This is a genomic window from Aeromonas crassostreae (assembly GCF_054052445.1).
The window spans coordinates 1-52,706 of sequence record NZ_JBSTYM010000022.1; the positions used below are offsets into that span (position 1 = coordinate 1).

Here is a 52,706-nt window from a genome sequence, read left to right on the forward strand (position 1 = left end):
CCCTGCGCGGGCAACCGGGGGCGCCGACGGGGGGCGAGGCCGGCCACAGGGCTGTGGGGCCGCAGCGCTATGCGCGGCTGCTCGGCAAAGTCACTGCCGCTCAGCCGGGTCATGGCCGCGGCAGGGCTGCCTCGGCTCACCACGTGGCTGAGATCCGGCTTGTTGTACTCGTCGCCGCTGTCGGCGGTGATGAGGCGGATGGGCTGCTCGGCGTCCAGCTTGCGCAGGCTCTTGACCAGCTGCTGGGCGGCGAAGCCGCTGCCGATCACCACTATCTCGTCGCGCTGGGAGATGGCACTCATACGCAGGCCTCCACGGCGCAGGGCTCGAACACCTCCTTGCCGATGCCGCAGCCGGGGCAGAGGAAGCTCTCCGGCACCTGGGCCCAGGGGGTACCCGGCGCCACCAGCTGATCCGGCTCACCCTGGGCCGGGTCATAGACCCACTGGCAGACGGTGCAGAGCATGGCCTGATCGTCGTCCCATTCACCGACAGCTGGTGCGGCTTTCGGCTCAGTAGCCACGGTAGCAGGCAGCGCGGGGGCAGGCGTCTCCGCAGTCTGAGTCGCGGTGATCGGACGGGGAGCCTCCAGCGGGTGCAACGCCCACTGACGGGCGAGCTGACGACCGTGCTCGCGGCACAGGGCCAGCGCCGAGCCATCCGGGCGCCACTTGGCCTTGAGGGAAATGCTGATGTCGAAGCCTGCGTCCATCAGCCGGGTCTGGATGCGGTCCACCGCGCCGCCGGTCCAGCCGTAGCTGCCGAAGGCCGAGGCACGCTTGTTGCGAAAACGCAGGCCGGTGATCTCTTCGAGCATGCCCGCCACCTTGGGCATCATGACGTTGTTCATGGTGGAGGAGCCCACCAGTATCCCCTTGGAGCGGAACACCTGGGTCAGGATCTCGTTCTTGTCGTGGCGGGCCACGTTGTAGATCTTCACCGCCACCCCCGGGTCCACCTCGTGGATGCCCTGGGCGATGGCGTCGGCCATCATGCGGGTGTTGCTCGACATGGAGTCGTAGAACAGGGTAATGCGGTCTTCCTGATAGTGGTCGGCCCACTCCAGGTATTTCAGGATGATCTGGGTGGGGTCCTCGCGCCAGACGATGCCGTGGGAGGTGGCCACCATGCTCACCGGTAGGTTGAAGCCGAGCACCTCCTTGATCTTGGCGGTCACCAGGGGGCTGAAGGGGGTGAGGATATTGGCGTAGTAGCGCTGGCACTGCTCCATCAACTCGGTCTGATCCACCTCGTCGTTGAACAGGTGCTCGTCGCAGTAGTGCTGGCCGAAGGCGTCGTTGGAGAAGAGCACGGCGTCCTCGGTCATGTAGGTCATCATGCTGTCGGGCCAGTGCAGCATGGGGGTCTCGATGAACACCAGCTGCTTGCCGTTGCCGATATCCAGGCTGTCACCGGTTTTCACCGGCTGGAAGTTCCACTCCGGGTGGTGGTGGTGGCCTGTGATGGAGTCGATGGCGTTGTGGGTGCAGTAGATGGGGGTGCCGGGGATGCGGGCCATCAGCTCGGTCAGGGCACCGGCGTGATCCTCCTCGGCGTGGTTGATCACCACATAGTCGATGAGGCTAAGATCGATCTCGGCCGCCAGGTTCTGCACGAATTCGCGGCTGAACTTGTGATCGACGGTGTCGATCAGCACGTTCTTCCCTTCGCGGATGAGGTAGCTGTTGTAGCTGGTGCCCTTGTGGGTCTTGTACTCGGTGCCGTGGAAGTCGCGCACCTCCCAGTCCCGTTGGCCGACCCAGTGGATGTTGTTCTTGACGTGAATGCTCATCAGGCAGTTCCTCGAATGCAATAGTGGATGTTCGACTGAATTCCCTATTGCAGCAGGCGTGCCAAGTTATAACTTATTGTTTTTACAAGAAATGAAAATCATGAATTGTCATTACGACAGTTACCGGGCATAGTCATAATCACAAACACACTGTCATTTGGACAAGTATCGTGATCTCGACCGACAGCCTGGCGCGCATCGCCCTCGACCTGCAACTCGGCATCTCCCGTCAGGACAGATTCCACCGCCTGATCCAGAGCGTGCGCAGCCTGCTCAACTCCGATGCCTCGGCCCTGCTGCGCTACGAGGGGGGCCAGTTCATCCCGCTCGCCATCGACGGCCTGATGCAGGACGTGCTGGGCCGCCGCTTCGCCCTCAAGGATCACCCGCGCCTCGAGGCCATCGCCCGCGCCGGCGACGTGGTGCGCTTCCCCGCCGACAGCGCCCTGCCCGACCCCTATGACGGCCTGATCCCGGATCACGACGACTTCAAGGTGCACGCCTGCGTCGGCCTGCCGCTCTTCTCGGATCAGACGCTGATCGGCGCCCTGACCATAGACGGCATGAACCCGGCCCAGTTCGACGGCATCAGCGACGAGGAGCTGCGGCTGGTGGGCACCCTGGCCGCCGCCGCCCTCGACAATGCCCTGCTGCTGGAACGGCTCGCCCGCCAGAGCAGCGAGCCGCTGGCCCCCGCCAACCAGAGCGGCCCGGGTCAGCCGGAGATGATAGGCCACTCCCCCGCCATGGCCCGGCTGCGCCACGAGATCGAGGTGGTGGCGGGCTCCGAGCTGAACGTGCTGATTTTGGGGGAAACCGGTGTGGGCAAGGAGCTGATCGCCAAGGCGGTGCATCAGGGCTCACCCCGCGCCAAGGCGCCCCTGGTCTACCTCAACTGCGCCGCCCTGCCGGAGTCGGTGGCCGAGAGCGAGCTGTTCGGCCACGTGAAGGGGGCCTTCACCGGCGCCATCCACCACAGGGCGGGCAAGTTCGAGCTGGCGGACAGGGGCACCCTCTTTCTCGACGAAATCGGCGAGCTCTCCCTGGCGCTGCAGGCCAAGCTGCTGCGGGTGCTGCAATACGGCGATCTGCAGCGGATCGGTGACGACACCCCCCTCAAGGTCAATGTGCGCATCCTGGCGGCCACCAACCGGGACCTGAAGCAGGCGGTGGTCGAGGGACAGTTCCGAAGCGATCTCTACCACCGGCTGAGCGTCTTCCCGATCCAGGCCCCGGCGCTGCGCGAACGCCCCGGCGACATCCCCCTGCTGGCCGGTTATTTCTGCGAACGCTGCCGCCTCGGCCTGGGGCTGGAGCAGCTGCGCATCCAGCCAGACGCCCTGGCGCTGCTCGAGGGCCACGACTGGCCGGGCAATGTGCGCGAACTCGAACACGCCATCCACCGCGCCGCCGTGCTGGCCAGGGCCGAGCAGGGCAGCCCCTCACCCGCACTGGCCCCCCATCACTTCAACCTGGGGGCGACGAGCTCGCCCCTGCCCGCCGACGCCCCCCGCCAGCCAGCCCCCCAGGCCGTCCCGGGCCTGGGTCTTCGCGCCGCCACCGATCTGTTCCAGCGCCAGCTCATCGAGCAGACCCTGGCGACTCATGACGGCAACTGGGCGGCCACCGCCCGGGCGCTGGATCTGGACGGCGGCAACCTGCACCGCCTCGCCAGGCGGCTCGGCCTCAAGGCCTGAGGCGCCCCAAAAACAGAAACCCCCTCGCCAGCGAGGGGGTTTCTGGTTCATGGCACTCGTGGCGCCGTCAGCCCAGGGACTTGAGCGAGCGACGAACGATAAGCTCAGGCTGCACCCTCATGGACTCGACCTCCAGGGCCTGGTTGCGGATCCGGCTCACCAGATGCTGCACCGCCAGCAGGCCCAGCTTGGCCCTGGGGTGGCGGATGATGGGGATCTGCGGGCTGGGCGGCGGGCGGCGGGGCAAAGAAGAGGCCATCTGGCGCCCACAAGGCGGCGAGAGAAGCGCCTCACAATACAAATAAAAACAATTATCATTTGTTGTCATGAAAAAAATCCTCGGATAGAATTCGGGCTCCTGTGCTCGAGAAGACTCTTGTGATCCCTTTTTTCCAGGGTGCCAGACCGGCGGCCGTCATACATTTAGCGCTGTTAATCAACATGTTATCCATGGGTAGCATGATGATGGTGATGCCCCTTGGCGCCGAGCTGGTGCTCGCCCTTGCCATGGCCCCCGAGCAGACCGGCTACTTCAGCGGGGGCGCCACCCTGGGGGCGGCCCTGGTGGGACTCCTGGCCGCCCCCTGGCTCGATCGCTTCAATCGCCGCCCGGCCCTGTTGCTGCTGCTGACACTGCGCTTCACCCTGCTGATCGCCTGCGCCCTGGCCCAGAACAGCCAGCAACTGCTGATCCTGTTCATTCTCTCCGGCTGCGTCGCCGGTCCCCTCTCCGCCATCCTGATGGCGGCCGTGCTGGATCTGGTGCCCCCGGCCGAGCGGGGCCGCAAGCTCGCCTATGTGGGCATGGCCTTCTCCCTTGCCGCCATCCTGATCGTGCCCATCGCCCTCACCCTCTCCCACTGGTCTGGCTGGCAGAGCCCCTTCCTGCTGCTCGGCGCCGCCGGACTGCTGCTGACCCTGGCCGCCGGGGTGCTCATCCCCTCCCTGCCGGTCAGGCAGGGGGCGGGACATGGCGGGATCTGGCGCCTGATGGCCTCTCCTCTGTGTCAGGGCGCCCTCGCCATTCTGGCGTTGCAGATGGCCGGTCACTTCCTGCTGATCCCGCACTTTGCCAACTATTTCCAGTTCAACCTCGGCTTCCCCCGCGAGCAGATTGCCAGCCTCTATCTGTGCGGCGGTCTGGCCAGCATGGCCACCATGCGTCTGTGCGGCGGCTGGATAGACAAGGGCCGCGCCATGGGCGCCATCCTGATCACCAGCCTGCTGCTGGCCCTGGTCACCCTGCTCGGCTTCGCCACCCCGGTGGGGGTGCCCGTCTATCTGCTGTTTACCCTCTTCATGGCCCTGAGCTCGGCCCGCGCCAGCACCACCCTCGCCATCACCGCGGCCATTCCCCCGCCCCAGCAGCGCGCCGCCTTCATGTCCTTTCAGGGCACGGTCACCAATATTGCCGCCGGGCTCGCCAGCCTGGGGTCTGCCCGCTATCTGCAATCGGATGAACAGGCCCGCCTGCTGGGCTTTGCCGACCTGGCCTGGCTCAACATCGCCTGCACCCTGCTCGCCTGTCTGGGCGTGGTGGCGCTGCTCAGGGCGCTGAGATACGCCCATAACAACAATGAGTCTGCCCCTTCGGTCAGGCAAGGAAGTGAGTGAGTCTAATTACCTGTTTTTCCTCAACAATAAACACGTTAAATGGAGTTTTGACCATGCAGTTCACCCCAGGTTTTCGCTTGAACCCGCTGCAAACCAGCCTGCTCTCCCTCGGTCTGCTGGCCCTGCCGGCCCTGGCCCAGGCTGACGCGCCCAAGGCCAACGAGACCATGGTGGTCACGGCCACCCAGACCAAGCACACCGAGCTGACGGCGCCGGCCAGCGTCTCCGTGGTGACCCGCGCCGATCTGGACAAGATGAACGTCAACAACATCGGCGATGCCCTCAAGCATGTGCCCGGCGTCAACATCATCGGCACCAATCCCACCGGCCGCAACGAGATCAAGATCCGTGGCATGGGCGGCGACTACACCCTGCTGCTGGTCAACGGCAAGCGGGTCAACGCCCGCGAGACCCTGGGCAGCGCCTATGGCAACGACTTCGACTTGAGCTCCATCCCCATGGCCGCCATCGAGCGCATCGAGGTGATCCGTGGCCCCGTCTCCTCCCTGTACGGTGCCGATGCCCTGGGGGGCGTGGTCAACGTGATCCTGCGCCAGGCCAAGGATAAGACCGAAGCCGCCGTGGCCTACACCCACACCATGCCCACCAAGGGCGAGGGCGGTGACGCCAACCAGGGCAGCGCCTTCGTCTCCGGCTCCCTCATCGACAACACCCTGCTGGGCAGCCTGGTGGTGGAAGGCTATCAGCGTGACAACTGGAAGAGCGAGCAGAGCAACAACCCGGACGCCGATGCCCTGGAAAAACGCGAAGTGGTCAATGTGCTCTCCAGCCTGAAGTGGCTGGTGGCGGACAACCAGGACATCGATTTCGATCTGGGCTACAACCAGAACGATATGGACAGCTACTTCAACAACGTGCCCCGCGCCGCCACCGCAGTGGCGACCCCCCACAACGTGCAGGAGCTCGACCGCCTGAGCCTGGGGCTGACTCACAACGGCCGCTGGCAGCACTTCGACAGCCGGGTTCGCTACTACTTCGAACAGACCGACCTGATGGATGACTCCGAGCTCAATGGCGGCGCCGCCGATGTCACCCAGACCAACCACACGGTGGACGGTCAGGTCAGCGGCTACCTGGGAGATCACCTGCTCACCTCAGGCGCCGAGTTCCGCGACACCGAACTCGAGCACAGCCGCAGCATCGCCAATGGCAGCGTCAGCGCCAACCAGAGCGCCGTCTACCTGCAAGACGAGTTCAGCCTGGGGGATCTGGCCCTGACCCTCTCCGGTCGTCTGGATCACCACGAGACCTATGGCAACGAGTTCAGCCCGCGCGCCTACGCCCTCTACTCCCTGAGCGACGAATGGGTGCTCAAGGGCGGCATCGGCAAGGCGTTCAAGGCGCCCACCCTGGCCCAGTCCAGCGAAGGCTTCGCCACCACCGCCTGCCGTGGCCGCTGCCAGGTCGTGGGCAGTGCGGATCTGAAACCGGAAACCGCCGTCAGCTATGAATTCGGGACCGCCTACCAGGCCGATCGCTTCGGCGCCGGCGTCACCGCCTTCCACAACGAGATCGAGGATCTGATCCAGAGCGATCAGTGGCGCCCTGCCCAGGGTTACATGCCTTCCGTCATGACCTACCAGAACATCAAGAAGGCCCGCATCAAGGGGCTGGAGCTGACCGGCTGGTTCGACGTGCTGGACAATGTCAAGCTGGCGGGTAACTGGACCCTGCTGGATTCCGAGGATCGCAGCACAGGCGAGGATCTCACCAAGACCCCGGATCACACCGGCAACCTCAGCCTGGACTGGCAGGCGAGCGACGTGGTCAGCGCCAACCTGGCCTGGCAGTATGTGGGTAGTCAGTCCATGACGGTCCCGGTCAAGGGCGAGGTGCTGCGCGCCAAGCACTACCAGACCCTGGACGTGAACACCAACTGGACCGTCACCCCGGCCCTGGACTTCAAGCTGGGTATCACCAACCTGACCAACACCCAGCGTGACCAGACCGCCACCGATGCCGACTTCATCCTGGAAGGTCGCAGCGTCTACGCCGGCGTAGAGTACAAGCTGTAATCCACCCTGTATGCGGGAGCCCAAGCGGGCTCCCTTTTTGCGTTTCTGCCGCCCCGTATTGAAGGAGTCATTGAGTGCTCAGATACCAAGCTCGGCTGTTCTGGCTCGGCGTGCTGCTGCTCTTCCTGCTGATTTGTCTGTCACTGGCCACAGGTGCCGGTGTCTATGGTGGCCGCGAGGTCGCCGGATTTCTGCTGGGCGATCCCGCCCTGGTGGCCGATGAAAAACTCGCCATGATAATCAATACCTTGCGCCTGCCCCGCACCCTGTGTGCCCTGGTGGTGGGCGTCTGCCTCGCGCTCGCGGCCTCCATGCTGCAAAGCGCCACCCGCAATCCCCTGGCCGAGCCCGGCCTGCTCGGGGTCAACGCCGGCGCCGTGTTCGCCCTGGTGATAGGGCTCACCTGGTTCGGGGTCGAATCCGCCTACGGTTACCTGCTCTGGTCCGGCATGGGGGCCCTGCTCGGCAACCTCATCGTGCTCGGCCTAGGCCTCATGGTGGGGCGCGCCAACCCCCTCAAGCTCATCCTGGTGGGGGTCGCCCTCTCCGCCACCTTCGGCGGCCTCTCCAACTTCCTGCTGCTCTCAAACAAGGTGGTGCTGGAGCAGTTCCGTTTCTGGAATCTGGGATCCCTGGCCGCGTCGGATCTCGACGCCGTGCTCACCGTGATCCCCTTCGCCCTGGCCGGTCTGCTGCTGACCCTGGCGCTGTGTCGCCAGCTCACCCTGATGCAGATGGGGGACACCCAGGCCCAGGCGCTCGGCATACGGCCGACCCGGGTGCGCATCGGCGTGCTCCTGGCCGCCACCCTGTTCACCGCCTGCGCCATCGCCATCGCCGGCCCCATCGGCTTCGTCGGTTTTCTCGCCGCCTACTGCGCCCGCCTGGTGGAGCCGGTGCGCCTCGCCATCCAGGTGCGCTTCTCCGCCCTGTTCGGGGTGCTGTTTCTGCTCGGCACCGACATCCTGGCTCGCTGGCTGATCCAGCCGTTCGAGCTGCCCAACGGGGTGATCCTGGCGCTGGTCGGCGCCCCCGTGCTCATCCTGGTGGTGCGCGGCGGCGGCTTCCGCTCCCTGCTGGCCGTCAAATAAGGTCGCCCTGCTCGATGAGAAATCCCATGAACAAGACTCCGCTTTCCCTCCCCTCCGGCACCTTCTCCCTGCGACTGGGGGGAGGCGCATTGCTGCTGGATCGCCGCGCCTGGCTGATCACGCTCGGGCTGCTGATCGCCCTCATCCTGCTCTCCCTGCTGGCCCTCACCCTGGGTTCCGGCAAGATCACCATGGTGGGGGTCATACAGACACTGCTTGGCGAGGGGAGTCGACTCGACCAGGTCACCGTCTTCAAGCTGCGGTTGCCGCGCATCCTGGCGGTGCTGGTGGCCGGCGCCGCCATGGGCCTCTCCGGCTGCCTGGTGCAGACCCTCATTCGCAACCGCCTCGCCACCCCGGATATGATAGGGGTCAACGAGGGGGCCTCCTTGGCCATCATCATCTTCTCCCTCTATCTGACCCTCGGCACCTGGCCCTGGTGGGCCGCACCGCTCGGCGCCCTGTTTGCCGCCGCCGTGCTCTATGCCCTGTGCAACAAGCCGGGGGAGCAGGGCTACCTGTTCGTGGTGATCGGCATCGGCGTCTCCGAGCTGATGAGCGCCCTCGGCCAGTTCGTGATGTCCACCCAGTCCCTGGTGCACCTCACCAGCCTCTACCTGTGGAACATGGGCAACTTCGTCGGTCAGGGTTACGGCACAGTGCTGCCGGTGGGGATACTGATCCTGCTCATCTGCCCCTGGGTAGTCTACCTCTCCCGCGCCCTCGGCGTGCTGCGCCTGGGACCCGTCACCGCCCAGAGCCTGGGGGTCAATGTGAACCGGGTGCAGATCGGGGTGCTGGCCCAGGCCATCGTCGTCGCGGCCCTTGGCACCGCCATCGGCGGCCCCGTGGTCTTCATCGCCATGGCGGCCCCCATCCTCGCCTCCTGGCTCAGCCGGGATCGCATCGTGCCGCTCTGGATTGCCGCCCTGTGCGGCGCCCTGCTGCTGCTGGCAAGCGACACCCTGGTGCGGGTGCTGGCCAGCCCCCATGAGGTGGCCACCGGCATCATGACCCGTATTCTTGGCGGCATACTGCTGCTGTTCCTTCTCATCAAAGACAGACAGAGAACCGACTGATGACGCTCACCGTTAACCGCCTTCACTTCGGCTATCAGCAAAAGCCCGTCTTCAAGGACATCAACGTCACCATCCCCCAGGGCAAGCTGGTGGGGATCGTCGGCCCCAATGGGGGCGGCAAATCCACCCTGCTCAAGCTGCTGGCGGGCCAGGAGCTGCCCCAGGGCGGCGAGATACTGCTCAAGGGCAGGCCCCTTGGCAGCTACGACAAGAAGGCCCTGGCCCGGGAACTGGCCTACCTGCCCCAGCGCCCCCTGGTGCCCGCCGGCATCCAGGTCGAACAGCTGGTGCAGTACGGCCGCCACCCCCATCAGGGCTGGTTCAATCAGTGGAGCCAGGAAGATGCCCGCATGGTGCGCTGGGCCTGCGAGCGGATGCAGCTCGGGGAGATATTGCAGCAGAGCGCCAGTTCCCTGTCCGGTGGCCAGGCCCAGCGGGTCTGGCTCGCCATGGTGCTGGCCCAGGATGCGGATCTCATCTTGCTGGATGAGCCCACCAGCGCCCTGGACATAGGCCACCAGACCGAGGTGATGGAGGCGATCCACCAGATCACCGCCGAGGGCAAGACGGTGCTGATCGTGATCCACGATCTCGCCACCGCCGCCCGCTACTGTGACGAGCTGATCGCCATCGGCGAGGGGGGCATCCAGGCCATGGGACCAGCCCGGGAGGTGGTGACCAAGTCCCTCATCGACCGCCTCTACCAGACCGACGTGGACATACTGCACGCCCCCGGCGACGGCGCCCCCATCATAGTGCCGCGCCGCCGCCCCCAGACCCCAGCCATGAAGCAGGCCTGAGATTGAGACAAAGAAACCGCCGTCTGGCACTGGCAGGAGACAAGCCCCGGCCCCTCACAGCAGCAGGGCGGTGAGCACCCCACCCGGCAGCGGCTGCCAGTGCAGGGTGGCGCGCCAACCGGCGGGCAGGGTCGGGGTCAGGGCCGTCTTGAGCTCGAGAGTGAGTGTCTGCTCCGTCATCCCCAGCCAGCGGGCGTCGAGAAAGTCAAAATAGCGCCCCACTCTGGGATGGAGCGCCTTGAACAGGCTCTCCTTGGCAGAAAACACCAGGGTGAGCCCCTCCGCCCTGCTCAGCTGGGCGGCGCGGGCACCGGCCGCCAGCCGCCCCCACTCCTCCTCATCCATGATGCCGGGCCAGAGCTGGCGCCCCTGCTCATCCCCCAGCCAGGCCTCCAGATCCAGTCCCATGCCCCCCTCTGCGGGGCGCACCCCACAGAGCGCCACCCCCAGCCCCGCCAGCACGCTGTGGCTGATGCTCCCCTCCATCCCGGCGGGCCAGAGGGGCTCCCGGGCCGCGCCTATGGCCACAGTACATCCCGCCAGGCCGAAGGGGCGCAGGGCCTCACGGGCCGCGAGGCGTCCCGCCAGAAACTCTCCCAGCCGCTTGGGGGCCGCCCCTTGCAGGCTGGCGGGCAGCGCCATGGCGTGAGCCACGACGCAATCTGGGGTAAAGGCGGCGGGATGGAAGCAGACCCGTTGCAGCGACAGATGGCTGGCACCCGGCAGCGGCAGACTGTCCAGATGGCGGATAAAGCCTTGATCCGAGGCGACGGATGAGGGGAGAGCGGGCATAGCAGGCTCCTTGCCAAGAAGGGGACATGGTAGCAAAACCTCCCTCCTCGAGGCGACAAACACAAACGACAATTGTTATCACTTGCCTTTGTGGTAGCATGTTTGCGCCCGTTTGGGGTCCTGTCTCCCCCGATTTCACCAAGAAGGATGTAACAGATGAAGATCGCTTCTCCCCTGGCGGCCGTGCTGATGCTGGCCAGCTTGGTCGGCTTCCAGGCCAAGGCCGACCCCCAGACCCGTCAGGTGACCGACGCCGACGGCAAGACCCTGGCGGTGCCCGCCCAACCCAAGCGGATCGTGGTGCTGAGCGAGATCGATCTCGACAGCGCCCTGACCCTGGGACTGCAACCGGTGGGCACCGTCAACGGTCGCGGTCAGCCCACCCTGCCCCGCTATCTGCTCGGCAAGGCGGGCAAGGAGATCTCCGTGGTCGGGGATCTGGACAACCCCAATCTGGAGACCCTCATCGATCTCGAGCCAGACCTCATCCTCACCGGCCAGACCAAGCCCGAGCTCCTGGCCCTGCTCAAGGAGATCGCCCCCACAGTCGTCACCGGCCACTGGGGCGAGTCCTGGAAGACCATCTTCGAGCGCAGCGCCGACGCCATGAACCGCAGCGCCGAGGCCAAGGCCTTCTTCACCCGCTATGAGGCCCGCCTGGCCGAGGCCCGCAGCAAGCTTGCCACGCACCAGGGGGAGCAGATGAGCATAGTGCGCTGGAACCCAAAGGGGCCGAGCTACATGCACGGCGGCACCTTCGCCAGCAGCGTGGTCACCGAGATGGGGCTCACCCGCCCGGCCCACCAGATCGGCGACAAGACCCCCCACTCCCCGGCCCTGAGTCTCGAGTCCCTCAACCTGCTGGACGGTGACTGGCTGGTGATCGGCACCCTCAGCACCAGCGGCGATGCGGTGGATGCCATGAAGCAGGCCGAACAGACCCCCGCCTTCCAGCAACTGACCGCCATCAAGGGCAAGCGCTTTGGCGCCGTGGACGGGTCGCTGTGGACCTCCACCGGCGGCCCCCAGGCGGCCCTCGAGGTGATCGATGACGTCGAGCAGCTGCTGGCCAAACCCGATGCGGCCCCCATCGCCCAATAAAGTCCGCGTGATTGACCGCCAACAAGAAGCCCGCATCATGCGGGCTTCTTTGTATCCATGGCTCGGCAAGACGCCTACTCCGGCAAGGGCAGCGCTTTTCTGTCCAGTTTGCCGCTGCCGGTCTTGGGCAGGGCATCCAGCAGAACAAGCCGCGCCGGCACCATGTAGTGGGGCAGCGTCGCCTGCAGCCCCTTGCGCAAGGCGAGGCGGTTGAGGGTCACCCCGCTTTTCGCCTCCACGTAGCCCACCAGCATGGCCTCATCCCCCTCGCCCACCAGGCGCACCGCCGCCTCCTGCACCCCGGCCTGGCGGCGCAGCCCCGCCTCCACCTCGCCGAGCTCGATGCGAAAACCCCGCAACTTGACCTGATCGTCGCGCCGACCCAGATAAAGGAAGCGGTCCGCCCCCAGCCGCCGCACCCTGTCCCCGGTGCGATAGAGGCGATGGGTGGCAAGGCGCAAGAAGACGGCCGTGGTGAGAGAAGGCTTGCGCCAGTACCCCTCGCACAGGGCCGGGCTCTCGATGCAGAGCTCGCCGCACTCCCTCTCGGCCACCGGCTTCCCCGTCTCGTCCAGCACCCAGTGGCGATAGCCGGGCAGGCTGTGGCTGATGGTGATCTGGCCATCAAGCGGCGGCCAGCGCACCTCGCTCACCAGGGACCAGACGGTGGCCTCGGTCGGTCCGTAGCAGTTCCACAGCCGCCGGGTGCGGGCACAGAGCTGCTCGGCCAGCCCCATATCCAGCGCCTCGCCGCCGCACAGGGCGGTGAGGGTATCGCGCCCCTGCCAGCCGGCCTTGAGCAGCATGCGCCAGCAGGCCGGGGTGGCCTGCAGCCAGTTGATGGAGGGGTCCGCCTCGAGCAGCGCCAGCATCCCCAGGGGATCCTTGTTGTGCTCGCCACCCGCCACCGTCAGCCGGCCTCCGCCCCAAAGCGGCCCCAGCATCTCCAGCAGGGAGATGTCGAAGGCCGGGGTGGTGATGAAGAGCCAGTGGCAGCTGGGTGAGAGCCCGAGCCGCTCGCGGATCCCGTCGAGGAAGCAGAGCAGAGCCCGCCGGCTGATCACCACCCCCTTGGGCTCGCCGGTGGAGCCCGAGGTGAACATCATGTAGGCGGCCAGGGCGTCATCCACCTGGGGCCAGGAGACGGGCCCTGCCGCTGCCGGCCCGTCGAGGGTACGCAGCGGACAGCCGAAGTCCGGCGTCGTCCCTTCGTCGTCACAGATCACCGCCGACAGGCGCGCCTGACGGGCGATCCCCTGCAACCGCTCCACCGGAAAGTCCGGCTCCAGCGGCACGAAGCAGAGGCCGAGGCGCAGGCAGGCCAGCAGGCTGGCCACCAGGTCGGGGCTGCGGGAGAGATGGAGGCCGACCCGCTCCCCCACCGCCAGCCCCTGAAATCGGGAGGCAATCTGACCGACCCTGGCATTGAGCGCGCCGTAGCTAAGCCAGGGCTCCGCTGTCTCGGGCTCACTCCTGTCAAGCTCATTCATGCCGACCCCGCCCATACGGATGGCGGGAGCGAGCGGGGTGGCGGCCAGACAGGCGGCCAGCCGCGAGGCGAGGTTGGGCGCCCCCTGGGGGGCGCCTCCCATGGATGGCCGGGCCGGGACCCTCTTGGTGGTCACTGTCATAGCACGGCCTCCGTTTGGCGCACCAGCCAGTGCCGATAGAGCCGGCTGGGGGATGGGTGGGCCTTGAGCATCTGCAAAGTGAGCGGCGCGCGATCCTGGCCAAACGCCTCATTGAGGGCCGCCAGCAGGGCGAGCTGCTGCACCGAATCCACCCCTAGCTCCATCAAGGTCTGCTGCCAGATGCCGGGCACGCCGCACTGGCGCTCCCACAGGGCCACCAGCTCGCGGGCCTCGGCCGGTGGCTGAGCCAGGCCGGGCTCCGCCCTGGTGGTGGCCACCTGCGGCATCACCGGGGATGGCGCCGCCGCCACTCTGGCCGGCTGGCCCAGATCCGCCTGCGCCAGCCAACCGAGCTCCGCCAGCCAGTCAGCCAGCACCGCCTCGGCCCGGGCCTCGGGGATCTGCTCGCCGTCGAATTCGAGGCGCAGCTGGAGCGTCTCACCCCGGCTGCTGACCACCAAGGAGAGCGGCAGCTCCACCTTCTCCACCACGGCGCCAAAGCGCGGCACCAGCTGATGGGGCTCGGGGGCGGCAGGGGCCGCCGGCATGGGGTAGTTCTCGAACACGAACAGGCTCTGGAACAGACGGGCCCGGCCTTTGGTCAGCGCCGAGAGCGACTGGGTGCCGTGCTCATTGAGGGCCATCAGATCCGACTGCAACCTGGCGATATGCTCGGCCAGGGTCAGCTCGGTGCGCCACTCCAGGGCCAGCGGCAGGCTGTTGATGTAGAGCCCGACGCTCGCGGTGATCCCCTCGATGGGATAGTCCCGGCCCGGGGTCACGTTGCCCACCAGGGTGACGGCATCGCCACAGCGACGTGCCAGCAGGCGATGCCAGGCATATTGGGCCAACAGGCCCGCGGTCACGCCAAGCTCGCGGGCACGATGGGCGAGCAAGGCCGCCACCTCGGCCGGCAGCGCCGTGGCGCACACCGCCGGTCGCTGCTGGGTGTGGCGCCCGCTTGAGCGAGCGTCCAGGGTCACCCCGAACAGGCAGGCGAGATCGTTAGGCTTTGTTAGCAGTTCCTCCCGCCCCTGCCAGTAAGCCTCGGCGCTGCGGGCTTGGCTGGCGATATGGCGGCCAAATTCGAGCCAGGCGGTATCCGGATCGCGCTGGGGCAACAAACCGTTCATCAGGGACTGATAGGCGCGATGCAAGGAGCCCAGCAACACGGGGCCGCTCCAGCCATCCAGCACGCCGTGATGGACGCTGAAGATCACCTTGTGGTGATCGGGGGCCAATTTGAAGCAGGCAAGCCGCAGCAGGGGCGCCTGCTCCAGCGGGATCGGGCGGGCCAGATCCTGCTCCCGGTAGGCCTGGACCCGAGCCTCTGCATTTTCCACTTCAGACAAGTCCTCATAGTGGAATGGCAACTCGGCATGCTTGAGGATGCGCTGCAGCGCGACCCCGTCAGCCAGCACCAGCCCGCTGCGAAGGGCCGGCCAAAGGGCGATCTGCCCCTGCCAGGCCTGACGGTAGACCGCCACGTCCAGCGGCTGGTGATAGTCGAACTCGGTTTGCAAGTGATAGGCGTGATCCCGGGGCAGTAGCGCCCTGTGATGGAACATGCTCTGCTGAAGCGAGGTCATGGGCAGCAGCGTCTCCACCTCGCGCCCGTTCAGCACCCGATCGAGCGCGGCTTGCGAGAGAGCGATCCCCGGGAAGTCGCTCGGGGTGTGGCGCGGAGCCTTCACCGCGCAGCAGTGCTCCACCAACGCCGTCAGGTTGTCCGCCAGCCGCGCCATCAGGGCGTCGCTCGCTGGCTGGTTGAGGGCGCCCACCTGGCGCAGGGTGAGGCGGCCATCAAACACCCCACCGTGCAGGCTGACCAGCTCGCGCGGCAGGTTGTCGGGGGAACTGGGTGCCCCCGGTGCCAGCGGCAGGGGCAGCCAGGGCTGAGCGGCCTCGCCCTGATGGCTGACCCCCAGGTAGTTGAAGACCACCAGGGCCTGGGGCAGCTCAGACCCACGTGGGTGGTGCAGCCGCAGGGCGTTGAAGCCCACCCCCTTGTCCGGTACGGCGCGCAGCAGCTCCTTGGTGGCGCACACCAGCGCATCCCACGCCCCGGCATCCGCCAGCGCCAGCGGGTAGGTGCTGGTGAACCAGCCCAAGGTACGGCTCACGTCCAGTTCAGCATCGATGGCCTCACGGCCGTGTCCTTCCAGCATCACGCAGTGACGGCTGCCGTAACCCTGCTCGCTCAGGGTACGAGTCAGTGCCGCCAGCAGCAGGTCGGGCACCCGGGTGAAGTAGGCCTGGTTGGCGGTGTCGATGAGCCGGGCCGTGGTCTCCTGACTCAGTTGCAGCAGGCTGGCGGGGGGGGGGGGGCGGCCAGGGGGGGGGCGCGCCGCTTCCAGCAGGTGACCCTGGCTGCCTTCACCCTGAGCCAGCCAGAAACCAAGCTGCTCCTCCTCCCGTTTGGCGTAGGCCGCGAGCCCCTCGCCCCACTGGCGATAGCTGCTGCCCTTGGCGGGCAGCGGCTCGCCCCTGCTCACCCGTGCCAGATCTTCGGCCAGGATGCGCCAGGAGACCGCATCGATCACCAGGTGATGGAAGGCGAGGAAGAGCCCCTCCACCGTCTCGCCCTCGCGATCCCCCTCGAGGGAGAGATTGCGCAGGCGGGCCCAGGCCAGGGTGTGGCCGCTGGCGGGGTCGAGATCCCCCTGCAGCTCGGTCAGGCGGGCCTGCAGTTCGGCCTCATCGAGGCTGCCAGCATCCAGGGTCGGCAGCGGCGGCAATGGCAGTTCGGCCAGGTAGCGCTGGCCGGTCGGGGTCACCGCCAGACGCAGGGCATCGTGATGCTGGCGCAGCGCATTCAGCCAGCCGCGCAGGGCGGCATCGTCCACCCCGGCCGGCAGGCGCAGGATCACCCCCTGGTTCCAGTGACCGGACTTGGCAAAGCCCTGCTCGAAGAACCAGTGCTGAATGGGGTGGAGCGGGAACTCGCCGGTCAGGCTGCCCTGCTCGCTCCTGTGGCTGACCGCCTGCTGCTGGCCGAGCTGGCGGCAGAGGCGGCGCACCGTCTTGGCTTCGAACACGTCCTTGACGCTGCAGTGCAGCCCCGCATCCCGCAGCCGGGTGGTGAGCTGGATGCTGAGGATGGAGTCACCGCCTAAGCGGAAGAAGTCATCCTCCACCCCGAGGGGTTGCTTGAGCACCACCTGCCAGATGGCGAGCACAGTCTGCTCCAGTTCGCTTTGCGGCTCGCCCTTGCTCTGCTGCCAATCAATGGCAGGCAGGCGGCGCAGGTCCAGCTTGCCGTTGGGGGTGAGCGGCATCTCGGGCAGCCAGCAGAGTCGCACCGGCACCATGTATTCGGGCAGGCATTCGCCGGCCCGTTGCAGCAGGGCTTCACCGTCCGGCTCGCTCGCCCCCTCATGCAGACAGGCATACGCCAGCAGGCGCCCCTCCTGCACCACCACCTTGATCTGGCGGATGACCGGGCACAATTCGGCGAGCCGGGTCTCTATCTCCCCCGGCTCGATGCGATAGCCCCGCAGCTTGATCTGCTCGTCGATCCGACCGAGATACTGGATGTTGCCATCGCGGCGCAGCAGGGCCCGATCGCCGGTGCGATAGAGGCGATGGGTACGTTCCTCATTCGTTGCATCAAAGGCCAGCTCGATAAAGGCCTCCTGGGTGCGCTCCGGCAGATTGAGATAGCCGCGAGCCAGCCCCAGCCCCGCCAGGCAGAGCTCGCCGGGTACCCCCACCGGGCAGAGGTTGCCCCCTTCGTCCAGGATCAGCGCCTTCAGGTTGTTGACGGGGCGACCGATTGTGATGGGCGCCCCCGGGGTGAGCCGCGCGCAGAGCGCGGTGACGGTGCACTCGGTCGGGCCGTACATGTTGAAGAGTGCCACCCGCTCTCCCCAACGCTCCACCAGGCTGCTCGGGCACGCCTCGCCGCCAAAGCCGATGGCCTTGAGAGAACCGAGATCGGTCGGCGGCAAAAGGTTGGCAAGCAGGGCGGTCGGCAAAATCATATGGCTGGCACCCCGAGCGATCGCGGCGCCGATCGCCCCCTCGCCCGGCTCGCCGAAGTGCAGGGCCGCGCCGCAGTAAAGGGGCAGCAAGCTGGTCATGTTGCCCGCATCAAACGAGAGGGACATGCAGTTGAACATGGCGCCACCCTTCCCAAGGGCGATGCGCTCACCGTGATCCGCCATCAGGTTGACCAGGCTGCCCTGCTCCACCATGACCCCCTTGGGCAGGCCGGTACTGCCGGAGGTGTAGATGATCTGGGCCAGCATGGCGGCGTCCCGAGGCAGTGCGGGCGTGCTGGTTGGCATCTTGTCCAGCGCAAGCCCGTGCAGATCGTGATACTCGGCCGTCGTGCTCGCCAGCGCCTCGCCAAGCCGCGGGTCCGGCACGCCGCCCAGCACCAGGCTGATGGATGCATCGCCGAGGATATGGGCCAGCCGCTCGGCGGGATAGGCAGGATCCAGCGGTACATAGGCCGCCCCCGCCTTCCAGCAGGCGAGCAGGGCGATGACGAAGGCCACATCGCGCCTGGCCTGGATGCCGATGGCGGCGCCCGGGGTGACGCCCTGAGCCTGCAACCAGTGGGCCAGCCGGTTTGCTCGCACCTCCAGCTCGCCATAGGTCAACGATTGCGCGCCGTCGCTCACCGCCAGCGCGTCCGGGCACTTCCCAGCCCGCCGCTCGATATGACAGAGCAGGGTGTCGCGGCTCGGGTAGTCCGGCGGCAGGTCGGCAAGCTGTGCGGCCAGCGCTGCCTGGTCGGTGCCCGCCTCCAGCGGCAGTTGCCAGATGTCGGTCTCGGGGGCTGCCACCACGGCGCGCATCAGGTGCAGCAGGCGATCGGCAAGAGCCTGGATGGTCTCTCGCTCGAACAGGGCGGTGGCAAACAGCCAGTCCACCCTGACACAGTCCATCAGCTCGGTCACCTTGACCGAGATGTCGGTCTTGGCCGGCAGCACAGGCGAGGTCTCCTCCACCAGCTGGCAGCCGGGGATGAGATCGTTGAAGTCCACCTTGGCCTGATAGACCAGCATGATCTGGAAGATGGGGTTGATGGCGGTGGTGCGATCGGCGCCGATGGCCTCGGCCAGCGCCTCGAAGCGGTAGAGCTGGTGATCGAAGGCCGCCAGATCCTCCTCCCGGCACTGCTGCAGATAGTCGACAAAGCTGGGCTTGCCGCTGAGTTGAGTGCGCAGCACCAGGGTATTGACGAAAAAGCCCACCAGGGACTCGATTTCGTGACGCTCGCGATAGGCGAGCGGGGTGCCGATCACCACCTCCTTCTCGCCGCTCTGGCGCACCATCAGCAATGCAAACAGGGCGTGCAGACCGATGAAGTTGGAGGTGCTGTGGCGCTGGCAGAGGCGCTTGAAGCTCTCCCACAGGTCGCTCTCGATGGTGGAGAAGACCAGCTCGCCGCCGCTGTCCTGATGGGCCGGGCGCGGCTTGTCGAGCGGCAGGCCGTGCACTTCGGGGCTGCCACCGAGCCGGTCGACCCAGAACGGCTTGAACTCGGCGTGATAATCGAGAAAACGGTCCGAGTTGAACCAGCGGGCATAGTCGATGTAGGTGAGGGGCAGCTCGCTCACCTGCAGGGGCTCGCGGTTCTGATGGGCAAGAAAGGCGCGCTTGAGATCCGCGAACATGTTCTTGACCGACCAGCCGTCGGAGATGATGTGGTGCTGGGTGATCAGCAGCACGTGCTCGCGGCTGCCGAGCCGGATCAGGTGCACCCGGCTGAGATCCCCCTGGGTCAGGGAGAAGGGGCGCCCGATCTCCTCGCGCACCCGCCTGGCCACATAGGCCTCCCGCTCGGCAATGGGCTCTGCGCTCACGTCCTCAATCTGCAATTTGAAGGGCGTGTGGGGCAGGATCTCCTGCGCCCCCCTGCCCGCCTCGTCCTTGATGAAGCGGGTGCGCATGCTGGGGTGGCGCGCAAACAGGTGGTCGAAGGCAAACTCCAGCGCCGCCGTGTCCAACTCTCCCTTAACGCGAAAATAGACCGGCATATTGTAGAGGTGGGAGGCTTCCTCGTACTGCTCGATAAACCAGAGCCCACTCTGGGACGAGGAGAGCGGCCCCTGCCGGGCACCCTCGGAGGCGATAGGGGCCTCGAAGGCGGCACGGGCCGCCAGGCAGCGCACCAGCTCATCCTTGTGGGCCTTGATGGTGGCGCCAATGGCCGGCGTCACCGCCTCCTTGCTCGACTGGGAGATAAGCTGGCCCTTGTCGTTCAGCGCCAGCTTCACGCCCTGCCGTTCCAGCTGTTTCAACAGCAAAATCATATTGTTCATCTGTTTCTCAAGCCTCAGGCACTCAGGGTGGCGCCACCGTCGACGACCAGATCCTGCAGCGTGATGTGGCTGGCCAGATCCGAGGCCAGGAAGAGGACGGTATGGGCAATCTCCGCCGGGGTGGCTACCTTGCGCAGGGGGATGCCGAGCTTGAACTGCTCCGGCAACCCGGCAATGGTGCGGGCCATGGCCTCCTCGCTTGGCAGCATGCCGCGCAGCATGGGGGTATCCGTCGAGCCCGGTGACACCAGGTTGACCCGCACGCCGAAGGGGGCCAGCTCCAGCCCTACCGTCTGGGTCAGGCTGGTGACCGCCGCCTTGGAGGCGCAATAGGCCGCCATCTGCATGCGCGGCACATGGGCGGCGTTGGAGCCGATGGTGACGATGGCTCCGCGCTGCTGTCCCTTGAAGTGGGGCACCAGGGCCCGCAGCAGATAGAAGACACCGCTGGCGTTGACCGTCATGCAGTCGTGCCAGTCATCATCGCTTAAGGTTTCGGCGGGGCCGAGGCGCAAGACACCGGCCCCGTTCACCAGCACATCCAGCCCACCGTCCGCCAGCAGCGCTGCGCAGCAGGCGTTGACCGCCTTCGAGTCGCCAATATCGAGCAGCCGGGTGGCATAGGGGTAGTCGGCTTCGGGAAACGCCAGATCCAGCCCCACCACGGCCGCGCCGGCCGCCACGAACTGCGTCGCCACCTCGCGGCCGATACCACGTCCGGCCCCGGTCACCCAGACCCGCTTGCCAGTGAAATCAAAGGCCATTGCTTGTTGCTCCTTGCTCATCACCACACCATCTCCACGCTCTCTTCGTCCTCGGCAAGCAGGCCGTCGAGGAAACGGCAGAAGTCATCCAGGCGCGGGTGATCGAACACATCGGAAACCTTGACCTGCACCCCGAACTCGGCGCCGAGCCGGTTGACTATCTGTATGGTCTGCAGGGACTGGCCCCCCAGTTCGAAGAAGTTGTCCGCCGGCGCCATGGTGGCCAGACCCAGGATCTGCTGCCAGATGGCGCCAACCCGGTTCTCGGTCTCGCTGCCAAGGGTCAACGCCTCGCCACCCGCCTGGTAGGCGGCCAGCAGGGCCTTGCGATCCAGCTTGTTGGAGCCGGTGCGGGGCAGCTGGTCATAGTGGCGATAGTCGGTGGGGATCATGGCGGCAGGCAGCACCCTGGCCAGCTGCGCCTTGATGACCCGGCTGTCGCGCTCCGGCCCCGCCACGAAGGCCACCAGCCGGCGCACGCTGCCGATGCTCACCCCCTGCACGCAGGCCTCGTCCACCCCGGGCAGGGCCAGCAGCTGGGCCTCCACCTCACCGGGCTGAATGCGATAGCCGCTTATCTTGAATTCGTTGTCGCGCCGGCCAAGGTAGACCAGCCGGCCGGACACCAAGCGCACTCGATCGCCGGTGCGATAGACGGGCATCTGCTGCGCACCGACACGCAGGGTGCCGAAACCGCCCTGCGCACTCTGCACATTCGCGCTCTGCGCGCTGCCCACATAGCCGTTGGCCAGCTGCGGGCCGAGCAGCACCAGCTCACCCTCGATGGCGGGTTGCTCCCCCGCCCCGAGGATGAGCGCCTGCATGCCGGGCAGCGGCAGGCCGATGGGCAACTGGGCCTGGCTCGGATCTTCCTGCTGCAGCTCCTGGGTGGTCACCACCACTGTGGTCTCGGTGGGGCCGTAGGTGTTGAACAGCCGCACATCAGTGCGGCCCTGACGCTGCCACTGGGCCAGCTGCTCGGGGTAGACCGCCTCGCCGCCTATGATGACGGTGGCAAGCCCGGCAGGAATGTGGGCCTGACCCGCCGTCAGCGCCACCACCCACTCGTTCCAGAACGCGGTGGGCAGGTCGAGGTGGGTGATCCCCATCTGCTCCACCCCGGCCGCAAAGGCGGGCATGGATTCGAGTAGGGCGTCGGTGCGCAGCACCAGGGTGGCACCGGCGCTCAGGGTGGCGAACACCTCCTCGATGCTGGCGTCGAAGTTGAAGGGGGCGAATTGCAGCATCCGCGCCCCCTCGCCCAGGTGGTAGCGGCAGCGGGCCGCGGCGGCGAAGTGATCCAGCGCGCCGTGGCTCACCGCCACCCCCTTGGGCAGACCGGTCGAGCCCGAGGTGAACATCAGGTAGGCGACGGCGCGGCCGGCAGCCGGTTGGTTGAGCCGATCAATGCTCACCAGATCTCCCGCCAGCAGCGTGCGACCCTCAAACAGACTGGCCAGCTTGTGACGGTATTCGGCCTGGGTGATCAGGGTCTTGACCTCACCCAGCCGCAGGATATGGCCCTGGCGCTCAAGCGGTTGCTCGGGATCGAGCGGCACGTAGACGGCACCCGCCAGCAGCACCGCCAGCTGGGCGAAGATGGCCTGGGGGGTGCGAGCCAGCATGACCCCCACCTTGTCGCCGGGGACGACGCCTTCGGCCTGCAGGGCGGCCGCCATCTGTTCGCAGCGGGCCAGCAGCGCCTCGTAGCTGAAGCGGGCCTCTCCCTGCGCAGTGCTCTGAATCAAGGCAATCTTGTCCGGGGTCTGGGCGGCGAAGTGGCAGAGCGCCTCCAGCACCGGGCGCACCTGGAGAGCTTCCTGGGCGGGGCCGGCGATCAGGGCCCTGGCCCGCTGCTCCGCCAGCCAGTCGGCCTTGAGGGTCCCCAGGGTCTGGGCGGGCTCGGCCAGCCAGCGTCCCAACAGGGCAAACAGGGTATCGGCGATGGCTGCCAGCTCCCCCTGCTGGTAGCAGCCGGGGTTGGCGTCCAGATCCAGTCTGGGCTGGCCATCGACGCCGACCTGCACCTCGATGGTGAGATCCTCCACCGGGCCGGCGCTGATGTTGAGAATATGGGCAGATAGCGGCCCGAAGCGGCGAGCGTGATCAAACGGCATGATGTTGACCAGGGGGCCGAACAGCCGCTTGTCTCCCCCCACCAGGCCGAGGTCACGGCGCAGCAGCTCGTAGCGGTAGTGCTGGTGCTTGCGCACCCCGCGTTTGGCCTTGGCCACGGCGCCGGCGGCTCCCGCCAGATCCAGTTCTTCACCCAGTGTCAGCGCCAGCGGGGTGATGTTCATCTGCATGCAGGGTACGGTCAGCGACGCCGAACCGATGCGGTTCATCATCATCAGGCCGAGCAGGGTCTTATCCTGGCCGCTCGCCAAGGAGAGCTGGGCAGAGAGACCGGCCAGCAGCAGATCGGGCCAGCCCAGCTTGTGCTCATCGGCAAAGCCGGTCAGGGATTGCCAGAGCGCCGCCGGCAGCGGACGGCTCTCGCGGATAAAGTTGGCGGCAATCGGCGCCCGTAACGAGCCAAAGGATGTCACCTCGGGCCAGCCTTGCAGCTGCTCCTGCCAGAAGGCGCGGGCGGCGGCGTTCTTGCCGCTCTGCTCGCGGCTCGCCTCTTCCGCCAGCACCTCCGCCAGAGAGCCGAAGGGGGATGGAGAGTTCATCTCACCGGCCAGCCCCTCTGCATACAGCTCGGCGATGCGCTGGAACAGCAGGGTGGTGCCAAAGCCGTCGAGGGCGATGTGGTGCACGCAGCTGTAGAGGTAATCGCGGCCGGGGCCGCGCAGCAGGGCGAAGCGGCAAGGCGCCTCTTGGGTCAACTCGAACGGGCGGCGCAGATCGGCCCAAGCCCAGGCGCGGGCCAGCGTCTCGTCATCGCGCTCGAGGGAGACCTCTTCATAGGCGAGTGGCGCCTCGGCCGGGACGAAGCAGACCGCCTCGCCGTCTTGCTCGAAATGGCCCTTGAGCGCCTCGCACTCCCCCACCGCCTTGGCAAGGGCCGCCGCCAGCACGGCCGCCTCGACCTTGCCGTCGAAGGCGATGCACTCGGCGGTGTTGAACATCGCCTTGTCGTCGTTGAGCAGATGTCCGGACCAGAGCCCCTGCTGGGGGATTGTCAAGGGGAAGCGGTTCATGGGGTCACCTCCAGGGCCTGTGCTGCCAGCCTGGCCTCGATGAGGCGCCACCAGCCGTTGAGGGTCGGCAGCTTGGCGAGATCCACGAAGCCGAGCTCGACCCCGGCGGCGCGCCACTCGGTGAGCAGGGCCATGATCCGCACCGAGTCCAGACCGTAGTCGATGAGATTCTCGTCGGGGTCAAACTCCCCTTCCTCCTCGTCGATATGACTCAGCAGCCGCGCCTTGAGCCCCTCGTAGGTCAGTAATGGATTGGTCAGCAACGGATTGGTCTGGGCGGCAGAAGCGGAAGCCGGGGCAAGGGCCAGGGCCAGCACCTCCTCGCAGGGGATCACCTTGCCACAGCGGGTTGCCACGTAGTCGAGCGCCATCTGGTGGTCGGCCAGGGAGAAGTCCGCCACCCCGTCCGCCAGGAAGAAGGGCTGGATGTCGCGCATGAAGGCATCGCAGGCGGTCATCATGCAGCCGATATGGCCGTAGATGCCGCCGATGATGAGCTGATCCCGCCCCAGCGCTTTGAGCATCTGCTCCAGCTCGGAGCGCTGGAAGGCGCTGTAGCGCCACTTGACCAGCACGGTGTCGTCCCGCTCCGGGCGCAGTGCGGCCACCACCTGCTGCTGTTCGGGCCGCTTGTTGAGACCCGGGCCCCACATGTCGTTGAGCAGGGCGCGATCTTCAGGGGATTGATCCTTGGGCTGGGCGGTGTAGAAGACCGGAATGCCGAGGGCCTTGCACTGCTTGCGCACGGCAGCCAGGCGCTCAGTCAGGGCAGCAATCAACGGGCTATTTTCGCCATAAAAGGCGGTGAAGTACTCCTGCATGTCGTGGATCAGCAGGGCGGCGCGCTTGGGATCCAGGGACCAGTTGACCTTGTTGGCCTTCCACTGGCTGGGCATGGCGTAATTGTTCAGGGTTGGGATAGCCATAACGTCATGATTCCTTTTAGTTTTATGCTGTTGTCAGGGGCTGGTTGGCGGCGATGGCGTGCGCAATGCGTGCCCGCAGCCCCTGCTTGTCAATCTTGCCCACCGCCGTCATGGGCAGGGCGTCCAGGGCTTCGAAACGGTCGGGCAGCTTGAAGTCCGCCACCCCGCGCTCACGCAGAAACTTGCGCAAAGCCAGCGGCTTCAAGGCGGGATCCGTGCTGACGATAAAGGCACAGCTCTTCTCCCCCATGGCGCTGTCGGGCATGGAGACCAGGGCCACATGGGTGATGGCAGGATGGTGTAGCAGCTGGTTTTCCACCTCTTCCGCCGCGATCTTCTCGCCGCCCCGGTTGATCTGATCCTTCTGCCGCCCCACCACGGTGAGGTAACCATCGGCATCCTGTACCACCAGATCGCCGGAGCAGTAGAAGCCCTCGTCATCGAACACCCGGGCGTTGTGGGCCGGGCTCTGGTAGTAACCGCGGAAGGTATAGGGGCCGCGGGTGTGCAGGGCGCCAGGCTCGCCCGGGGCGACCGGATTGCCCGCCTCATCGAGGATACGCACCTCGTCATCCGGGCTCATGGGGCGGCCCTGGGTGTGAATGACCTTCTCGTCGGGATCAGAGAGCCGGGTGTAGTTGACCAGCCCCTCCGCCATGCCGAACACCTGTTGCAGCCGGCAGCCGAGCAGCGGCCCAATCTTGCTGGCCACCGCATCCCCAAGCTTGGCGCCGCCCACTTGCAGCAAGTCGAGACTCTCGAGCTGAGTGCGCGCAGTGGGGTCCGCTTCCGCGGCCTGCAGCCAGAGGGAGACCGCCGGCGGCACCAGGGAGGTGAGATTGACCCGGTGGCGGGCGATCAGCGGGAAGCAGCTGATGGGGCTGGGGTCGGGGGCGAGCACCACGGCGCCACCCGCCTCGAACACACCGAGGGCGCCTGGGGAGCTCAGGGGGAAGTTGTGGGGCGCCGGCAGGGCGCACAGATAGCGGGTATGGGGGCCGAGGCCACAAATCTCGTTGCTGCGGCGCACGCTGTAGAGATAGTCGTCGTGGGTGCGGGGGATGAGCTTGGGAGTGCCGGTGCTGCCACCGGAGAGCTGGAAGAAGGCCACCTCGTCCGCCGGGGTCGGGGCAAAGGAGACGGACGGGGAGCCCCCCTCATCTCCCTCGCCGAGCCAGCGGGTCAGCCCCAGCTCCCCCCCATCACCATCCAGCAGCACCCGCTCGGCACCGATGCTTGCCAGCAACTCGCTCTCGCGCCCCTTGCTCGCAAACAGCGGATGAGCCAGCGAGCCGACAAAGAGGCGCGGTGTGATCTGCTCGGCGTAAGAGGCCAGCTCCAGCCGGTTGTGGCTAAAGAGCGCGTTGACCGGAGCTATGCCGGCTTTCAGCAGAGCGAAGAACACCAGATAGAACTCGGCCACGTTGGGGAGCTGCACCAGAGCGGTATCCCCCACCCCCAGGCCATGGCGGGCCAGATTCGCGGCCAGCCGGCTCGAGGCAGCGTCCAGCTCGCCATAGCTCAAGCGCCGCTCGCCACAGAGGATGGCCTCGGCATCGGGGGCCAGCTCGCACTGGCGCGCCAGCATGGCGGTCAGCGGCTCGCCGCGCCAATAACCCTTGGCGCGGTATTGATCCGCCAGCTCTGCGGGCCAGCGGGTATAGGGCAGAAAACGGCGGCTATCGCTCATTGCGCCACCTCCGGGCTCAGACCCAGGGCTTTGAGATTCGGCTGCCCGCTCGGCCAGCCCAGATATTGACGCTGGCTCATTGCGCCACCTCCAAATCCAGGCCCAGGGCTTTGAGATTCGGCTGCCCGCTCGGCCAGCCCAGGTATTGATGCAGGCTCATTGCGCCACCTCCAAATCCAGGCCCAGGGCTTTGAGATTCGGCTGCCCACTCTGCCAGCCCAGATATTGACGCTGGCTCATTGCGCCACCTCCGGACTCAGGCCCAGGGCCTTCAACATGGTGCCCAGCTTGGTGCCGGTCTCAGCCCACTCCATGGCGGGATCCGAGCCCGCAACGATGCCTGCGCCGGCAAACAACTCCACCTGATGGCCGTCGAGCACGCCGCAGCGGATCACCACGGCCCACTCGCCGTTGCCCTGGCTGTCGCACCAGCCGACGATGCCGCTGAACAGGGCGCGCCGGAAGGGCTCCTGCTCGCGGATGAACTGGCGGGCCAGATCGGTGGGGTAGCCGCACAGGGCCGGGGTGGGATGAAGCTGGCAGGCAAGTGACAATACCGATGCCTCGCCGCCATTGAGCCGACCGGCGATGGGGGTGCCCAGATGCCAGAGGGTATCCGTGCTCATCAGACTGGGGCTGGACGGGATCGCCAGCTCGCGGCAGTGGGGGGTCAGCACCCGGCGGATCTCGTCGATCACCAACTTGTGCTCATGCTGATCCTTGCGGGACGCCAGCAGATCCCGGGCCACCGCCTCGTCCTGCTGCGGCTCGCCCGCCCGTCTGGCGGAGCCCGCCAGGGGGTGGGTGAACACCTCTCCCCCGCTGACCCGCAACAGTAGCTCCGGGCTGGCGCCAAGCAATCGGCGCGTCCCATCGAGGGGCAGGGAGAAGTGGAAGGCATGGGGGTTCTGGGCCATCAGCTGCGCCAGCACCTGCTCGGGGTCGGCTGGCTGGTGCAGGGTGAGGGAGAGCTTGCGCGACAGCACCACCTTGGCGAGGCGACCTTGGGCGAACGCCTCCAGCGCCGCGCTGACCGAGGCCTTGAATTCGCTGGCGGCAGGGGTGCTCTGCACCGAGATGGCCTGGTTCGCGGCCTGGGGGCCGGGTTCGCGCTGACGGCGTTCGCTGCGCTCAACCTGGCCGGGCACATAGAGGCAGGAGGGTTCTGAGGGATCGAAGGCGAAGGCGCCGATAAGCAGGGGGTTGGCCTGGCCCGCGGCCCTGGCCGCCGCCAGCGCATCCGTTATCTGCCGCTCCAGCAGGGGCCATTCGCTGGCTGGCGTTCGGATCGGCTGACCCAGATCATTGGCCCGGATCTCTCCCTGGCTCGACGTGAACAGGACGTCGGGGGGCGCAGCCTGAACCGGCGCGCGGGTTTCCATCACTTGAGTATCCATTTCACACCCATCGAATAAGACTATAAATGATAACTATTATCAGTCCGTTATTGTGCGGCGCTAAAATACTCGCTTTGAAATCCCCGGGTCAATGGAATTTGCATGGGACAAAACGGGAGCCTTTATGTGGGTATCGGCCCGAATGCAGGGCACGGCCACCCCATGGGGGCGGGAGTGGTCCCCGCCCCGGGACTCGGGTTGCGACAGCCGGTGGCTGGGGCTTGCCCGTCATGGAGGTTAGTGGTAAACCCGGCGAAAAGGGTTCGGATGAACACCAATCCAAGTCAGTCCCTCCAACTCCCGTGTCGAGTTGGCAATTGATGATTATTTGCATTTATCGGAGAGCGTCGCCGCCATCGTCAGGACGGCCGATGACTGAGGCTTGCCCACCCCGGAGGCCAGTGACCTGGGTGATGTTCGGGCATCATATGAGAACCAACTTATGGCTGGCAATTGATAATTATTTGCATTTATCGGAGAATGGCCACCATCGTCAGTCAGGAGTCCGTCCATGTCCCAGCCCGCCCCCGTCAATCGTCCCCGTCTGCTCAGCGTCAAGCGGGTTCAGGATCTCACCCCTCACCTGCGCCGCATCTGCCTGACCGGCCCCGACCTTGCCGACTACCCCTTCACCTGTGGCGGCGCCCATATCAAGATCATGCTGCCGCAGCCGGGCCAGGCCCATGCCGTCCTGCCCACCCCCACGCCCCAGGGGCCGCGCTGGGAGGATCCGAGCCAGCGACCCATCATGCGCACCTTCACCATTCGCGCCTTTCGCCCCGAAGCCCTGGAGCTGGATATCGACTTCGCGCTCCATGGCGAGACGGGGCCGGCCAGCCGCTTCGCCCTCAACGCCAAGCCGGGGGACAGGCTCGCCATCTCGGGTCCCGGTGGTCCCAACCCCATGCTGCAGGCGGCCGACCACTACTACATGGTGGGGGATCTCACCTCCCTGCCCGCCATCTGCGCCATGGCCGAGGTGATGGCGCCCCAGGCCAGGGGCCACATAGCCCTGCTGGTGCCCCATGAGCAAGACATGCTGGACATCCCGCTGCCGGCCGGGGTCGAGCTGCGCTGGTTTGTCGGCAGCCCGCAGCAGACAGAGCCCCTGATCAGCCATCTCACCAGCCAGCCCATGAGCGGCGACAACAGCTACTTCTGGTTCGGTGGCGAGGAGGGGCTGGTGGTCCCCATGCGCCGCCATGTCAGGCGCACCCTGGAGGTGGACCGCAGCCGCGTCTACGCCGTCCCCTACTGGCGCCATGGCAAGGATGAAGAGGCCTATCACCACGCCCGCCACGACGTGATGGACAGCTGATCTCCCCCTGCCCCGCCCGGGCCCGTGGCAGCTATGCCCGGGCCCTTTCCGTTTGTCTCTCCCCCTCCCTGCCCTTCCCGTTAGTGCTTGCAAGTCACGGGCAAAACAAGATAATGATAATCACTCTCAACAACTGCGATGGAAAGGCCCACCGACGGATGCCACCTCGGCATCGGCCCCATCGCCTCCATTCCCTCACAAGGTAATCCAGATGGCAGTCTTGAATTCGGTCATGCGCGCCGCCACGGTGACGACGCTCCCCACCCCGGCAGATCTGCTGGCACAGCAACCCTGTCCTGCCCAGTTGCAGACCCGGATTGCACAACATCGTCAGCAGGCCAGCGACATTCTGGGTGGGGAAGATGATCGCCTGCTGGTGGTGATAGGCCCCTGCTCCCTGCACGATCCCCGGGCGGCCCTCGACTATGCCAGGCGCCTGGCCCCCCTGGCCGCTCAGTACCAGGATCGGCTGCAGATCGTGATGCGGGCCTACTTCGAGAAGCCGCGCACCACTGTGGGCTGGAAGGGGCTGGTGTTCGACCCTCACCTGGATGGCAGCCATGACCTCGCCCTGGGTCTGCGCCTGGCACGCCAGCTGCTACTCGACATTGGCGAGCTGGGCCTGGCCACCGCCACCGAGTTTCTCGACACCACCAGCTTCCTCTATCTCGCCGACCTCATCAGCTGGGGAGCGATCGGTGCCCGCACCACCGAGTCCCAGGTTCATCGTCAGCTCGCCTCTGCCCTGCCCTGCCCGGTCGGTTTCAAGAACGGCACCGATGGCAACGTCCGGGTCGCCCTGGATGCCATCCAGGCGAGCCGGGCCCCCCACCTGTTCACCACGCCGGGCAGCGAGGGGGGCATGGTGGTGGTCCAGAGCCAGGGCAACGGAGCCGGCCACATCATCCTTCGTGGCGGCACCAGCCCCAATTACCATGCGGCCGATGTGGATGCGGCGGCGCAGCGCCTGCGCGGTCAGGGGCTGGCCCCCCGGCTCATGGTCGATTGCAGCCACGGCAACAGCCAGAAGCAGCACAAGAACCAGCTCAGGGTCGCCGAGTCCCTCGCCCAGCAACTGGCCCAGGGCAGCCAGGCCATCGCCGCCGTCATGGTCGAGAGCTTCCTGGTGGAGGGCGCTCAGGCCCCCGCGCCCCTCGGGGCCCTCACCTATGGCCAGTCGGTCACCGATGCCTGCCTCGGCTGGGATGACAGCCTGAGCCTGCTCGCCCTGCTGGCCGAGGCGGTCTCGGCACGCCGTCGCCACCTTGCCTCGGCCCCCGCGCCCTGCTGGGAAGCCCAGCTGGCCAGCTGACGCACCGCCCCCTGGACGCGGCACCGAGGAGCCGGCCACTATACTTGGCCGGTGTCATCCTTCACCCGGAGTACCCCATGGTGCCGCGTCTCATCCTCTGCCTCCTGCTCTGCCTCACCCTGGCCCCCCTGCCCGGGGCCAGTCCCCTCCACGTCAGCCTGCTGCACCGGGACCTGGCCCACCCCTGGGGGCTGGTGTTCCTGCCCGGCGGCGATCTGCTGGTGAGCGAGCGCCCCGGCCGCCTGCTGCGCCTGGGGGCCGACGGACGGCGCCATGCCGTGACCGGCCTGCCCGAGATAGCGGCCCAGGGCCAGGGGGGCCTGCTCGATCTGGCCCTGGATGACGAGGGCTGGCTCTATTTCAGTTACAGCGAGCCCGGCCCGGGTGGCAGCAGCACCGCCGTCGCCCGGGCCAGGCTGCAAGACGATCGCCTCATCTCCCTGCAACCCCTGTTCAGCCAGCGACCAAAGGTGTCGGGCGGCGCCCATTTTGGCTCGCGCCTGGTGCTGGGGAGCGATGGCCTGCTCTATATCACCCTGGGGGATCGCTACCACCAGCGCGACCTGGCCCAGCGCCTGGACAACCACATCGGCAAGACGGTGCGCCTGAACCGGGATGGCAGCGTGCCGACGGACAACCCTTTTCGCCACACCCCGGGCGCCCTGCCCGAGATCTGGAGCCTGGGCCATCGCAACATGCAGGGAGCGGCCTGGCGGCCGCTGGCCAACCAGTTCTGGGCCCATGAACACGGTCCCCAGGGCGGGGACGAGGTCAATCTCATCCTGGCAGGGCAAAACTACGGCTGGCCCAGGGTCAGCTTCGGCGAGGAGTATGGCGGCGGCAAGATTGGCGAGGGGGCAGCGGCGCCGGGGCTGGTCGCCCCCCTCAAGGTCTGGGTGCCCTCCATCGCCCCCTCCGGCATGGTGTTTCACTCCGGGGCTCGCTACCCCCAGTGGCGGGACAAGCTGTTTGTCGGCGCCCTGCGCGGCCAGTCACTGCGGGAGCTGACCCTGGCCGGCGACGCCATCGTCGGCGAACGCACCCTGCTCGGGGAGCGGGGGGAGCGGATCCGCACCGTCAAGGAGGGACCCGATGGTGCCCTCTATCTGCTCACCGACAGCGGATCGGGCAAGGTGTTGCGGCTGACGCCTCGACCTCTCGACTAAACTGAGAGGGCCCGTATCCCGGAGTGTCACAAGGAGCAAGACCATGAGATCCCTCAAGACCCTGACCATTTTCCTCTGCTGCGGCCTGCTGATCGCCTGCAACACCATGAGCGGCGTGGGCAAGGATGTCGAAAAAGTCGGCGAGACGATCCAAAAGAGCGCCGACAAGTGACCCCGGGCCGGGTGCCCCCGGCCCTTCTCCCCCATAAAGCAGTGGCTCGCCGCGCCGCTCTGTAATAAGGTTTTTCTTGCTCCTTATGCTCGACCCCATCAGCTCGATCCCGGCCGACCCTAAATTGCGCAGGATCCCCACAGAGACCCTTTATGCCCCCTCAGCCCGCTCTTGACCCTCTTCCCGGCCCGGCCCCCGACCTTGTCTCCTTCGCCGCCCTGATGGGTCGCCACTTCCCGGGTGCCCGGGTGCTGATCGTGCCCGCCGCCCCCATGGCCCCCGCCGCTTTCGGGTTGACGCCGGGGGAGCAGGCCGCCCTCCTCGGCCTCGCCAGCCGGGTGGGGGCTGGGGCCCATTTTTATCGGGATCGGCCGCCAATATCTGGCCTCCCCTCCTCCCCTGACACCGGCATCCCGGGGGCCTGCGCCCTGGTCCCCCTCACCGGCGGCGAGGGGCGCCCCCTCGGCTGGTTCGCGCTCCTGCTGCCCGGCAGCCATGACTTCACCCCCTGGGAGCGCCAGGACCTGGACGGCTTCGCCCGCCAGCTCGTGTGCATGTTGCAAAGCGTCCCCGGGAGCCCGGCTTGCTACAGCCAGCTGTTCGAACTCACCTTCAACCAGTCTTCGGTGGGCATGGCCCTCTCGGCCCCGGACGGTCGCTGGCTGCGGGCCAATCAGAGCCTGTGTCAGCTGCTGGGTTATCCCGAATCCCTGCTCATCGAGCGGGACTGGCAATCCATGACCCATGCCGAGGATCTCGCGGCCGAGGTGCGGCTGTTCGAGCAGCTGCTGGCGGGGGAGCGGCAGAACTACCGGCTGGAGAAACGGCTGCTGCGCCTCGACGGCACGCCCCACTGGGTCCAGCTCAGCGTCACCCTGTGCCGGGGCCGCAGCCCCCGGCAGACTCACCTGATCGCCGTGTTCACCGACATTGACGATCGCAAGCAGGCGGAGCAGCAGCTGCACCAGTTGCAGGCCCGGCTGGAGCAGCAGGTGGCCGAGCGCACCCAGGCCCTCTCCCGCGCCCTGGCGGAGCGGGACAGGGAGATGGCGGAGCGCGCCCAAGCGCAGGCGCGGCTGATGGAAGAGAAGAACCGCTTCCAGAGCATGCTGGACAACAGCAGCGCCGCCTTCATCGAGGTGAACGAGCAGGGCAGCCTCTGCGGCTGGAACCCGGCGGCCAGCAGCCTGTTTGGCTGGCAGGCCGAGGCCGTGCTGGGCCGGCCCCTCGTCGCCCTGTTCGACCCGGACTCCCCCTTCTGCCAGCTGTTGCTGGGCCAGGATCCCCAGCCCAGGCGCCAGGAGGTGGACATTCGCGACCGGGACGGGCGCCTCGTCCAGGCGGAGGTGGTGGCCGAGTCGAGCCAGCATGGGGGGCGGCCGAGCCGCTTCGCCTTCATCCATGACATCTCGGCCCGGCGCAGCGTGGCCCAGCAGCTCAAGCAGAGCAAGAGCCGGCTCAAGGCCATCGCCGACAACATGCCGGCCCTGATCGCCCAGATCAACCCGCAGCAGCGCTATCTCTACGCCAACCGCGCCTATCAGGAGTGGTTCGGGGTGAGCAGCGAGCAGCTCTATACCATGACGGTGGCGGATCTCATCGGCCCCAAGGCCTACCGGGTCGCGGCCCCCCACCTGGCCCGGGCCCTGGCCGGGGAGGAGCTCGCCTTCGACACGCCGTTTGACACACTGCAGGGGGAGCGCATGGTGCACTCCCACTATGTGCCCAACCCGGAGCCCGGCACCGGCCTCTACATACTGGCCACCGACATCAGCGAGCTGACCGAGTTGCAACGGCGCCTCGAGCACGAGGCGGCCCACGATGCCCTCACCGGCCTGCCCAACCGGCGCGCCTTCAGCCTGCGTCTCGAACGCGAGCTGGCGCGCACCCGCCAGGGCCGCGGCCACCTGGCCCTGCTGTTTATCGATCTCGATGGCTTCAAGCAGCTCAACGACAGCCTGGGTCACGACTTTGGCGACAAGGTGCTGCGCTACTTCGCCGAGCGGCTGCAGGCCTGCGTGCGGCCGGGGGACATGGTGGCGCGCCTGGCGGGGGATGAATTTACCCTGCTGCTGCCGGATCTCGGGGATCCCCACAGGGAAGTGAGCCTGGTGTGCGAGCGGCTGCTGGCGGATCTCGCCATGGAGCGGGAACTGGCGGGCCAGCCCCTGCGCCTGACCTGCAGCATAGGGGCGGCCCTGTGCCCGCCGGGTCGGGAGATGACCCTGGATGCCCTGCTCAATCAGGCCGATGGCGCCATGTACCGCGCCAAGGCCGCCGGCAAGGGGCGCTACGCGCTGGCCTGAGCCGGGGTCAGGGGCACCAGGGAGAGCTGAACCCCGTGCTGGGCCAGCATCTCCCTGGCGTTCTGGGCGAGCCTGTCATCGCTGATCACCCGATCGACAGCCTCCCAGCCCACCACCTTGAAGGTGCCCACCTTGCCATATTTGGACGAGTCGCAGATGAGGATGCGGGTCGAGGCGGCGTCCACCACGGCCCGCTTGACCGGCACCTTCTCCTCGTTCGGGGTGGAGATGCCATGGCCATCCCAGGAGGAGGAGGAGAGGAAGGCGATATCCAGATGCAGGTTGCGCAGGAAGTGGGCGGTCGCCTCCCCGGCGCAGGACTGGTTGTCGCGGATCACCATGCCGCCGGTGTGATAGAGCCGGCCCAGGCCATGCTCGATCAGGTAGGCACACACCATGAAGTCGTTGGTCACTATCATGAGGTCGTCGCGCAGCGCCAGCTCCCGGGCCAGCTCCAGGGAGGTGGTGCCCGCATCCAGATAGACGGTGCTGCCCGCCGTCACCTGCTCCGCGGCCAGGCGGGCGATGGCCAGCTTGGCCTCCTGCATCAGGCTGCGCTTGGCGGCGTGGGAGGGTTCGCTGGTGATGCGCTCGGCCAGGCTGACCCCGCCGGAGACCGACAGCACCCGCCCCTGCTGCTCCAGCTTCTGGATATCCCGGCGCACCGTCATGTGGGAAACATCGAGCCGCTCGGTGAGCTCCAGTATGCTGACCACGCCGCGCTCGGCCAGCAGGTGCAATATCTGTTGCTGTCGTTCTATGGGGATCATGGGGCCTCCTCCTGTCAGTGGCGTCGCCATTCTAGCCCAACGGCATGGTAAAAAATGATAAAACTTCATCACACCCACTGAAATTAACATTAACTCACAAAAAAGCCCCACCATTTGCGCCCTTGAAAGGGTCCAACTGAACCAAATCACAAAAAATAACAGATCACGAGTTAATTTTTGTGATTTGCGCCCGATATTTCACCGCCATTAGCCCCTACTATGAGCCCATACGTCGTCTCATAGAGGAACTCAGCATGTCTCATCCTTATCAGGTTGCCGTCATCGGCCTTGGCGCCATGGGCATGGGCGCCGCCCTCTCCTGCCTGCGGGCCGGGTTGCAGACCCATGGCATAGACCTGGCCCCCGCCGCCCGCGAGCGGCTCGCCGCCGCCGGCGCCGCCAGTGTCGGCACCCATGCCCACGCCATCGCGGACCGGCTCGATGCCGTGCTGTTGCTGGTGGTCAATGCCGCCCAGGTGCGCCGCATCCTGCTCGGCGAAGAGGGACTGGCCCGCCGTCTCAAGCCGGGCACGGCCGTGATGATCAGCGCCACCATCGCCAGCGAGGAGGCGAAAGCCATCGCCGCCGAGCTCGCCGCCCTGAGTCTGCTGGTGCTCGATGCCCCCGTCTCCGGCGGCGCGGTCAAGGCCGAGGCGGGAGATATGGTGGTGATGGCCTCGGGCGCCAGGGCCGCCTTCGAGCGGCTGCAACCCGTGCTCGATGCGGTGGCGGGCCGGGTCTTCGTCATCGGCGAACAACCGGGCCAGGGCAGCACGGTCAAGATCATCCACCAGCTGCTGGCGGGGGTGCACATCGCGGTGGCCGCCGAGGCCATGGCGCTGGCGAGCCGCGCCGGGGTGCCGCTCGATCTCATGTACGAGGTGGTCACCCAGGCCGCCGGCAACTCCTGGATGTTTGAAAACCGCATGCCCAGGGTCATCGACGGCGACTACCGCCCCCGCTCCGCGGTGGACATCTTCGTCAAGGATCTCAACCTGGTGGCCGACACGGCCCGGGCCCTGAACTTCCCGCTGCCCCTGGCGAGCGCCGCCCTGAACCAGTTCCTCAGCGCCAGCAACGCCGGCCACGGCCAGGAGGACGACAGCGCCGTCATCAAGGCCTATGCCGGGATCCAACTGCCGGGAGACGCACAATGAGACTCGGGGTCATCGCGGACGATTTCACCGGCGCCACCGACATCGCCGGCTTCCTGGTGGAGAACGGTCTCTCCACCCTGCAACTGGCCGGGGTGCCGAGCGGGGGGGATCTGCCTCGGGCGGATGCCCTGGTGGTGAGCCTCAAGAGCCGATCCTGCTCCGCCGAACAGGCGGTGGCGGACTCCCTCGCCGCCCTCACCTGGCTGCGGGAGCAGGGTTGCGATCGCATCTATCAAAAATACTGCTCCACCTTCGACAGCACGCCCCTGGGCAACATAGGCCCGGTGGCCGATGCCCTGCTGGCGGCGCTTGACCACGACTTCACCCTGATCTGCCCCGCGCTGCCGGTCAATGGCCGCACCGTCTATCAGGGCAACCTGTTCGTCGGGCCCCAGCCCCTGGCCGAATCCGGCATGCGCCACCACCCCCTCACCCCCATGACCGACAGCAACCTGCTGCGGCTGATGGATGGCCAGGGGCGCGGGCGCACCGGCCTGGTGCCACTGAACACCATTGCGGCCGGGCCAGAGGCCATCGCCGCCGCCCTGACCCGCCTCAGGGATGATGGCTATCGCTACGCCGTGGTCGACACCCTGACCGAGCAGCACCTGCTGGATATCGCCGCCGCCGTGCGCGACTGGCCCCTGGTCACCGGCGGCTCCGGCCTCGCCATCGGCCTGGCCCGCCAGCTGAGCCGGGGTCAGCCCCTGGCGGCCCGGGCCGCCGGTCGCCCCGTGCCCGGCCCCTGCGCCATCCTGTCCGGCTCCTGCTCCCAGATGACCAACCGTCAGGTAGCCCACTATCGCACGCTGGCGCCGAGCCTGGCCCTGTCGGTGGAGGCCTGCCTCACCGAACCGGACTACCCGGCCCGCCTCGCCGACTGGCTGCTCGGCCAGGGGGAGGGCCCGGCCCCATTGCTCTACGCCACCACGGCCCCCGAGGCCTTAAGTGAGATCCAGCGCCAGTACGGGGTGCAGGCCGCGAGCGAGGCGGTGGAAGCCTGCTTCGCCGCCGTGGCCCGCCTGCTGGTGGCGGCGGGCGTGAGCCGGCTCATCGTCGCCGGGGGCGAGACCTCGAGCCGGGTCACCCAGGCCCTGGCCATCCACGCCTTCCACATAGGTCCCCAGATAGCCCCCGGGGTGCCCTGGGTGCGGGCCACGGACAGGCCCCTCTCCCTGGCGCTCAAATCCGGCAATTTTGGCGACGAACACTTCTTCTCCACCGCCCAGGAGGCATTCCATGACTGAACAGGCACTGCGCGACACCATGGTGATGCTGGGGGCCTCCCTGTTTGCGCGAGGCTATGCCACCGGCGGCGCGGGCAATCTCTCCGCCCGCCTCCCCGACGGCACCCTGATCGCCACCCCCACCGGATCCTGCCTCGGCAGGCTCAGCGCCCAGAGCCTCTCCCGCGTGAGCATGAGCGGCGAGCACCTGGGGGGGGATCGCCCCTCCAAGGAGGTGGCCTTCCACCTCGCCCTCTACCACAACAACCCCGATTGCCAGGCGGTGGTGCACCTGCACTGCACCCACCTGACCGCCCTCTCCTGCCTGGCCGGGCTGGATCCGGTCAACGTGATCCGCCCCTTCACCCCCTACTACGTGATGCGGGTCGGCAGCCTGCCCCTCATCCCCTACTACCGGCCGGGGGATGAGCGCATCGCCGAGGAGCTGGGCCGCCGCGCCCGGGACGCTGGCGCCTTCCTCCTCGCCAACCACGGCCCCGTGGTGATGGGCAAGAACCTGGTGGAGGCGGTCAACAACATGGAAGAGCTGGAGGAGACAGCCCGCCTCGCCCTGCTGCTCCATGGCCAGCCCATCCGCTACCTGAGCGAAACCGACATTGCCCAATTGAGGAACATGAAGCCATGAGCAAGTTTGCCGCCAACCTGACCATGCTGTTTACCGAACTGCCCTTTATCGAGCGCTTCGCCGCGGCCCGCGCCGCCGGTTTCGAGGCGGTGGAGTGTCTCTTCCCCTACGAGTGGCCAGCCGCCGAACTCGCCCGTCAGCTGCGGGAGCACGGCCTCTCCCAGGCCCTGTTCAACATGCCCCCCGGAGACTGGGCGGCCGGTGAGCGCGGCATGGCCGCCATCCCGGGTCGGGAGGCGGAGTTTCGCGCCCAGCTGCCGAGGGTGCGCGAATACGCCCTGGCGCTCGGTTGCACCAAGGTGCACGCCATGAGCGGCATCGTCGACCCGGCTCATAGCCTGGCGGTCCACCGCCAGACCCTGGTGGAGAACATCCGCTTCGCCGCCGACTTTCTCGCCGCGGACGGCATCAAGGTGCTGCTCGAACCCCTCAACAACCGGGACGTGCCCGGCTACTTCCTGGCCCACCAGCGCGATGCCCTGGCCCTGGTGCAGGAGATAGACAGGCCGAATGTGGCAGTCCAGCTCGATCTCTACCACGCCCAGATCATGGACGGGGATCTGACCCGTCTCATTGCCACCCTGGGCCCGGCCATCGGCCATGTCCAGATAGCCTCGGTGCCGGATCGCCACGAACCGGATCGCGGTGAAATCCACTACCCCCACCTGTTCGAGGCCCTGGCCCGGGCCGGCTACCAGGACTGGATAGGCTGCGAGTACCACCCCAGCGCCGGCACCCAGGCAGGTCTCGGCTGGCTGGCGCAATGGCAGTCCCGATAACCCATAACAAGCATGACCCTACACACGAACGAGTCTGAGGATAACAAGATGCAGATCATCATCACGGGGGGCGGCGGCTTTCTCGGCCAACGCCTGGCCCGCGCCCTGTTGCAAGGACCCCTCCCCTTCAGCGAACTGCTGCTGGTGGACATACAGATGCCGATGAGTCCGCTAGCCGACCCCAGGGTGCGCTGCCTGCAAAAGGATCTCACCGCCCCCGGGGTGGCCGAGTCCCTGATCACCAGGGAGACGGGGATCGTCTATCACCTGGCCGCCATCGTCAGCAGCCACGCCGAGCAGGATTTCGATCTCGGCTGGCAGGTCAACCTGGATACCACCCGCGTCCTGCTGGAGGCGTGCCGCCACGCCAGGCCCGGCATCCGCTTCATCTTCACCAGCTCGCTGGCGGTCTACGGCGGGGCCTTGCCCGAGCAGGTGGACGACGGTACGGCGCTCACCCCGACCTCTTCCTATGGCGCCCAGAAGGCCATGGGGGAGATCCTGGTCAACGACTACAGCCGCAAGGGCTATGTGGATGGCCTGGTGCTGCGTCTGCCCACCATCTGCGTGCGGCCCGGCAAGCCGAACCGCGCCGCCTCGTCGTTTGTCAGCAGCATCATCCGCGAGCCCCTGCAGGGGGAGACGACCTGCTGCCCAGTCGACCCGGCCCTGCGGCTCTGGCTGTCGAGTCCGGCCACAGTGGTGGCGAACTTCCTCACCGCCGCGACCCTGAGCCCGCCGACCGGCTGGCGCAGCATCAACCTGCCCGGCATCAGCGTCACGGTCGAGGAGATGCTGACCACCCTGACCCAGGCAGGTGGCCAGGCCGCCCGGGAGCGGGTCACCCTGGCCCGGGATGGCGCTATCGAGCGCATCGTCGCCAGCTGGCCAGGGCGCATCGACAACAGCCGGGCCTGTGAGCTTGGTTTCGTGGCGGACGGGACCTTCGCCGACATCATCGACAGCTTTATCACCCATGACATGCAGGAGGCATCATGATCGATATACCTACCCCCATCATTGGGCTCATCATCGCGGTCTTTGCCCTGGTCTTCCTGGTGCTGCGCACCCGGGTCCACGCCCTGATCGCCATGCTGGCCGCGGCCTGCATCGCCGGGCTCACCGGCGGCATGACCATCGACAAGACCCTCACCGTCATCACCCAGGGCTTTGGCTCCACCCTCGGCAGCATCGGCATCGTCATCGGCCTCGGGGTCATGATGGGTCGCCTGCTGGAGGTGTCGGGCGCGGCCGAACAGATCGCCTACAGCTTCATCAAGTGGCTCGGCAAGCGCCGTGAGGAGTGGGCCCTGGCCATCACCGGCTATATCGTCAGCATCCCCATCTTCGTGGATTCCGCCTTCGTCATCCTGTTCCCCGTGGCCAAGGCGCTGGCAAAAAGCGGCAAGCGATCCCTGCTGACCCTGGGGGTGGCCCTGGCGGGCGGCCTGGTGGTGACCCACCATACGGTGCCCCCCACCCCGGGGCCCCTGGGAGTCGCCGGCCTGTTCGGGGTCGACATCGGCGCCATGCTGCTGACCGGCATGTGCCTGGCGGTACCCTGCGTCATCGGCATCGTGCTCTACGCCCAGTGGCTCGACAAGAAGTACCCGGAATTCGGCCAGCAGGGGATGAAGACCCCGGACGAGCTGCAAGCCAGCTATGAGCAGTACCTCAAGGAGAAGGCGGGCAAGCCCCTGCCGAGCCTGACCCTCTCCCTGCTGCCCATCCTGGTGCCCATCGTCCTCATCTTCTGCAAGGCGATCCTCACCACCCTGAGCGCCATGGAGGGGATGGCGTTCCTCGCCGGCAACCCGCTGGTGCAAGGGATAGGCTTTATCGGCACCCCCATCATAGCGCTGGCCATCAGCGTCTTGCTGGCGGTCTATACCCTGGTGCCCCACATGGACAAACACGCCACCGCCGAGCGCCTCGAGGAGGGACTGCAATCGGCCGGCATCATACTGCTGGTGACGGGCGCCGGCGGCGCCCTGGGGGCCGTGCTGCGCGACAGCGGCGCCGGCAACCAGCTGGCCGAGCAGATTGCGGGGCTGCCCATCTCCCCCATTCTGATCCCCTTCATCGTCGCCACCCTGGTGCGCCTCATTCAGGGCTCAGGCACGGTCGCCATGGTGACGGCGGCCTCCATCTCGGCCCCCATACTGGCCCAGATCCCCGGGGTCAACATGCTGCTGGCCGCCCAGGCCGCCACCATGGGGTCGCTCTTCTTCGGCTACTTCAACGACAGCCTGTTCTGGGTGGTCAACCGCATGATGGGGATCTCGGACGTCAAGCAGCAGATGGTGGTCTGGTCCATCCCCACCACCATCGCCTGGGCCATCGGCGGCACCGGGGTCGCCCTGCTCAACCTGCTGTTCGGCTCAGGCGGTACCTGGTTCGACCCCGTGCTGCCCCTGCTGGTGCTGGCCCTCATCATCTGGGGGGTGCGTCGCCAGCCCCTGGGGATGACGGCCCCCGCGGCGGTGCGCCAACCCTGAGTCGGCACACCTGAGGGATGCCCGGCGGGCGCCGCCGGGCATCCCTCTTTGAGACGTCGAGCACAGGAAACAACGAAAGAGGCCCGTCCTTGACCAGGGACGGGCATGAGAAACAATGGAAGGCGTTCGCCCGAGGAGGGGCGAGCATAGGAATCGAGGGGGCCCGTCTGCTAGACTGGCCCCCTCGTTGGCTTCTCTCACAAGGATTGGAAGATGTCTGGTTCGCCCCTGCGCGATCGCTCCACCGCTTTCGCCCTGCTCACCATCTTGCTGTGGGCCTCCCTGGCCGCCCTCACCTCCCGGGTCACCAGCGTCTCCCCCCTGGTACTGGTGGGCCTGGTGCTGCTGTGTTGCGGCGCCCTCGCCCTGCCGTTCTGGCGCCAGTGGCGCGCCAGCCCCCAGACCTGGCTGGTCACCATCACGGCCCTGCTCTGCTATCACCTGCTGCTGTTCATGAGCTTTCGCCACGCCCCCGTGCTGGAGGCGAACCTCATCAACTACCTCTGGCCGCTGTTCATCATACTGTTCACCCCATTGCTGCTGCCGGGCCACCCCCTCCAGGGGCGACACCTGCTGGCGGGCCTGCTCGGCCTTGCCGGCAGCGTGCTGGTGATGGTCGATGGCGAGCTGCAACTGCAATCGGCCCACCTGCCCGGCTACCTGCTGGCGCTCGGGGCCGCCATCATCTGGGGCGGCTACTCGGTGCTGTCGCGCCGCCTGCCCCCCGCCCCTGCGGTGGTGACGGCGGCGGCCTGCCTGCCCGCAGGGCTCTTGGCCCTGCTGCTGGCCCGGGGGCTGGAGGGCCCCCTGCCCCTGGCGGCCATCCCGAGCGGCGACTGGGGGCTCATCATGGGTCTGGCCCTCGGCCCCATGGGGGCGGCCTTCGTCACCTGGTATCTGGCGCTGCGGGACGGGGATCCGCGCCGCATCGGCGCCCTGGCCTACCTCACCCCCCTGCTCAGCACCCTGCTGCTGGTCTGGCTCAACGGCGAGACCCTGACCCTGCGCCACGTGCTGGCCGGCAGCCTTATCCTGGGCGGCGCCCTGCTGGGCCTCAGGGCAGGGCCTACCAAGATCAAGCCACTGCCCCCCGAGGCGACCGCAAACGGCTGACCCAGAGGCAGCAGCAAACCGCTGACCCTGACGGCCGATCCCGGGCGGCGCCCTGCCGGGTCTCAGGGCGGGGCCAACCAAGGTCAAGCCACTGCCCCCCGAGGCGGCCGCAAACGGCTGACCCTGACGGCCGATCCCGGACGGCGCCCTGCCGGGTCTCGGGGCGGGGCCGACCAAGGTCAAGCCACTGCCCCCCGAGGCGGCAGCAAACCGCTGACCCTGACGGCCGATCCCGGGCGGCGCCCTGCTGGGCCTCAGGGCGGGGCCGACCAAGGTCAAGCCACTGCCCCCCGAGGCGGCCGCAAGCGGCTGACCCAGAGGCAGCAGCAAACCGCTCCCGGGGTCAGGTTTCCACGCGCAGGCCGTTTTGACCCCTGTCATGAAACTGCCATCAATCCTGCTTAAGCTGGCGCCGTTCGTCGTTCAAGCAGGACTCTTCTGGTGAATATCTCCCGTTACTCTTCCCTTGCCGCCCTCATCTTGTTGCTGCTCGCCTGCGTGCTCGCCACCGCCCTGGGCTATGGCTGGCGCCAGCTCGACCGCAGTGAATCCAGCCAGCGCCTGCACGAGCGACTGGAGCTGCGCCTCGCCACCACGCTGCAGGGGGCCCTGCGCGACTACCTCGCCAGCGGCGACCCCGTGCGCCTGGCCAGTGCCGAGGGGGCGCGCCGCCTCGCCATCGGCCAGCTCGAGCAGATGTCGGGCCCCCCCGTGGAGGCGCTCAAGGGGCAGCTGGATCGGATGGGCAAGAAGATAGAGAGCGACTATCTGGCCGCCGGCAAGCTGTCGGGCAACAGCCAGGAGCTGCTGCAAAACGCCGAACGGGAGCTGACCGCCCAGGCCAAGGCGCTGCTGCGCTACGGCCAGGGCAGCGAGGCGCCCGCCGCCGCCGACTATCGCCAGGGGGCCGCCGATCTGCTGGCCGCCCTGCCCCACCTCATTCATCTGCGCCAGCAATACATGGCCCAGGGCAGCGCCAAGCAGCGCGAGGCCCTGCAATTCGAACTCGCCAGCCTGAGCCGTCAGGCCGATGCCCTCGCCGCCCTGCCGCTGCTGGGGCTGCTCGAACCCGCCCCCGCCCAGGATGAGTTCACCCTGGGGGAGCCAGAGCGCCGGGATCTTGGCCAGCAGCCTCGCAGCGAGTTGCAGAGCCTGCTGCGCCGCTATCCCCAGGAGCTGACCAACAGCCAGCAGGCCCTCACCCGCCAGCAGCAGGCCCGGGAGGCGGTCAATCGGGATCTCGAGCAGATGCTGGCGGCCATGACCCGGATGGGAGATGCCCTCGGCGCCGAGCGCCATAGGGTCAATCAGCATCTGGCCACCGTGCTCGGCAGCCTGGCCCTCGGCCTGGTGCTGACGGCGCTGCTGTTCGCCTGGTGCCAGCGCCGCTGGATAGTGCGCCCCCTGATCCGGCTGCGCGCCGCCTTCGCCCAGCTCGAGCAGACCGGCCTGGCCGAACCCCTGCCCCAGGGGCGCGAGCGCAACGAGCTGGCGGACATAGTGGCGAGCTACAACCGCCTGCTGGCCCACAAGCAGCAGGAGCAGGCCCACAAGGAGGGGCAGCTCGAGGCGGTCTCCCTCAGCCTGCAGGGCATGGTCAGCCAGGTGCAGGACATTCACCAGAGCACCCACACCACAGAGCAGGCAGTCGGAGAGGGGGAGCAGATGATGAACGAGCTGAACCAGCTCGCCAGCGAGGTGCACCAGGTGGCCGCGGATATCGCCCTCCATGCCCAGCACAACGAGCAATCCATGACCGACAGCGAGCGACTGGTGGGGGGCATGCTGCTGGCGACCGAGCAGACCGGCCTCGCCATCCATGAGAGCGGCGACGCCCTGGCCCAGCTGCGCCGCTCGGTGGAAGACGTCACCGCCATCGTCGATGTCATCAACCACATCGCCCAGCAGACCAACCTGCTGGCGCTCAATGCCGCCATCGAGGCGGCGCGGGCGGGAGAGCATGGCCGCGGGTTTGCCGTGGTGGCGGACGAGGTGCGTCATCTCTCCGCCGACACCCAGCGCTCACTTGCGCAGATCACCGAGATACTGCAGCGGCTCACCGGCTCGGGGGAGCAGATCACCTCGGTCCTCGGCCGCATTCGCAACGAGTCGGCCCAGCAGCGCCAGCAGGCCGAGCAGCTGCGCCAGACCACCCAGCAGGTGCGGGACATGGCGCGCAGCACGGCGGTCATCGCCTTGCAGGGGGCGGACAACGCCAAGAGCCAGGAGCACAAGCTCGCCACCTTCGCGGCGCTGATCGGCAAGATCAGCCAGCATGCCCACCAGGTCAGCCAGCTGGCGGTGCAGGTCTCGGGCCACATCCACCATCAGGCCCAGCAGATCCCCAGGATCCTCGGCCACCAGGGCTGAACCCCCGCCACCCCTGCCGTCGACAGACCGCCTCGCGCGGTCTTTTTTCGTGGCGCAAAATCAACTGTTAAATTCGCGTTAACAGAGAAAGTTCGGCGCCCCCCCTCTCCCGCCGCATCCGGCCACATAATTACCCATGAAAGCGTTATCAGACCAGCGATGGCGCCCTCTCGGCGAATAACGGCTTAATGATACAATTATTTGCACTCTGTCATAGTTTTGAAACGAGCCTGGAACTTTTGATTGATATTTCGCACCGCGAACGTACTCTTGAAATCAACCGGCACGCCAAGGTCGGTACACAAAAAAATAAAGTTTGCATAGTGCCAAGTCTGTTCGTCATCGATACGCCAAGTCATCGAGGCAGGACAGCGACAGAAACGTTTTTGCCCTTCGGGGTCTTGATTGCAATGCCAAAACCGCGCGGCGGCATCACGCCAGATCGCCGGATAAAAAAGCTAAGTCCATAAAATCAGGAGCAATTCGAAATGGAAAAAGTGATCTTCAAACGTGCTGCCCTGAGCAGTGCGGTCATCGCCGCCCTGCTCGCCCCCGGTCTGGCATTCGCAGCCGACGACGCTGGCCCCGCCTATCAGGCCGCCGCCAGCAAATTCTACGAAGAGGGCAAACTCAACGGTGGCCTCTTCTACTTCCAGCGCGACCGTCAGCGCATCCAGGGTGGTGAAGACGGTGATGGCAAGTACCACTCCAACCTGAGCCATGCCACCACCCAGCTCGCCCTGAACTACAACTCCGGTTACGCCTGGGATGTGGTCGGTGTGGATGTCGGCGGTTTCGGCGCCTATGACCTCTCCGTCGACGAGAGCAACGGTGTCAACGAGGAGAACGAATTCTCCTTCATCGGCAAGAAGTGGGGCGACAAGATGGACGGCGTGCCCGAGGGTGGCTTCAGCCTCTCCAACGCGGCCCTGAAATTCAAGTTCGGTGACTCCGTCACCGCCAAGGGGGGTCTGACCCAGCTCTACGTCCCGGGTATCCTGGGGGTCAACTGGTCCTATCAGCCCGGTACCTACCGTGGTGGCCAGATCGAGGGCAACTTCGGTGGCCTCTACCTGACCTACGCCATCGCCGATGAGTACAAGGCACCCTGGTTCAAGGAGACCGCAGGCTTCTCCAAGAAGACCATGTATGCCGGCAGCGATGTCGCCTTCAACAGCGAAAACGAGATCGACTACATCCACGGCTTGGCCGCCCGTTACACCTTCGAGGGCGGCACCGCCATCACCGGCTCCTTCGGTCAATCCCAAGGCTACATGGACAGCTACCACTTCAAGCTGGCCCACAAGTTCGACGTACTGGGCGGCCTGAACACCAGCTACCAGTTCTACGGCTCCACCACCGACAACGACGACTACGACGGTCTGGCATGGCAACAAGCCCTGACCGCCAGCTGGGCCATGGGCCCGTACGGTTTCCGTACCGAGGCGCTCTACACCAAGGCCGACGGCGACCTGGGCAACTACCTGCCCCGTCTGACCACAGGCTATGCCAACTCCCAGGGCGCGAACGAGATCTGGTGGGATTCCCGCTCCGACTGGAACGAGAACGGCGAGATCGCCCTGTTTGCCGGGGTGACCCGCTCCCTGGATGACCTGGTCGGCGCCCCCGGTTGGACCGTCGGTGTCTCCGGTGCCTATGGCTGGGGTGCCCAGAACGGCGACAAGAGCCTGGATAAGGACGGTGAAGAGTGGGCCGCCAACTTCGACGTCATGTACACGGTGCAAGATGGCAAGCTGAAGGGCACCCTGTTCAAGCTGCACTACACCGACTACAACAACAAGCAGGACGAGAAGGGCAGCTGGTACTACCCGAACATGTTCACCTCCGAGCATGACGTCAAGTTCCACATCATCATGCCGTTTACTATTCTGTAAGCCGCTGACGATAAAGAAAAACCGGGCCAATTGGCCCGGTTTTGTTTTTTGGCGCTGCGCGCTACCATGTCCCCTTTCCCATCCATGAGGAGAGTGTCATGTCCCGTTTCGTGCTGATCACCGGCTGCTCCAGCGGCATCGGCCTGGCCGCCGCCCGGGCGCTTCAGGGCGCCGGTCTGACCGCCATCGCCTCGGCCAGACGCCCGGAGGACGTGGCCCGCCTCAAAACGGAGGGGCTGCTCGCGGTGCAGCTGGATCTCGATGACGAGGCCAGCATAGAGGCCGGCGCCCGGGCCGCCCTGGCCCTGGCAGGTGGCCGCCTGTACGGCCTGTTCAACAACGGCGCCTACGGCCAGCCCGGCGCCCTGGAAGACGTGCCCACTGCCGCCCTGCGGGCCCAGTTCAATACCAATCTGTTTGGCTGGCACCACCTGATCCGCCAGATCCTGCCCGCCATGGTGGCGGCCGGCGAGGGGCGCATCGTGCAAAACAGCTCGGTGCTGGGGCTGGTCGCCATGAAGTATCGTGGCGCCTACAACGCCAGCAAGTTCGCCCTGGAGGGCTATACCGACACCCTGCGCCTGGAGCTGGCCGGCACCGGCGTCCACATCAGCCTGATAGAGCCAGGCCCCATCGACACCCAGTTTCGGGCCAACGCCCGGGCCGCCTTCCTGCGCCATATCGACCCGGCCCTGAGCCGCCATAGAGCCGACTATGACCAGACCCTGACGCGATTGGAGAAGGAGGGGCCCAGCGGGCGCTTCACCCTGCCAAGCGAGGCCTGCGTCCCGCCGCTGCTCCACGCGCTCACCAGCCCGCGCCCCAGGCACCGCTACCCGGTCACCTTTCCGACCCGGCTGTTTGCCTGGCTGCGCCGCCTCCTGCCAAGCCGCTGGCTGGATCTGATCCTCGGCAAGTCGGCCTGATCCGGGCGGGCCCCCAGTCCCGGCATACGGCTATCGCTGCTGCCCGGCTTGCACCAGCCGGATCAGATCACCCTATCAGTCGTGCTCGCCATTGCTGTCGTGATAAGGGGGACCTTATTACCTGGCCTGCCCGACATAGGCAAAACGACGCTCTATCAATAGTGCTCGCCATTGCTGTCGTAATACGGGGGACCTTATTACCTGGCCTGCCCGACATAGGCAAACGACGCACGATCAGTCGTGCTCGCCATTGCTGTCGTAATACGGGAGACCTCATTAGCTGGCCTGCCCGACATAGGCAAAACACGCTCTATCAATAGTGCTCGCCATTGCTGTAGTAGGCGGACTTGTCGATGGCCATCACCTGCACCACCACATGGGTCTGCTCGCCGAGGGCCTGCTTGAGATGGCGGGTGATGAGGGCCGCCGCCTCGTCCTGCACCCCCTGGGGACGGGCGAACCAGAGCAGCTCGACGAAGGGATTGCCCGCCTCCGGCTGGCCGTCACGCACAAACCGGCTCCCCAGAGACTCCAGGGTGACAAACTCCGGCTTGCCGCCAGTCAGGGCGCACAGATCCGCGACCAGGGGGGCGCTGATGCGCTGCAAGACCTCGATGTCGACGGCGCGAAAACGCAGGTGGGGCATGGGAAACCTCTTGGCTGATAGGAATGAGGCCTTATCATAGACCCAAGCCATCACCCGAATCATGTGCAAACTGCCATCCATCAAGGAGTGCCATGTCCGCCTCTCGCCTGCTACTGCCCCTGCTGCTCTGGCTGCTGCTGCCGACCCGGCTGCTGGCCGAGCCCGCCTTCTATCACCTCAGCAAGGGAGATCAGCAGTTCTGGCTGCTGGGCTCCATCCATGCCGCCCAGGCGAGCATCTACCCCCTGCCAGGCGCCATAGAGCGGGCCTGGGCCCAGAGCCGCGCCCTGGTGCTCGAGGTGGACATGGCGGCCATCCCGGCCGACGAATGGCAGCAGGTGGCGAGCCTGACCCGGCTGGCGCCGGGACAGACCCTGGCGGACACTATCCCCCCGGCGCTCTATCGGCGCACCCAGGAGGCGGCGAGCCGGCTGGGCCTGCCGCCAGCCAGCCTGGACGGCCTGCAACCCTGGTTTGCCGCCATCAGCCTGACCCAGCAGGCCCTGGCGAAGAGCCCCTTTAGCGGCGAGTACGGTATCGATCAGCACTTCGCCAACCGCGCCGCCCAAGGAGGCAAGCCGGTACAGGGGCTCGAGACCCTGACCGAGCAGCTCGGCTACCTCGCCAGCGTGGCAGAGCATCAGGATCTGATGCTGGCCGCCACCCTGGACGAGCTGCCCGAGCTCGGCACCAGCTTCGCCGCCATCCTGGCCGCCTGGCAGGACGGGGACGAGGCGCGGCTCATCGCCCTGCTCAAGGAGGAGATGGCCCCCCCGGCGCTGCAACAGTGGCTGGAGCAGACCCTGCTGGCCCGCCGCAATCACGACTGGCTGCGCCGCCTGCCAGCCCTGCCCGCCGAGAGCTTCGTGGTGGTCGGTGCCCTGCACCTGTATGGGGAGCAGGGACTGCTGGCCCTGCTCGAGGGGGCGGGCTGGCGCATCGAGCCCCTGACCCAATCCGGGTCTGTGCGCGCCATCACAGGGTCAGCCAGCGATTAAATAAGCAGCATGGGAGTTGATCGAGATCATCTCTGCCCCATAAAGAGGTATCTATCATGCCTGTCATCGACGAATGGCAGGAGCAGATGAGATGGATTTTTGGTTGAACCTGATGTTTGGCCACCCGGTGGGGTGGATGTCCATGCTGGTCATACTGGTGACGGTGGCGCTGATCAGCTTCTACGCCGGTTACTTCATCTACAAGGTGCACAAGGCGCAGCCGCCGGTGGAGCAGGGTCAGCCCTCTCCCAAGGCGCCCCATCACTGAGGCGCCTGCCCGCCACCGACCCAGCAGGGGGCCCAGGCCCCCTGTTGGGTCGACGACCTGGCCCCTCCCCCAGCCGGGCTGGCTGCGCTCCCCTGCGCGGTTCCTGCTCGCCCGGCATCGCTGACGATTCTCTCCCGGCATCGCTAACGCTAGACTGCAAGGCTCATTCCTACTCTCCGGGAGCCTGCCGTGTCCGATAACGACGAACGCTCACTCTTCCTGCAGGAAGTGGCCGATGTGAAACCCATGCGCCACGACCGCATCAGCACCCAGCCCGGCGCAATTGGCGCGAGCGAAGCCCAGCTCGCCCGGCGCCACGCCGCCGCCCATGGCAGCAGCGACGAGCTGGACCTGCTCTCCCTGGATCCCGCCCCCGCCCTCGACCCCCACGCCATCGTCGGCTTCAAGCGCGACGGCGTGCAGGAGGGGGTCTACAAGAAGCTGCGCCTGGGCAAATACGTGCTGCAAGGCAGCCTGGATCTGCGCCGCCACAGCGTGCCGGAGGCGCGCCGGGCCCTGGTCGACTTCTTGCGCGACTGCGAGCGGCGCGACATCCGCTGCCTGCTGATCCTCCATGGCCGGGGCGAAGGGCCAGCCCGGTCAGCCCCCTCCCTTGAGGGCGAAAAACGGGGGCGACTCAAGAGCCAGGTCAGCGCCTGGCTGCCCTGTCTGCCGAGCGTGATGGCGGCCCACAGCGCCCAGCCGCACCACGGCGGCAGCGGTGCCCTCTATGTGCTGCTGCGCAAGAGCGAGCAGAAGAAGGCCCAGAACCGGGAGCGCCACCAGCAGCGCCTCGGCTGACCGGGCGGGTGCTGGCCCGTCGCCGCGGCCGGTGCTAGCATCGGGACGCCCGTCCTTGCCAGGAGCGGGCCTGCCGGACGGCAGCCAGGACCCAACCACAATAACAAGGACCCCTTATGTCATATCAACGATTGGAGCAACACCAGCAGCGGCTCTACCGCCTCTCCCACCTTGGCGCCATCTGCGGCTGGGATCAGGCCGCCTTCATGCCCCAGGGGGGCAACGAGGCGCGCGCCGAGGCCATGGCGGAACTGGATCTGCTGCTGCACACCGAGCGCACGGCGCCGCAGCTGGCCCAGTGGATCGCCGAGGCCGAGGCCGAGCCTCTGAGCGAACTGCAACGGGCGAACCTGCACGAGATCAAGCGCCAGTGGCGGGATGCGACCCTGCTGCCGGGGGATCTGGTGGAGGCGCTGTCCCTGGCGGGCAGCCGCTGCGAGCACGCCTGGCGCCGCCAGCGCAAGGAGAACGACTGGGCAGGCTTTGCCCCGAACCTCGAGGAGGTGGTGCGCCTGTCCCGGGAGGTGGCCAGCTTGCGCGCCGAGGCGCTCGGAGTGCGTCCCTATGACGCCATGCTGGCGCTGTACGAACCCGGCATGACGAGCGCGCGGCTGGACGTCATCTTCGGCGAGCTCGGCCAGTGGTTGCCGGGCCTCATCCAGGACGTGACGGCGCGCCAGCGCCAGACGCAACCCTTGCAGCCCCGGGGCCCCTTCCCCATCGCGAGCCAGCAGGCGCTCGGCCAGGAGGTGATGGCACTGCTCGGCTTCGATTTCGCCCACGGCCGCCTCGACGTGAGCAGTCACCCGTTCTGCGGCGGCGTGCCGACGGACGTGCGCATCACCACGCGCTACAACGAGGACGAGTTCGTCTCCAGCCTGATGGGCATAGTGCACGAGACGGGCCACGCCCGTTACGAACAGGGATTGCCGCGCGCACTGCTGGGCCAGCCGGTGGCCGAGGCGCGATCCATGGGCATTCACGAGAGCCAGAGCCTGTTTTGCGAGATGCAGCTCGGCCATGATCCTGCGTTCCTGAACCTGATAGCGCCGCACATCGCCCGCCACTTCGGTACCCAGCCCGCCCTCGCCCCCGAGAACCTGGCGCGCCTGTACCTCGGCGTCGAGCCTGGCCTCATCCGGGTCGATGCCGACGAGGTGACGTACCCGGCCCACGTGATCCTGCGCTACGAGCTGGAGCGCGATCTCATCGAGGGGCGCATCGAGGTGGCGGACATCCCCGCGCTGTGGGATGCGAAGATGCAGCAGTGGCTCGGGCTGTCAACGAAGGACAACTACCGGGATGGCTGCATGCAGGACATCCACTGGACGGACGGCTCGTTCGGCTACTTCCCGAGTTACACGCTCGGCGCCATGTACGCGGCGCAGCTGCGCTTCGCGCTGGAGCGTGCGCTCGGCGCGTCCCTCGGCACCCTGGTGGCCGAGGGGCGACTCGCCGACGTGTTCGGCTGGTTGCAACATAATGTGTGGCAACACGGCAGCGCGTTCGACACGGACGAGCTGATGCGCCGCGCGAGTGGCGAGGCGCTCAATCCCCGGTGGCTGCGCCAGCACCTGGAGCAGCGCTACCTGCCCTGATGCCCTGATGCACGACGCCATCAACCCATGCAGCAGACGCCTGCGGGCGTCTGTTTTTTTACATTGCTGTCCGATCCTGGCTAGTATCTCGCCCCGCACCCGCTTACTCTGCCCCTGAACCGAGTGCGAAGCGGGCCCCAACCCCCTCGCCCGCCCCATGGGCAGGCAATCCAGCCCAGCCCCACCACCAGAGGAGCCGCGCCATGGCCAGTTCACGTTCGGCGACCACCGCCTCGGGCATGCCTCATGACCCGGGCGAGCGCGACGCCGCCGATGACGGCGAGCAGCACGAACACGCCCGCATCGGCCTGAGCCGCGCCCAGTGCCTGGAGGCGCGCCTCGCGCGCGATGCGCGCTTCGATGGCCGCTTCTTCACCGGCGTGCTGTCCACCGGCATCTATTGCCGCCCCATCTGCCCGGCGCGCGCACCGCACGAGCGCAACGTGCGTTACTTCCCGAGCGCCGCGAGCGCGGAGCAGCATGGGCTGCGCCCCTGCCTGCGCTGTCGCCCCGAACTCGCGCCCGGATCCGGTCGCCGCCTGCCCGAGGTGCTTGAACTTGCGCTCAAGGGGATAGACGGCGGCGCGCTCACGGAGCAATCCCTGCCTGCGTTCGCGCGCACGCTCGGCGTCACCGAGCGCACGCTGCGGCGCCAGTTCGAGCGCCACCTCGGGGTGGCACCGAGCCAGGTGGAGCTGACGCGCCGCCTGTTGCTCGCGAAACGCCTGCTGACCGAGACGAGCCTGCCCATCACAGAGATAGCGTTCGCGGCGGGCTTTGCGAGCATTCGCCGCTTCAATGATGCCTGGCAGCACGCCTACGCCATGGCGCCTCGGGCCGCGCGCGCGCGCGGGGGGCCCCCCGGGGGGGGGGGGGCGCGGGCCGGGGGGGGGGGGGGTGGGCGCCCCCC

General features: G+C 67.0%; 39 protein-coding genes and 2 pseudogenes. 28 read left to right on the forward strand and 13 right to left on the reverse strand.

Annotated elements, in window-relative coordinates; all coding sequences use genetic code 11:
* Nucleotides 1-302 (reverse strand): annotated as a pseudogene (locus tag ACW5W4_RS15345) (NADH:flavorubredoxin reductase NorW); the annotation flags it as partial.
* Nucleotides 299-1,792: an anaerobic nitric oxide reductase flavorubredoxin gene (norV, locus tag ACW5W4_RS15350; RefSeq protein WP_456689960.1), complete on the reverse strand. Its 1,494-nt coding sequence runs from the start codon at nucleotides 1,790-1,792 to the stop codon at nucleotides 299-301. The gene norV and the pseudogene ACW5W4_RS15345, both read right to left, overlap by 4 nt.
* Nucleotides 1,793-1,962: 170 nt before the next feature.
* Between norV and norR the strand changes: the two genes are divergently transcribed.
* The gene (norR, locus tag ACW5W4_RS15355; RefSeq protein ID WP_456689961.1) at nucleotides 1,963-3,489 is read left to right on the forward strand and encodes a nitric oxide reductase transcriptional regulator NorR; all 1,527 of its coding nucleotides are present in this window, start codon (nucleotides 1,963-1,965) and stop codon (nucleotides 3,487-3,489) included.
* A 67-nt stretch (nucleotides 3,490-3,556) separates the two neighbouring features.
* Here norR and ACW5W4_RS15360 read toward each other — a convergent pair.
* Nucleotides 3,557-3,715: pseudogene (locus tag ACW5W4_RS15360) on the reverse strand (transcriptional repressor PurR); the annotation flags it as partial.
* A gap of 215 nt (nucleotides 3,716-3,930) precedes the next feature.
* Between ACW5W4_RS15360 and ACW5W4_RS15365 the strand changes: the two are divergent.
* The 5 genes from ACW5W4_RS15365 (at nucleotide 3,931) to ACW5W4_RS15385 (ending at nucleotide 10,109) form a co-directional block, all read left to right on the forward strand.
* The gene (locus ACW5W4_RS15365; RefSeq protein WP_456689962.1) at nucleotides 3,931-5,103 is read left to right on the forward strand and encodes an MFS transporter; all 1,173 of its coding nucleotides are present in this window, start codon (nucleotides 3,931-3,933) and stop codon (nucleotides 5,101-5,103) included.
* A 53-nt stretch (nucleotides 5,104-5,156) separates the two neighbouring features.
* Nucleotides 5,157-7,139: a siderophore amonabactin TonB-dependent receptor gene (locus ACW5W4_RS15370; protein ID WP_456689963.1), complete on the forward strand. Its 1,983-nt coding sequence runs from the start codon at nucleotides 5,157-5,159 to the stop codon at nucleotides 7,137-7,139.
* 74 nt (nucleotides 7,140-7,213) lie between these two features.
* The gene (locus tag ACW5W4_RS15375) at nucleotides 7,214-8,230 is read left to right on the forward strand and encodes an amonabactin ABC transporter permease subunit 2 (RefSeq protein WP_408795286.1); all 1,017 of its coding nucleotides are present in this window, start codon (nucleotides 7,214-7,216) and stop codon (nucleotides 8,228-8,230) included.
* 14 nt (nucleotides 8,231-8,244) lie between these two features.
* Nucleotides 8,245-9,309 carry an amonabactin ABC transporter permease subunit 1 gene (locus ACW5W4_RS15380; RefSeq protein WP_456689964.1) on the forward strand — a complete coding sequence of 355 codons (1,065 nt, stop codon included), beginning with the start codon at nucleotides 8,245-8,247 and terminating at the stop codon, nucleotides 9,307-9,309.
* Nucleotides 9,309-10,109 (forward strand): amonabactin ABC transporter ATP-binding protein, encoded by an 801-nt coding sequence (locus tag ACW5W4_RS15385; protein ID WP_456689965.1) that lies wholly within the window; start codon nucleotides 9,309-9,311, stop codon nucleotides 10,107-10,109. Before ACW5W4_RS15380 ends, ACW5W4_RS15385 begins: the two co-directional genes overlap by 1 nt.
* A gap of 54 nt (nucleotides 10,110-10,163) precedes the next feature.
* Here the strand turns inward: ACW5W4_RS15385 and ACW5W4_RS15390 are convergent, their stop codons facing one another.
* Nucleotides 10,164-10,901, reverse strand: a complete 738-nt coding sequence (locus ACW5W4_RS15390) for a 4'-phosphopantetheinyl transferase family protein (protein ID WP_456689966.1) — start codon at nucleotides 10,899-10,901, stop codon at nucleotides 10,164-10,166.
* 156 nt (nucleotides 10,902-11,057) lie between these two features.
* On the opposite strand from ACW5W4_RS15390, the gene ACW5W4_RS15395 reads away from it, so the two are divergent.
* The gene (locus ACW5W4_RS15395; RefSeq protein WP_456689967.1) at nucleotides 11,058-12,002 is read left to right on the forward strand and encodes an ABC transporter substrate-binding protein; all 945 of its coding nucleotides are present in this window, start codon (nucleotides 11,058-11,060) and stop codon (nucleotides 12,000-12,002) included.
* Nucleotides 12,003-12,076: 74 nt separating this feature from the next.
* Here ACW5W4_RS15395 and amoH read toward each other — a convergent pair whose 3' ends face one another.
* The 7 genes from amoH to ACW5W4_RS15430 all read right to left on the reverse strand — a co-directional run bounded on the left by amoH (nucleotide 12,077) and on the right by ACW5W4_RS15430 (nucleotide 27,831).
* Nucleotides 12,077-13,594, reverse strand: coding sequence for an amonabactin biosynthesis glycine adenylation protein AmoH (amoH, locus tag ACW5W4_RS15400; protein ID WP_456689989.1), 1,518 nt, complete (start codon nucleotides 13,592-13,594; stop codon nucleotides 12,077-12,079).
* A gap of 35 nt (nucleotides 13,595-13,629) precedes the next feature.
* Nucleotides 13,630-19,908, reverse strand: coding sequence for an amonabactin biosynthesis non-ribosomal peptide synthetase AmoG (gene amoG / locus ACW5W4_RS15405; RefSeq protein WP_456689968.1), 6,279 nt, complete (start codon nucleotides 19,906-19,908; stop codon nucleotides 13,630-13,632).
* Nucleotides 19,909-19,922: 14 nt separating this feature from the next.
* A complete protein-coding gene (amoA, locus tag ACW5W4_RS15410) occupies nucleotides 19,923-20,672 on the reverse strand; it encodes an amonabactin biosynthesis protein AmoA (RefSeq protein ID WP_456689969.1) in 750 nt (249 codons plus the stop codon).
* A gap of 20 nt (nucleotides 20,673-20,692) precedes the next feature.
* On the reverse strand, nucleotides 20,693-23,818 hold the full coding sequence (amoF, locus tag ACW5W4_RS15415) for an amonabactin biosynthesis non-ribosomal peptide synthetase AmoF (protein ID WP_456689970.1): 3,126 nt from the start codon (nucleotides 23,816-23,818) through the stop codon (nucleotides 20,693-20,695).
* On the reverse strand, nucleotides 23,815-24,744 hold the full coding sequence (amoB, locus tag ACW5W4_RS15420) for an amonabactin biosynthesis bifunctional protein AmoB (RefSeq protein ID WP_456689971.1): 930 nt from the start codon (nucleotides 24,742-24,744) through the stop codon (nucleotides 23,815-23,817). The genes amoF and amoB overlap by 4 nt, the downstream gene beginning before the upstream one ends.
* Nucleotides 24,745-24,766: 22 nt before the next feature.
* Nucleotides 24,767-26,434, reverse strand: coding sequence for a (2,3-dihydroxybenzoyl)adenylate synthase (locus tag ACW5W4_RS15425; protein WP_456689972.1), 1,668 nt, complete (start codon nucleotides 26,432-26,434; stop codon nucleotides 24,767-24,769).
* Nucleotides 26,435-26,670: 236 nt separating this feature from the next.
* Nucleotides 26,671-27,831 (reverse strand): isochorismate synthase, encoded by a 1,161-nt coding sequence (locus ACW5W4_RS15430; protein ID WP_456689973.1) that lies wholly within the window; start codon nucleotides 27,829-27,831, stop codon nucleotides 26,671-26,673.
* A 511-nt stretch (nucleotides 27,832-28,342) separates the two neighbouring features.
* On the opposite strand from ACW5W4_RS15430, the gene ACW5W4_RS15435 reads away from it, so the two are divergent.
* The 5 genes from ACW5W4_RS15435 (at nucleotide 28,343) to ACW5W4_RS15455 (ending at nucleotide 34,105) form a co-directional block, all read left to right on the forward strand.
* Nucleotides 28,343-29,149: a siderophore-interacting protein gene (locus tag ACW5W4_RS15435; RefSeq protein ID WP_427261085.1), complete on the forward strand. Its 807-nt coding sequence runs from the start codon at nucleotides 28,343-28,345 to the stop codon at nucleotides 29,147-29,149.
* Between the two features lie 211 nt (nucleotides 29,150-29,360).
* Entirely contained in the window at nucleotides 29,361-30,461 is a 1,101-nt protein-coding gene (locus ACW5W4_RS15440) for a 3-deoxy-7-phosphoheptulonate synthase (protein WP_456689974.1), read from the forward strand.
* A gap of 77 nt (nucleotides 30,462-30,538) precedes the next feature.
* Complete coding sequence (locus tag ACW5W4_RS15445; protein WP_456689975.1) at nucleotides 30,539-31,627, forward strand: PQQ-dependent sugar dehydrogenase; 1,089 nt, start codon at nucleotides 30,539-30,541, stop codon at nucleotides 31,625-31,627.
* Nucleotides 31,628-31,670: 43 nt separating this feature from the next.
* Nucleotides 31,671-31,799: an entericidin A/B family lipoprotein gene (locus tag ACW5W4_RS15450; protein ID WP_427261088.1), complete on the forward strand. Its 129-nt coding sequence runs from the start codon at nucleotides 31,671-31,673 to the stop codon at nucleotides 31,797-31,799.
* 152 nt (nucleotides 31,800-31,951) lie between these two features.
* Nucleotides 31,952-34,105: a PAS domain S-box protein gene (locus ACW5W4_RS15455; protein WP_456689976.1), complete on the forward strand. Its 2,154-nt coding sequence runs from the start codon at nucleotides 31,952-31,954 to the stop codon at nucleotides 34,103-34,105.
* Here the strand turns inward: ACW5W4_RS15455 and ACW5W4_RS15460 are convergent.
* Nucleotides 34,090-34,875, reverse strand: a complete 786-nt coding sequence (locus ACW5W4_RS15460) for a DeoR family transcriptional regulator (protein WP_427261090.1) — start codon at nucleotides 34,873-34,875, stop codon at nucleotides 34,090-34,092. The genes ACW5W4_RS15455 and ACW5W4_RS15460 overlap by 16 nt on opposite strands.
* A 254-nt stretch (nucleotides 34,876-35,129) precedes the next feature.
* Between ACW5W4_RS15460 and ltnD the strand changes: the two genes are divergently transcribed.
* The 11 genes from ltnD to ACW5W4_RS15515 all read left to right on the forward strand — a co-directional run bounded on the left by ltnD (nucleotide 35,130) and on the right by ACW5W4_RS15515 (nucleotide 47,485).
* Nucleotides 35,130-36,032: an L-threonate dehydrogenase gene (gene ltnD / locus ACW5W4_RS15465; RefSeq protein WP_456689977.1), complete on the forward strand. Its 903-nt coding sequence runs from the start codon at nucleotides 35,130-35,132 to the stop codon at nucleotides 36,030-36,032.
* The gene (gene otnK / locus ACW5W4_RS15470) at nucleotides 36,029-37,279 is read left to right on the forward strand and encodes a 3-oxo-tetronate kinase (protein ID WP_456689978.1); all 1,251 of its coding nucleotides are present in this window, start codon (nucleotides 36,029-36,031) and stop codon (nucleotides 37,277-37,279) included. Before ltnD ends, otnK begins: the two co-directional genes overlap by 4 nt.
* Nucleotides 37,272-37,904, forward strand: a complete 633-nt coding sequence (gene otnC / locus ACW5W4_RS15475) for a 3-oxo-tetronate 4-phosphate decarboxylase (protein ID WP_456689979.1) — start codon at nucleotides 37,272-37,274, stop codon at nucleotides 37,902-37,904. The genes otnK and otnC overlap by 8 nt, the downstream gene beginning before the upstream one ends.
* Entirely contained in the window at nucleotides 37,901-38,683 is a 783-nt protein-coding gene (gene otnI / locus ACW5W4_RS15480; RefSeq protein ID WP_456689980.1) for a 2-oxo-tetronate isomerase, read from the forward strand. The genes otnC and otnI overlap by 4 nt, the downstream gene beginning before the upstream one ends.
* A gap of 48 nt (nucleotides 38,684-38,731) precedes the next feature.
* A complete protein-coding gene (gene denD / locus ACW5W4_RS15485) occupies nucleotides 38,732-39,682 on the forward strand; it encodes a D-erythronate dehydrogenase (RefSeq protein ID WP_456689981.1) in 951 nt (316 codons plus the stop codon).
* On the forward strand, nucleotides 39,679-41,181 hold the full coding sequence (locus ACW5W4_RS15490) for a GntP family permease (RefSeq protein ID WP_427261096.1): 1,503 nt from the start codon (nucleotides 39,679-39,681) through the stop codon (nucleotides 41,179-41,181). Before denD ends, ACW5W4_RS15490 begins: the two co-directional genes overlap by 4 nt.
* Before the next feature lie 213 nt (nucleotides 41,182-41,394).
* Entirely contained in the window at nucleotides 41,395-42,294 is a 900-nt protein-coding gene (locus ACW5W4_RS15495) for a DMT family transporter (RefSeq protein ID WP_456689982.1), read from the forward strand.
* A 441-nt stretch (nucleotides 42,295-42,735) separates the two neighbouring features.
* Nucleotides 42,736-44,664, forward strand: coding sequence for a methyl-accepting chemotaxis protein (locus tag ACW5W4_RS15500; RefSeq protein WP_456689983.1), 1,929 nt, complete (start codon nucleotides 42,736-42,738; stop codon nucleotides 44,662-44,664).
* A 188-nt stretch (nucleotides 44,665-44,852) separates the two neighbouring features.
* Nucleotides 44,853-45,134, forward strand: a complete 282-nt coding sequence (locus ACW5W4_RS15505) for a hypothetical protein (RefSeq protein ID WP_427261099.1) — start codon at nucleotides 44,853-44,855, stop codon at nucleotides 45,132-45,134.
* Nucleotides 45,135-45,152: 18 nt separating this feature from the next.
* On the forward strand, nucleotides 45,153-46,559 hold the full coding sequence (locus ACW5W4_RS15510) for an OprD family outer membrane porin (protein WP_456689984.1): 1,407 nt from the start codon (nucleotides 45,153-45,155) through the stop codon (nucleotides 46,557-46,559).
* 98 nt (nucleotides 46,560-46,657) lie between these two features.
* Nucleotides 46,658-47,485 carry an SDR family oxidoreductase gene (locus tag ACW5W4_RS15515; protein ID WP_456689985.1) on the forward strand — a complete coding sequence of 276 codons (828 nt, stop codon included), beginning with the start codon at nucleotides 46,658-46,660 and terminating at the stop codon, nucleotides 47,483-47,485.
* Nucleotides 47,486-47,798: 313 nt separating this feature from the next.
* Here ACW5W4_RS15515 and ACW5W4_RS15520 read toward each other — a convergent pair whose 3' ends face one another.
* The gene (locus tag ACW5W4_RS15520; protein ID WP_408795229.1) at nucleotides 47,799-48,131 is read right to left on the reverse strand and encodes a DUF1904 family protein; all 333 of its coding nucleotides are present in this window, start codon (nucleotides 48,129-48,131) and stop codon (nucleotides 47,799-47,801) included.
* Between the two features lie 92 nt (nucleotides 48,132-48,223).
* Between ACW5W4_RS15520 and ACW5W4_RS15525 the strand changes: the two genes are divergently transcribed.
* The 5 genes from ACW5W4_RS15525 to ACW5W4_RS15545 form a co-directional block, all read left to right on the forward strand.
* Nucleotides 48,224-49,129: a TraB/GumN family protein gene (locus ACW5W4_RS15525; protein WP_456689986.1), complete on the forward strand. Its 906-nt coding sequence runs from the start codon at nucleotides 48,224-48,226 to the stop codon at nucleotides 49,127-49,129.
* 91 nt (nucleotides 49,130-49,220) lie between these two features.
* Nucleotides 49,221-49,397, forward strand: coding sequence for a DUF3149 domain-containing protein (locus ACW5W4_RS15530; RefSeq protein ID WP_427261104.1), 177 nt, complete (start codon nucleotides 49,221-49,223; stop codon nucleotides 49,395-49,397).
* A 189-nt stretch (nucleotides 49,398-49,586) separates the two neighbouring features.
* Complete coding sequence (smrA, locus tag ACW5W4_RS15535) at nucleotides 49,587-50,198, forward strand: DNA endonuclease SmrA (protein WP_456689987.1); 612 nt, start codon at nucleotides 49,587-49,589, stop codon at nucleotides 50,196-50,198.
* A gap of 116 nt (nucleotides 50,199-50,314) precedes the next feature.
* Entirely contained in the window at nucleotides 50,315-51,796 is a 1,482-nt protein-coding gene (locus tag ACW5W4_RS15540; RefSeq protein WP_456689988.1) for a carboxypeptidase M32, read from the forward strand.
* Nucleotides 51,797-52,035: 239 nt separating this feature from the next.
* Nucleotides 52,036-52,706, forward strand: a 671-nt coding sequence (locus ACW5W4_RS15545; protein WP_456689990.1) for a bifunctional transcriptional activator/DNA repair enzyme AdaA, incomplete at its 3' end; no start/stop codon positions are given.

What these genes read in the sequence shown, in the direction of transcription:
- amoA (WP_456689969.1), bottom strand. Translation starts at nt 20,672, where the DNA reads ATGGCCTTTGATTTCACTGGCAAGCGGGTCTGGGTGACCGGGGCCGGA.
- ltnD (WP_456689977.1), top strand. Translation starts at nt 35,130, where the DNA reads ATGTCTCATCCTTATCAGGTTGCCGTCATCGGCCTTGGCGCCATGGGC.
- otnC (WP_456689979.1), top strand. Translation starts at nt 37,272, where the DNA reads ATGACTGAACAGGCACTGCGCGACACCATGGTGATGCTGGGGGCCTCC.
- ACW5W4_RS15460 (WP_427261090.1), bottom strand. Translation starts at nt 34,875, where the DNA reads ATGATCCCCATAGAACGACAGCAACAGATATTGCACCTGCTGGCCGAG.
- ACW5W4_RS15435 (WP_427261085.1), top strand. Translation starts at nt 28,343, where the DNA reads ATGTCCCAGCCCGCCCCCGTCAATCGTCCCCGTCTGCTCAGCGTCAAG.
- ACW5W4_RS15445 (WP_456689975.1), top strand. Translation starts at nt 30,539, where the DNA reads ATGGTGCCGCGTCTCATCCTCTGCCTCCTGCTCTGCCTCACCCTGGCC.
- amoB (WP_456689971.1), bottom strand. Translation starts at nt 24,744, where the DNA reads ATGGCTATCCCAACCCTGAACAATTACGCCATGCCCAGCCAGTGGAAG.
- ACW5W4_RS15365 (WP_456689962.1), top strand. Translation starts at nt 3,931, where the DNA reads ATGTTATCCATGGGTAGCATGATGATGGTGATGCCCCTTGGCGCCGAG.
- ACW5W4_RS15440 (WP_456689974.1), top strand. Translation starts at nt 29,361, where the DNA reads ATGGCAGTCTTGAATTCGGTCATGCGCGCCGCCACGGTGACGACGCTC.
- ACW5W4_RS15515 (WP_456689985.1), top strand. Translation starts at nt 46,658, where the DNA reads ATGTCCCGTTTCGTGCTGATCACCGGCTGCTCCAGCGGCATCGGCCTG.
- amoH (WP_456689989.1), bottom strand. Translation starts at nt 13,594, where the DNA reads ATGGGAGGCGCCCCCCAGGGGGCGCCCAACCTCGCCTCGCGGCTGGCC.
- norV (WP_456689960.1), bottom strand. Translation starts at nt 1,792, where the DNA reads ATGAGCATTCACGTCAAGAACAACATCCACTGGGTCGGCCAACGGGAC.
- ACW5W4_RS15505 (WP_427261099.1), top strand. Translation starts at nt 44,853, where the DNA reads ATGATACAATTATTTGCACTCTGTCATAGTTTTGAAACGAGCCTGGAA.
- amoG (WP_456689968.1), bottom strand. Translation starts at nt 19,908, where the DNA reads ATGAACAATATGATTTTGCTGTTGAAACAGCTGGAACGGCAGGGCGTG.
- denD (WP_456689981.1), top strand. Translation starts at nt 38,732, where the DNA reads ATGCAGATCATCATCACGGGGGGCGGCGGCTTTCTCGGCCAACGCCTG.
- ACW5W4_RS15520 (WP_408795229.1), bottom strand. Translation starts at nt 48,131, where the DNA reads ATGCCCCACCTGCGTTTTCGCGCCGTCGACATCGAGGTCTTGCAGCGC.
- ACW5W4_RS15425 (WP_456689972.1), bottom strand. Translation starts at nt 26,434, where the DNA reads ATGAGCGATAGCCGCCGTTTTCTGCCCTATACCCGCTGGCCCGCAGAG.
- ACW5W4_RS15510 (WP_456689984.1), top strand. Translation starts at nt 45,153, where the DNA reads ATGGAAAAAGTGATCTTCAAACGTGCTGCCCTGAGCAGTGCGGTCATC.
- amoF (WP_456689970.1), bottom strand. Translation starts at nt 23,818, where the DNA reads ATGAACCGCTTCCCCTTGACAATCCCCCAGCAGGGGCTCTGGTCCGGA.
- ACW5W4_RS15450 (WP_427261088.1), top strand. Translation starts at nt 31,671, where the DNA reads ATGAGATCCCTCAAGACCCTGACCATTTTCCTCTGCTGCGGCCTGCTG.
- ACW5W4_RS15525 (WP_456689986.1), top strand. Translation starts at nt 48,224, where the DNA reads ATGTCCGCCTCTCGCCTGCTACTGCCCCTGCTGCTCTGGCTGCTGCTG.
- ACW5W4_RS15495 (WP_456689982.1), top strand. Translation starts at nt 41,395, where the DNA reads ATGTCTGGTTCGCCCCTGCGCGATCGCTCCACCGCTTTCGCCCTGCTC.
- ACW5W4_RS15370 (WP_456689963.1), top strand. Translation starts at nt 5,157, where the DNA reads ATGCAGTTCACCCCAGGTTTTCGCTTGAACCCGCTGCAAACCAGCCTG.
- ACW5W4_RS15540 (WP_456689988.1), top strand. Translation starts at nt 50,315, where the DNA reads ATGTCATATCAACGATTGGAGCAACACCAGCAGCGGCTCTACCGCCTC.
- ACW5W4_RS15385 (WP_456689965.1), top strand. Translation starts at nt 9,309, where the DNA reads ATGACGCTCACCGTTAACCGCCTTCACTTCGGCTATCAGCAAAAGCCC.
- ACW5W4_RS15455 (WP_456689976.1), top strand. Translation starts at nt 31,952, where the DNA reads ATGCCCCCTCAGCCCGCTCTTGACCCTCTTCCCGGCCCGGCCCCCGAC.
- ACW5W4_RS15490 (WP_427261096.1), top strand. Translation starts at nt 39,679, where the DNA reads ATGATCGATATACCTACCCCCATCATTGGGCTCATCATCGCGGTCTTT.
- ACW5W4_RS15530 (WP_427261104.1), top strand. Translation starts at nt 49,221, where the DNA reads ATGGATTTTTGGTTGAACCTGATGTTTGGCCACCCGGTGGGGTGGATG.
- otnK (WP_456689978.1), top strand. Translation starts at nt 36,029, where the DNA reads ATGAGACTCGGGGTCATCGCGGACGATTTCACCGGCGCCACCGACATC.
- ACW5W4_RS15395 (WP_456689967.1), top strand. Translation starts at nt 11,058, where the DNA reads ATGAAGATCGCTTCTCCCCTGGCGGCCGTGCTGATGCTGGCCAGCTTG.
- ACW5W4_RS15380 (WP_456689964.1), top strand. Translation starts at nt 8,245, where the DNA reads ATGAGAAATCCCATGAACAAGACTCCGCTTTCCCTCCCCTCCGGCACC.
- ACW5W4_RS15390 (WP_456689966.1), bottom strand. Translation starts at nt 10,901, where the DNA reads ATGCCCGCTCTCCCCTCATCCGTCGCCTCGGATCAAGGCTTTATCCGC.
- ACW5W4_RS15430 (WP_456689973.1), bottom strand. Translation starts at nt 27,831, where the DNA reads ATGGATACTCAAGTGATGGAAACCCGCGCGCCGGTTCAGGCTGCGCCC.
- otnI (WP_456689980.1), top strand. Translation starts at nt 37,901, where the DNA reads ATGAGCAAGTTTGCCGCCAACCTGACCATGCTGTTTACCGAACTGCCC.